At 67.6% G+C, this 56,173-nt stretch carries 53 protein-coding genes and 1 rRNA gene (1 of these 54 cut by a window edge); 28 read left to right on the top strand and 26 right to left on the bottom strand.

Annotated features, from left to right (window positions below; translation table 11 throughout):
- Both EV646_RS38110 and EV646_RS38105 read right to left on the bottom strand, forming a co-directional pair.
- A protein-coding gene (locus tag EV646_RS38110; protein ID WP_132157613.1) for a response regulator transcription factor crosses the window boundary here: on the bottom strand, window positions 1–233 show its 5' portion. It extends 430 nt beyond the left edge of the window; 233 of the gene's 663 nt are visible here — the first part of the coding sequence; it begins with the start codon at window positions 231–233; its stop codon lies off the left edge, out of view.
- Window positions 230–2,215, bottom strand: a complete 1,986-nt coding sequence (locus EV646_RS38105) for a sensor histidine kinase (RefSeq protein ID WP_158291130.1) — start codon at window positions 2,213–2,215, stop codon at window positions 230–232. Before EV646_RS38105 ends, EV646_RS38110 begins: the two co-directional genes overlap by 4 nt.
- Window positions 2,216–2,371: 156 nt before the next feature.
- Here EV646_RS38105 and EV646_RS39155 point away from each other — a divergent pair, with 156 nt between their 5' ends.
- Window positions 2,372–2,830 (top strand): hypothetical protein, encoded by a 459-nt coding sequence (locus EV646_RS39155; RefSeq protein WP_158291129.1) that lies wholly within the window; start codon window positions 2,372–2,374, stop codon window positions 2,828–2,830.
- A 12-nt stretch (window positions 2,831–2,842) separates the two neighbouring features.
- Window positions 2,843–3,349, top strand: a complete 507-nt coding sequence (locus tag EV646_RS38095; protein WP_132157607.1) for a hypothetical protein — start codon at window positions 2,843–2,845, stop codon at window positions 3,347–3,349.
- A 128-nt stretch (window positions 3,350–3,477) separates the two neighbouring features.
- On the opposite strand, the gene EV646_RS38090 is transcribed toward EV646_RS38095, so the two are convergent.
- Window positions 3,478–4,341: a LysR family transcriptional regulator gene (locus EV646_RS38090; protein ID WP_132157605.1), complete on the bottom strand. Its 864-nt coding sequence runs from the start codon at window positions 4,339–4,341 to the stop codon at window positions 3,478–3,480.
- Between the two features lie 61 nt (window positions 4,342–4,402).
- Here EV646_RS38090 and EV646_RS38085 point away from each other — a divergent pair, with 61 nt between their 5' ends.
- Together EV646_RS38085 and EV646_RS38080 are read left to right on the top strand one after the other, a co-directional pair.
- Window positions 4,403–5,398 carry an aldo/keto reductase gene (locus tag EV646_RS38085; RefSeq protein WP_132157603.1) on the top strand — a complete coding sequence of 332 codons (996 nt, stop codon included), beginning with the start codon at window positions 4,403–4,405 and terminating at the stop codon, window positions 5,396–5,398.
- Between the two features lie 73 nt (window positions 5,399–5,471).
- Entirely contained in the window at window positions 5,472–5,819 is a 348-nt protein-coding gene (locus EV646_RS38080; RefSeq protein ID WP_132157601.1) for a nuclear transport factor 2 family protein, read from the top strand.
- Here the strand turns inward: EV646_RS38080 and EV646_RS38075 are convergent, their stop codons facing one another.
- From EV646_RS38075 to EV646_RS38065, 3 genes are all read right to left on the bottom strand, one after another.
- Complete coding sequence (locus EV646_RS38075) at window positions 5,820–6,581, bottom strand: alpha/beta fold hydrolase (RefSeq protein ID WP_132157599.1); 762 nt, start codon at window positions 6,579–6,581, stop codon at window positions 5,820–5,822. It lies immediately after the preceding gene.
- A gap of 131 nt (window positions 6,582–6,712) precedes the next feature.
- Window positions 6,713–7,600: a LysR family transcriptional regulator gene (locus EV646_RS38070; RefSeq protein WP_132157597.1), complete on the bottom strand. Its 888-nt coding sequence runs from the start codon at window positions 7,598–7,600 to the stop codon at window positions 6,713–6,715.
- Window positions 7,601–7,611: 11 nt separating this feature from the next.
- Window positions 7,612–8,433 carry a helix-turn-helix domain-containing protein gene (locus EV646_RS38065; protein ID WP_132157595.1) on the bottom strand — a complete coding sequence of 274 codons (822 nt, stop codon included), beginning with the start codon at window positions 8,431–8,433 and terminating at the stop codon, window positions 7,612–7,614.
- Between the two features lie 148 nt (window positions 8,434–8,581).
- Between EV646_RS38065 and EV646_RS38060 the strand changes: the two genes are divergently transcribed.
- From EV646_RS38060 to EV646_RS38050, 3 genes are all read left to right on the top strand, one after another.
- Complete coding sequence (locus tag EV646_RS38060) at window positions 8,582–8,992, top strand: Ohr family peroxiredoxin (protein ID WP_132157593.1); 411 nt, start codon at window positions 8,582–8,584, stop codon at window positions 8,990–8,992.
- 391 nt (window positions 8,993–9,383) lie between these two features.
- Window positions 9,384–10,346 (top strand): SEC-C domain-containing protein, encoded by a 963-nt coding sequence (locus EV646_RS38055; protein WP_158291128.1) that lies wholly within the window; start codon window positions 9,384–9,386, stop codon window positions 10,344–10,346.
- 3 nt (window positions 10,347–10,349) lie between these two features.
- Window positions 10,350–10,766: a hypothetical protein gene (locus EV646_RS38050; protein ID WP_132157589.1), complete on the top strand. Its 417-nt coding sequence runs from the start codon at window positions 10,350–10,352 to the stop codon at window positions 10,764–10,766.
- Here the strand turns inward: EV646_RS38050 and EV646_RS38045 are convergent.
- The gene (locus EV646_RS38045) at window positions 10,730–11,599 is read right to left on the bottom strand and encodes an alpha/beta fold hydrolase (protein WP_132157587.1); all 870 of its coding nucleotides are present in this window, start codon (window positions 11,597–11,599) and stop codon (window positions 10,730–10,732) included. The genes EV646_RS38050 and EV646_RS38045 overlap by 37 nt on opposite strands.
- 142 nt (window positions 11,600–11,741) lie before the next feature.
- Between EV646_RS38045 and EV646_RS38040 the strand changes: the two genes are divergently transcribed.
- The 7 genes from EV646_RS38040 (at window position 11,742) to EV646_RS38010 (ending at window position 18,119) form a co-directional block, all read left to right on the top strand.
- Entirely contained in the window at window positions 11,742–13,055 is a 1,314-nt protein-coding gene (locus EV646_RS38040; protein ID WP_132157585.1) for an ABC transporter substrate-binding protein, read from the top strand.
- A 49-nt stretch (window positions 13,056–13,104) separates the two neighbouring features.
- On the top strand, window positions 13,105–14,040 hold the full coding sequence (locus tag EV646_RS38035) for a carbohydrate ABC transporter permease (protein ID WP_132157583.1): 936 nt from the start codon (window positions 13,105–13,107) through the stop codon (window positions 14,038–14,040).
- On the top strand, window positions 14,037–14,855 hold the full coding sequence (locus EV646_RS38030; RefSeq protein WP_132157581.1) for a carbohydrate ABC transporter permease: 819 nt from the start codon (window positions 14,037–14,039) through the stop codon (window positions 14,853–14,855). Before EV646_RS38035 ends, EV646_RS38030 begins: the two co-directional genes overlap by 4 nt.
- Before the next feature lie 17 nt (window positions 14,856–14,872).
- Window positions 14,873–15,790: a nucleoside hydrolase gene (locus tag EV646_RS38025; RefSeq protein WP_132157579.1), complete on the top strand. Its 918-nt coding sequence runs from the start codon at window positions 14,873–14,875 to the stop codon at window positions 15,788–15,790.
- Entirely contained in the window at window positions 15,765–16,745 is a 981-nt protein-coding gene (locus EV646_RS38020; RefSeq protein WP_132157577.1) for a LacI family DNA-binding transcriptional regulator, read from the top strand. Before EV646_RS38025 ends, EV646_RS38020 begins: the two co-directional genes overlap by 26 nt.
- A gap of 27 nt (window positions 16,746–16,772) precedes the next feature.
- A complete protein-coding gene (locus tag EV646_RS38015) occupies window positions 16,773–17,225 on the top strand; it encodes a GNAT family N-acetyltransferase (protein ID WP_132157575.1) in 453 nt (150 codons plus the stop codon).
- Between the two features lie 87 nt (window positions 17,226–17,312).
- On the top strand, window positions 17,313–18,119 hold the full coding sequence (locus tag EV646_RS38010) for a L,D-transpeptidase (protein WP_241996600.1): 807 nt from the start codon (window positions 17,313–17,315) through the stop codon (window positions 18,117–18,119).
- A gap of 216 nt (window positions 18,120–18,335) precedes the next feature.
- Here EV646_RS38010 and EV646_RS38005 read toward each other — a convergent pair whose 3' ends face one another.
- The 9 genes from EV646_RS38005 to EV646_RS37965 are packed head-to-tail and all read right to left on the bottom strand — an operon-like array spanning window position 18,336 to window position 27,979.
- On the bottom strand, window positions 18,336–19,223 hold the full coding sequence (locus tag EV646_RS38005) for a sigma-70 family RNA polymerase sigma factor family protein (protein WP_132157573.1): 888 nt from the start codon (window positions 19,221–19,223) through the stop codon (window positions 18,336–18,338).
- 33 nt (window positions 19,224–19,256) lie between these two features.
- Window positions 19,257–20,618 (bottom strand): amidase, encoded by a 1,362-nt coding sequence (locus EV646_RS38000; RefSeq protein WP_132157571.1) that lies wholly within the window; start codon window positions 20,616–20,618, stop codon window positions 19,257–19,259.
- Between the two features lie 11 nt (window positions 20,619–20,629).
- The gene (locus tag EV646_RS37995; RefSeq protein WP_132157569.1) at window positions 20,630–21,427 is read right to left on the bottom strand and encodes an SDR family NAD(P)-dependent oxidoreductase; all 798 of its coding nucleotides are present in this window, start codon (window positions 21,425–21,427) and stop codon (window positions 20,630–20,632) included.
- A gap of 7 nt (window positions 21,428–21,434) precedes the next feature.
- The gene (locus EV646_RS37990) at window positions 21,435–22,868 is read right to left on the bottom strand and encodes an aldehyde dehydrogenase family protein (RefSeq protein WP_132157567.1); all 1,434 of its coding nucleotides are present in this window, start codon (window positions 22,866–22,868) and stop codon (window positions 21,435–21,437) included.
- Window positions 22,865–23,746 (bottom strand): ATP-binding cassette domain-containing protein, encoded by an 882-nt coding sequence (locus tag EV646_RS37985; RefSeq protein WP_132157565.1) that lies wholly within the window; start codon window positions 23,744–23,746, stop codon window positions 22,865–22,867. Before EV646_RS37985 ends, EV646_RS37990 begins: the two co-directional genes overlap by 4 nt.
- Window positions 23,739–24,698 carry an ABC transporter ATP-binding protein gene (locus EV646_RS37980; RefSeq protein ID WP_132157563.1) on the bottom strand — a complete coding sequence of 320 codons (960 nt, stop codon included), beginning with the start codon at window positions 24,696–24,698 and terminating at the stop codon, window positions 23,739–23,741. Before EV646_RS37980 ends, EV646_RS37985 begins: the two co-directional genes overlap by 8 nt.
- Complete coding sequence (locus EV646_RS37975) at window positions 24,695–25,513, bottom strand: ABC transporter permease (RefSeq protein WP_132157561.1); 819 nt, start codon at window positions 25,511–25,513, stop codon at window positions 24,695–24,697. Before EV646_RS37975 ends, EV646_RS37980 begins: the two co-directional genes overlap by 4 nt.
- On the bottom strand, window positions 25,510–26,460 hold the full coding sequence (locus EV646_RS37970; protein WP_132157559.1) for an ABC transporter permease: 951 nt from the start codon (window positions 26,458–26,460) through the stop codon (window positions 25,510–25,512). Before EV646_RS37970 ends, EV646_RS37975 begins: the two co-directional genes overlap by 4 nt.
- 4 nt (window positions 26,461–26,464) lie before the next feature.
- Window positions 26,465–27,979, bottom strand: coding sequence for an ABC transporter substrate-binding protein (locus tag EV646_RS37965; protein ID WP_132157557.1), 1,515 nt, complete (start codon window positions 27,977–27,979; stop codon window positions 26,465–26,467).
- Between the two features lie 191 nt (window positions 27,980–28,170).
- On the opposite strand from EV646_RS37965, the gene EV646_RS37960 reads away from it, so the two are divergent.
- The 3 genes from EV646_RS37960 to EV646_RS37950 are packed head-to-tail and all read left to right on the top strand — an operon-like array spanning window position 28,171 to window position 32,013.
- Window positions 28,171–28,929, top strand: a complete 759-nt coding sequence (locus EV646_RS37960) for a FadR/GntR family transcriptional regulator (protein WP_132157555.1) — start codon at window positions 28,171–28,173, stop codon at window positions 28,927–28,929.
- Window positions 28,930–28,981: 52 nt separating this feature from the next.
- Window positions 28,982–30,625, top strand: coding sequence for an NAD(P)/FAD-dependent oxidoreductase (locus EV646_RS37955; protein WP_132157553.1), 1,644 nt, complete (start codon window positions 28,982–28,984; stop codon window positions 30,623–30,625).
- Entirely contained in the window at window positions 30,625–32,013 is a 1,389-nt protein-coding gene (locus EV646_RS37950) for a sensor histidine kinase (RefSeq protein WP_132157551.1), read from the top strand. Before EV646_RS37955 ends, EV646_RS37950 begins: the two co-directional genes overlap by 1 nt.
- Before the next feature lie 30 nt (window positions 32,014–32,043).
- On the opposite strand, the gene EV646_RS37945 is transcribed toward EV646_RS37950, so the two are convergent.
- Window positions 32,044–32,592: a hypothetical protein gene (locus EV646_RS37945; protein ID WP_132157549.1), complete on the bottom strand. Its 549-nt coding sequence runs from the start codon at window positions 32,590–32,592 to the stop codon at window positions 32,044–32,046.
- A 141-nt stretch (window positions 32,593–32,733) separates the two neighbouring features.
- Window positions 32,734–35,301 (bottom strand): MXAN_6230/SCO0854 family RING domain-containing protein, encoded by a 2,568-nt coding sequence (locus tag EV646_RS37940; RefSeq protein WP_132157547.1) that lies wholly within the window; start codon window positions 35,299–35,301, stop codon window positions 32,734–32,736.
- Window positions 35,302–35,750: 449 nt separating this feature from the next.
- Here EV646_RS37940 and EV646_RS37935 point away from each other — a divergent pair, with 449 nt between their 5' ends.
- A complete protein-coding gene (locus EV646_RS37935; protein WP_132157545.1) occupies window positions 35,751–36,995 on the top strand; it encodes an MFS transporter in 1,245 nt (414 codons plus the stop codon).
- A 79-nt stretch (window positions 36,996–37,074) separates the two neighbouring features.
- Here EV646_RS37935 and EV646_RS37930 read toward each other — a convergent pair whose 3' ends face one another.
- Window positions 37,075–37,272: a DEAD/DEAH box helicase gene (locus tag EV646_RS37930; RefSeq protein WP_132157543.1), complete on the bottom strand. Its 198-nt coding sequence runs from the start codon at window positions 37,270–37,272 to the stop codon at window positions 37,075–37,077.
- Window positions 37,273–37,450: 178 nt separating this feature from the next.
- Here EV646_RS37930 and EV646_RS37925 point away from each other — a divergent pair, with 178 nt between their 5' ends.
- On the top strand, window positions 37,451–38,725 hold the full coding sequence (locus tag EV646_RS37925) for a GGDEF domain-containing protein (protein ID WP_241996599.1): 1,275 nt from the start codon (window positions 37,451–37,453) through the stop codon (window positions 38,723–38,725).
- 11 nt (window positions 38,726–38,736) lie between these two features.
- Here EV646_RS37925 and EV646_RS37920 read toward each other — a convergent pair whose 3' ends face one another.
- Window positions 38,737–39,711 carry a zinc-binding dehydrogenase gene (locus tag EV646_RS37920; RefSeq protein ID WP_132157539.1) on the bottom strand — a complete coding sequence of 325 codons (975 nt, stop codon included), beginning with the start codon at window positions 39,709–39,711 and terminating at the stop codon, window positions 38,737–38,739.
- A 70-nt stretch (window positions 39,712–39,781) separates the two neighbouring features.
- Between EV646_RS37920 and EV646_RS37915 the strand changes: the two genes are divergently transcribed.
- On the top strand, window positions 39,782–42,667 hold the full coding sequence (locus EV646_RS37915) for a DEAD/DEAH box helicase (RefSeq protein WP_241996598.1): 2,886 nt from the start codon (window positions 39,782–39,784) through the stop codon (window positions 42,665–42,667).
- Window positions 42,660–43,910: an SWIM zinc finger family protein gene (locus EV646_RS37910; protein WP_132157537.1), complete on the top strand. Its 1,251-nt coding sequence runs from the start codon at window positions 42,660–42,662 to the stop codon at window positions 43,908–43,910. The genes EV646_RS37915 and EV646_RS37910 overlap by 8 nt, the downstream gene beginning before the upstream one ends.
- Here EV646_RS37910 and EV646_RS37905 read toward each other — a convergent pair.
- Genes EV646_RS37905 through EV646_RS37895 form a run of 3 tightly spaced genes read right to left on the bottom strand, consistent with a single transcriptional unit; the run spans window position 43,873 to window position 46,089 of the window.
- A complete protein-coding gene (locus tag EV646_RS37905; protein ID WP_132157535.1) occupies window positions 43,873–44,223 on the bottom strand; it encodes an iron chaperone in 351 nt (116 codons plus the stop codon). The two genes, EV646_RS37910 and EV646_RS37905, sit on opposite strands and share 38 nt — an antisense overlap.
- A gap of 45 nt (window positions 44,224–44,268) precedes the next feature.
- Window positions 44,269–45,249 (bottom strand): GDSL-type esterase/lipase family protein, encoded by a 981-nt coding sequence (locus EV646_RS37900; RefSeq protein WP_241996597.1) that lies wholly within the window; start codon window positions 45,247–45,249, stop codon window positions 44,269–44,271.
- A 45-nt stretch (window positions 45,250–45,294) separates the two neighbouring features.
- Window positions 45,295–46,089 (bottom strand): TrmH family RNA methyltransferase, encoded by a 795-nt coding sequence (locus tag EV646_RS37895; RefSeq protein ID WP_132157533.1) that lies wholly within the window; start codon window positions 46,087–46,089, stop codon window positions 45,295–45,297.
- Window positions 46,090–46,551: 462 nt separating this feature from the next.
- Here EV646_RS37895 and EV646_RS37890 point away from each other — a divergent pair, with 462 nt between their 5' ends.
- From EV646_RS37890 to EV646_RS37875, 4 genes are read left to right on the top strand one after another with little or no spacing between them, the layout of a single operon-like run.
- On the top strand, window positions 46,552–47,742 hold the full coding sequence (locus EV646_RS37890) for a hypothetical protein (protein ID WP_132157531.1): 1,191 nt from the start codon (window positions 46,552–46,554) through the stop codon (window positions 47,740–47,742).
- Window positions 47,739–48,404, top strand: coding sequence for a hypothetical protein (locus EV646_RS37885; protein ID WP_199237489.1), 666 nt, complete (start codon window positions 47,739–47,741; stop codon window positions 48,402–48,404). Before EV646_RS37890 ends, EV646_RS37885 begins: the two co-directional genes overlap by 4 nt.
- Window positions 48,397–49,062 carry a hypothetical protein gene (locus EV646_RS37880; protein WP_132157529.1) on the top strand — a complete coding sequence of 222 codons (666 nt, stop codon included), beginning with the start codon at window positions 48,397–48,399 and terminating at the stop codon, window positions 49,060–49,062. The genes EV646_RS37885 and EV646_RS37880 overlap by 8 nt, the downstream gene beginning before the upstream one ends.
- The gene (locus tag EV646_RS37875; RefSeq protein ID WP_132157527.1) at window positions 49,059–52,178 is read left to right on the top strand and encodes a coiled-coil domain-containing protein; all 3,120 of its coding nucleotides are present in this window, start codon (window positions 49,059–49,061) and stop codon (window positions 52,176–52,178) included. The genes EV646_RS37880 and EV646_RS37875 overlap by 4 nt, the downstream gene beginning before the upstream one ends.
- Here EV646_RS37875 and EV646_RS37870 read toward each other — a convergent pair.
- Window positions 52,173–53,090 (bottom strand): AraC family transcriptional regulator, encoded by a 918-nt coding sequence (locus EV646_RS37870; protein WP_132157525.1) that lies wholly within the window; start codon window positions 53,088–53,090, stop codon window positions 52,173–52,175. The two genes, EV646_RS37875 and EV646_RS37870, sit on opposite strands and share 6 nt — an antisense overlap.
- 82 nt (window positions 53,091–53,172) lie before the next feature.
- Between EV646_RS37870 and EV646_RS37865 the strand changes: the two genes are divergently transcribed.
- The gene (locus tag EV646_RS37865; RefSeq protein WP_132157648.1) at window positions 53,173–54,225 is read left to right on the top strand and encodes an aldo/keto reductase; all 1,053 of its coding nucleotides are present in this window, start codon (window positions 53,173–53,175) and stop codon (window positions 54,223–54,225) included.
- A 273-nt stretch (window positions 54,226–54,498) separates the two neighbouring features.
- Window positions 54,499–55,149, top strand: a complete 651-nt coding sequence (locus tag EV646_RS37860; protein ID WP_132157523.1) for a hypothetical protein — start codon at window positions 54,499–54,501, stop codon at window positions 55,147–55,149.
- Here EV646_RS37860 and EV646_RS37855 read toward each other — a convergent pair.
- The gene (locus EV646_RS37855) at window positions 55,146–55,640 is read right to left on the bottom strand and encodes a P-loop nucleotide/nucleoside kinase family protein (RefSeq protein ID WP_199237488.1); all 495 of its coding nucleotides are present in this window, start codon (window positions 55,638–55,640) and stop codon (window positions 55,146–55,148) included. The two genes, EV646_RS37860 and EV646_RS37855, sit on opposite strands and share 4 nt — an antisense overlap.
- Window positions 55,641–55,774: 134 nt before the next feature.
- On the opposite strand from EV646_RS37855, the gene EV646_RS39150 reads away from it, so the two are divergent.
- Window positions 55,775–55,930, top strand: a complete 156-nt coding sequence (locus EV646_RS39150) for a hypothetical protein (RefSeq protein ID WP_158291127.1) — start codon at window positions 55,775–55,777, stop codon at window positions 55,928–55,930.
- Between the two features lie 175 nt (window positions 55,931–56,105).
- Here EV646_RS39150 and rrf read toward each other — a convergent pair.
- Window positions 56,106–56,173, bottom strand: a 5S ribosomal RNA gene (gene rrf, locus EV646_RS41110); the annotation flags it as partial.

Raw genomic sequence — 56,173 nt, 5'->3', positions numbered from 1 at the left:
GGCAACGAAGGCTGTGCGCGTAGCAGCTGCGTGATCGCGGCGATACCGTCGAAGCGAGGCATCGAGAGATCTGTGAGTACGACGTCGGGCGAGAGGTCACCCACGGCGCTTATCAGCGATTCCCCATCCCCCACGCTGGCGACGACGTCGATGGCTTCGGCCTGCTCGAGGATCGCGGTCAGCCCGTACCGGTACATCGGATGGTCGTCGGCCAGCACCACGCGGATCGTCATGACGCCTCCAGCGGGAGTACGGCGGTCACCAGCGTCCCGTGTGGGCTGGCACCCTCGACGAGCAGGCTGCCGCCCACATCGGCAGCACGCCGCCGCATCGAGTCCAGTCCATGCCCGGATCCAGCTCCAAGAGCGAGTCCCCTGCCGTCGTCGTACACCCGTACGCGAAGATCCCCATTCGCCTGATTCAGCCGTACGGCGCAGTGGACGGCGGCCGAGTGTCGCGCGACGTTGGTCAGCGACTCCGCGACGATCCGGAACGCCGCCTCTTCGACCTGAGGCGGCAACAGGGGCAACGCATCTGCACGCAGCTCGAAGGCCGGACCGCCGGGACGACCCATGCCGAGCGACGACGCGGTTTCCCGTACGGCGCCTTCGAGCCCATGCAAGTCGAGCGACGTCGGCCGAAGCCCATCAAGCACTCGGCGAATCTCGCGAACCGCCACATCGGCCTCGGCACGTGTCCGCTCGAGCAACGCCGGCATCGCAGAAGGTTGTGCTGTACTCGCGGCCTCAAGACCCAGCGCGATACCAGCGAGCGAAGGACCTAGGCCGTCGTGCAGGTCCCTGCGCAGACGGTCCCGTTCCGCGAGGGTGGCTGTGGTGACGCGCGTGCGTTCGCGGGCGAGCTCATCGGCGAGCCGTGCCGCCCCAACGACAACAGCCAGGTGTGGTGCCAGCGCTGTCACCAGCCGCGCGTCCTGCTCAGTGACCCCAGTTGCTCCGCGGCGTGGCCCGATCGTCAAGGTGCCGAGCTGGACTCCCCTGTGCCGCAGCGGAAGGTTGAGTGTCGCGCCTGCAGCCTCACCCACTCTGGCGACCAGTCCACCGTGGATGTCGCGGACGACGGCGTACGACGTACCAGCGGCCGAGGCGACCGCTTCAAGCATCGAGGCGACCGGATCATCGTGCTCGACCTCGAGCCCCGCGCTGACCCGGTCCACAAGTGTGAGCGGATCGGCACGCTCCCCGAGCACCAGCCGATCGACCAGAACCCGCAACCGTCCAGCGACGGGCAGCACCAAGACGGCCACCACAGCGGACGCGGCTAGCAGCGGCAACGGCCCTTCGGGGACGAGCCGGGCGAATGCCGTGGTCAACCCACCAAAGATGAGGGCGACCATCAACGTCATCGGGAGGTACAGCAGAGTGCGCCTGAGCACTACCTCGATGCCGAGCAGCCGATAGCGCAGTACGCCGATCGTCACGGCCACGGGAACCAGACCGTAGGCGATCGCAAACAGCACGCGGTACTCGGTGAAGATCGTGGCCGCCATCGCCGCGACCACGCCGAGCAACCACAGCAACTGCTGCCGCTCCGGGGTCCTGGCGCGGATCGCGCGGACAAGGGTCCCAATGACGGTGACGGTCGCCGTGGAAATCAGGAGGACAATCGCCGGCAACCCGACCACCCATGACCACCATGTCGGGGCGTCCCACGGCAGACGTGTCCCGCGCACGGTGTCATCAACAGCACCGGGACCGGACGCGACCGCCAGTACACCAAGCCCGATTCCGACGAGTGCTACGCGCACGTGCCACAACCAGAACGCGGAAGTCGGTCGACCGGTGGGGTAGAGCGGCGGGAGCACGATTGCCGGCAGGAGCAGTGAGGGGAACCAGGTCCACGACGCGAGCCATGCAGCCGCAAGGCCCAGCGGCAGGGAGTGGTCGGGATCGGTGAGCGCACGCGTGGCGTACGCGTCGGCGGCCACGTTGGTCACCTGGAGCAACCCAGAGACGACCAGGAGCCAGCCGATCCAGTTTCGTGGCCGCAGTTGAATCAGTGCGGCGCCCGAGAGAGCGAAGCCGGCGATGATCAGACCCATCCACAGGTCGGGGCCCGGGGCGATGACCTCGGGACGGGACATGACACCACCCTCGAGCGACAACGGAACCGTCGCGAACAGGACGAGGGTGAGCGCAGCGAGCGACCAGCCGCCGATCCGGCGTACTCGGTCGTCGTCACGCACCGCTCCCATGCACACAGTGTGCGCCCGATCGAACTGGCTGTCCCGGGACAGAAGTCCCAGAGCGCCCGGGAGGAGCTCCCGGCCGAACCTTGTCCCGTGACAGATCCGTCCTAGTGGCAATCCGTGGTGCGCTCGAAGCCTCATTTCCAACCCAGAGGAGCTCCCATGAGCACCGCCACCACCGCGTCGCACCGAATCGACGTGCTTCACCCGCTGATCGCCGCGGCGATCGGCGCAGTCACCTTCGGCCTCACGATGACGGCCGGCGAGGTGTTCGGCCTCAACTCCGACTCGGCCGGAAGCGCTGCAACCAGCATGCTGGAAATCGCCTTGTACGTCGGATTGGTCGTCGCCGCGATGGCTATTGCCGTCTGGCTCGGCCTCCATGCCCGAGCAGGTTCGCCCAGCCGGCTGTCCGCCACAACGCTCGGTCTCGCCGTCGCATCGGCTGCCACGTACGTCGGCTTCTGGTCGGGGTGGCCTCACGTCTTCGGCGCGGTCGCCGTCGTACTCGCGGTCGAGCACCGACGCCGGGTCGGTTCGTTCTCGGCCGCCACGCTGATCGCATTAGTCCTTGGTGCGATCGCCTTCATCGCGTCCACTGTCACTTGCCTGCTCGGCTGAGGAGTTCAGATCATGAAGCACAAGCTGGCCATCCTGCTCGGCGCCTTCACCCTCGCCGGGGTCACTGCCGGCCCGGCGTCCGCGGCGGGCGGGGCCGAGCACGCGTTCCTCGTCGAGGACTACAACGCCTACGAACACTTCGCGCCTGGCGACGGGCCGTGCGTCTCCTGGCCGGGCACATTCCATGAGGTCCGTTCTGGCGGGTACCGATTTGTCACCGCGCCCGGTGGCCAAGTCGACGGAGAGTTCCATGTCAACGGCGTCATCGACGGCCTGGTCGAGCTGATCCCTGACAACGCCGCGCTACCGACGTACTCGGGCACGTATCGCGAGAAAGTGAACGGGGTCGTGACCTCCTTTACCGAAGAGGGCGACACCTCACGCGTGTCGCAGTACCGACTGCGCAGCACTCTCCGGGGCACCGACGGTTCGACTATCGACCTCCTGCTGTCAGGCAAGTTCACGATGAATGCCAACGGTGTCGTCGTGGTATCGAAGGACACCTTCACCTGCGCCTGAGGCGTACCGACGAACGGGTGGTAGTCGGCCGAGAGCCGGAGTTGATCGCGGCAGTCACGCGGGACCGTCACGGCTCAGACGGACTACCACCCGTTCTTCGGTACGGGAGCGTGGCTTGCAGCCGCTGCTCAGTCGATTGAGTTGAGGAAGACGTGGACGGCTTCGCGGGGGTCGTCGGTGCGCCAGGCTATGGCTAGTTCGGCGGGTGGGAGGTCGGGGACGAGGCGGAAGACGAGGCCGGGGCGTTTGTAGAGGCGGGCGTTGCCTTCGGCAATCAGCACGACGCCCACACCGGCGGTGACCAGTTCCAGGACCTCTTCGGCGGCGGTTGCTTCGGCTGCGATCACCGGCGCCCCGGATCGCGCGTCCATTCCTAGCCAGAAGTCGCGGAGGGGACCGGCCGCGGCGGGAAGGGCAATGAAGGGTTCATCGAGCAGGTCGGCGAAGGGGATCTCGGGGCGATCGGCTAAGGGGTGTTCAGCGGGTAGCGCGACCCAGCGGTTTTCGCGGACCAGGACTCGGGTGGCGAGGTTGTCGGCGGGGATGGGGAGCCAGACGAAGGCGACGTCGCTGGTCGCGTCGGCGAGGCCGGCGGTGGGGTCGTCCCAGCCGACGAGTCGCAGCGAGACCGTCCAGCCCGGAGCGCGTTCGCGGAATCCTTGGACGGCCGGGCGTTGGAGGTCGCGGCCGACGGCGGTCTGCATTCCCACGATCAACTGACGAGGGTGGCTCAAGGCGCGAGCTTCGACGTACGCCCGGTCCCAGGTCTCGAGCATCGACCGTACGACGGGCAGCAGCGCACTCCCCTGGTCCGTCAGGGCCAAGCCTCGGGGCAGCCGCTCGAACAACGAGAAGCCGAGGCGGCGTTCGAGCGCCCGGAGCTGTTTGGAGAGAGCGGGCTGGGAGACGAACAGGCGCGCGGCCGCCGCGGTCACGGTCAGCTCCTCGGCCGTGGCGACGAAGTAGCGCAGTTCCCGCAGATGCGCATCCATAACCGATGGTTATACCAGCAGGTCTTGGACGCGGCACCAGCTCCGGCCGCAGGGTGAAGCCATGACCCTTCCTATCCGCAGTCTCGGCGAGCTCGACGTACCGGCGATCGGGTTCGGCGCGATGGTGCTTTCGCCGGGCATGTACGGCGAGATCGACGACGAGCGAGCAGTCGATGCGCTCAAAGCCTCAATCGATGCCGGAGGCACCTTTATCGACACGAGTGACGCGTACGGCGACGACGGCCACAACGAGCGTGTGGTCGGCCGGGCGATCCGTGGGAACGACGAGATCACGGTCGCGACCAAGTTCGGGCTCAAGCTGGCCGAGGACGCAGAGCCCCATCCGTTGAAGGTCGGATTCGCGTTCGAAGAGCTGCTGGTGAACGCCGAACCGCAGTACATCCGCGGTTATGCCGAGAACAGCCTGCGCAATCTCGGGATCGACGCGATCGACTTGTATTACTTGCATTTCCCGGATCCGCAGGTGCCGATCGAGGATTCCGTCGGTGCGATGGCCAAGCTTGTTGCTGAGGGCAAAGTTCGTCACCTTGGGGTGTCGAATGTGACGCCTTCTGAGCTGCGGCGCGCGTACTCGGTTCATCCGATCGCCGCGGTGCAGACCGAGTGGTCGATGTGGCGGCCGGTGGACCCCCAGCTGTTGGAAACCGCGCGTGAGCTGGGCGTTGGCGTCGTACCTTGGAGCCCGCTTGGTGCGGGGTTCCTGACGGGGACGGTGCAGCAGTTGGGTGCGGATGACTTCAGGAACAATGCGCCGCGGTTCGACTCGGAGAGCCTGGCTGCGAACAACGCGTCGTACGGCGCACTCCAGGCGCTCGCGGCGGATCTGGGACTTACCCGGAGTCAGTTGGCGCTGGCGTGGTTGCTGCATCAGGATCCGGCGGTGGTGCCGATTCCGGGCAGCCGTACGCCGGCGCACATCGTCGAGAACCTGGCAGCAGCCGACATCACCCTGCATCCGGACACGCTGGCGCGGATCGACGCCGTACTCGCACGGATCAAACCAGTCGGCGCCACGCTGCTGCAGGACGCGCGATGAAGCTCCTCGCACTATTACTGACGGCGCTGCTCGTCGCCGCTGCGGTCAAAAGTCAACGACAGGAGGCTCCGCGGTGACGAACTCTGGTACGACGCCGCCGGCTGACGTGATGCAGGCTGCCCAGGCGTACGTCGACGCAGTCGGACGGAAGGATCTGGAGGGGCTGGTCAACGCGTTCCACTCCGACGGCAAGGTCATCGACGTGTCGCGAACCATCGCCGGCCACGACGCGATCCGCACCTGGGCCCGCAACGAGGTAATCGGCGGCACTCTCCGAGTGCTGGAGATCGTCGAACAACGCCCCGACGGCCAAAAGCTCCTCGTGCACTGGGCCCCCGCCGGTTCAGACGGCTTCCCCGCCCACTACGACTTCACCACCCGCGACGACCGCATCACCGTCGCCAACCTCCAGTACGCGTGATCACGAATCTTCAGCCAGGAAGTCGAGGACCAGCCGGGCCACCACATCGGGCTTCTCCATCGGTAGTCCGTGGGTGGCGTCCGGCACTACCTCCAGCCGCGATTCCGGCAGGGCGCGTTGCATCGCGCGGGCGTGTGCCTCGGTCACCATGTCGTGTTCGGCCACGACGACGAGCGTGGGCGCCGACACCTTCTCGAGTTCGGCCAGTGCGATGTCCGGTTCGGTCCTGATCATCTGCCACACCTTGTCGACCACCACATCCCAGTGATCGGGTCCGTCCGGGGACACTGCGGCGTACAGGTCCCGGAGCATCGGCGGCAGCACGTCCGGCATCCTTTCCAGCTTGATCATCTCCGCCGCCTCGGGCACCAGGCCGTCAGGGTTCACGTTCTGCCCGATCATCACCAGCCGGCGCACCAGAGCTGGCCGGCGCAGCGCGACGAGCAGCCCGACAACGGCTCCGTCGCTCCACCCCACGAGATGCACCCGCGAAAGGCTCAGCGCGTCCAGGAAGGCGATCGTGTCCTGCGCCATGATCTCGTAGGTGATGGGCCCGTCGACGTCCGGTGTGCGCCCGTGCCCTCGCCGCTCCGGCAGGTAGACGCGAAATCGCTCCGCCAGCTGAGGCGTCAAGCCGCTGAATGTCTCGATCGTGCACAGTCCGCCGTGGAGGAGCACCAGCGGATCCCCTGATCCGTGCGCCTCGTAGTAGGTCCGGACCACCCCCGCGGCCACATAGTCCTCTACTTCGTCGCTCGCCATGGCTCCATAGTGCTCGCACAACGGCCTTGCCCGGCTTTCGGATCCCTTACGAAACCCGGCCCGTCGTACTAGGGCATCCAGCCCGTGCGCTCGTAGATGTTGCGGTCGCCCAGCCAGGCGGGAGTCGGGCTTCAGCTGTGGCCGGCGGTCGTTGGGAGTAGGCCGATGAGGGCGTTGGCGGCGAGGGAGGCTGCGGGGGTGGTCGGGACTGCTACCGAGACCTGCCAGTCGGTGGCTGAGCCGGGAGTGAGTGGGACGGTGACGTGATCGCCGCGCTTGGCGGCTATGCGCTCTGGGACCAGTGCGACGCCCAGGTTGTAGGAGACAAGGTGCAGGAGCGTGTGTACGTCGTTCACCTCGATGGTGACCGGGTGAGCGACGCCAGCGGAGGCGAAGGCGCGGTCGGAGATGGCGCGAGCGCCCCAGGTGGGGTCGAAGTCCACGAAGGACTCCCCCACGAGGTCCTGCAAGGACACTGCGGCGGCAGAGGCCAGGCGGTGGTCAGGAGCGCAGACCAGCACCATCGACTCAGTGGAGAGCGGCCGGAGGTCCAGACCGTCGACTGGGTCGCCTGCGGTGGCTACGAACGCCACGTCGAGGCGGCCGGACGCCAGCTCATCCAGCATGGGAGTGGAGCCACCCTGCCGTACCTCTATCTCTACGCCGGGATACGCCGAGCGGAACTTGGCCAGCAGAGCAGGTACGTCGACTACGCCCAGGCACTGCTCAAGTCCGACAGAGAGGTGGCCGCGCAGTAAACCTTGCACTGCGGCTACGGCGTCTTTCGCGGCCTCAGCAGCGGCGAGAGCGCGACGGCCTTCGCAGAGCAGGGCGCGGCCGGCCTCGGTGAGCTCGACGCTGCGGGTGTTGCGGACGAAGAGGGAGGCGCGGAGCTCACGCTCGAGCGCCCGGATCGACGCGGACAGGCCGGACTGAGAGATCGACATCGCCTCGGCCGCGCGAGTGAAGTGCTTCTGCTCGGCCACCGCCACGAAGTGTTCCAAGTGCCTCAGCTCCATGACTAAGAACCTTAGTCGATCGAAGCAACCCCATTCATCGCGCTGGCTGCCAGTTCCCGGAGGCGGTCAGCGCTGGTGGCGTCAGCAGGAAGGAAGGTCTCGATCGCAAGACTCGCCGCGGTCACCTCGAGCGGAGCTCCGATCGTGGCGATCAAGGTGAACAGCCGGACATCGCCCAGCGTGGTGCGAAGGTCGAGGGTGACCATCGGCTGCTGAGCGCTCGCCGACGGGGGTTTGTCAGGCAGGTAGGACTCGACTTCATCGACCAGTTCGGCGAGTGCTTTGTCGGCGTTGTCCCGGCTCTTGCGCTTCAATTGGCGAATCAGCGGAAGGTTGCAGGCTGCGGTCATCGACGAGACGCTCGGGAGGCCGTCGGGGTGTACGGCCAGCCGCAGCATGTTGACCGGTGGTTTGAGGAGTTCGGGATCCACTCCGGTCCATAACAAGGAAGCCGCGTCGTTGGCGTCGATCAGGTTCCACAGACCGTCGACGATGAGCGCCGGGTTCGGCATGTGCGCGTCGAGCAGTTGATGCAGGGACTCCCGCAACGGCCTCATCGAGTCCGCCTGGTAAGGCTGGTCGAGGTATACCGGAGCGAACCCGCCTGCCAGCAGCAGCCGGTTGCGCTCGGCGATCGGCAAGTCCAACTGGTTCGACAGGTGCAGCAGAAGCTGACGGCTGGGCTGCGCCCGACCCGTCTCCACGAAGCTGAGATGCTTCGTCGACATCTCAGCGTCCAGAGCCAGGTCGAGTTGACTCAGGCGCCTACGCAACCGCCAGAAGCGAATCAGCTCGCCAGCGGTCTGCGGCTCTTCCAGAAGTTCTGCAGTCATGGTCGCTCCAGCGTACGGCGGCCGTGCGTCGGCCAGCCATTACCGGTCAGGTAACGCAAATCGCTGCACCTAAGAGGTAATTGAGGCCATTCCCTCGAGTGGTGATCGTGGATGGCGTTCGCAATCACACGATCTGGAGGGCAATGCCATGAATCCCGTCTACACAGCCAGCGCCACCTCGTCCGGTCGCGACGCACGTGCCGTCAGCTCCGATGGCCGGCTGGATCTCCGGCTCGCGATGCCCAAGGAGATGGGCGGGACAGGCGACGGCACCAACCCCGAGCAGCTGCTCGCCGCGGGCTGGGCGGCTTGCTTCTCCACCGTGATGGATCTCATCGCCGAGGGCAGAGGCCTGGACGCCAAGGACGTCGCCGTGACCGCCGAAGTCAGTCTCGTCCCGAACGGCCCGGGCCTCGCCCTGGCCGCCGTACTCCGGGTGGAAATGCCCGACCACCTCCGCGGCCCCGACGGCGAGAAGCTGCTGGAAGCAACCCACCGCTCCTGCCCCTACTCCACCGCCACCCAAGGCAACATCCCCGTCGAAATCATCGTCGAGTGACCCGGATCCTGATCAGCCCGCAGGCGTCGACATTGAGAACCGTTCGACCAATTCCGGACTCGAGCGATGGTCGGTAAATGCTCAAGGTCAGCCTGGCCCGGATGCGGCCCCCGGCGGGCACCAACGATGCGATGCGCACTTTGTGCATGAGTTCCGTACGTCGAGCGCACCGCCGTACGGAACTGGTGCACACAGTCATCGGCAGCATCGAGCGGCGCCGCAGCCACCGGGCAACAGAAGAGCGGATATCCGGTTCTCCTGCAAACCCTCCAACGTCTGCGGTGCATCTTGCGGCAGCACGGTGAAGTCACACATGCGGCAGGAGAGCCGGATATCCACAGGTTTGAAGAAGACCACGGATTGCGGGGCCGATCCGAATACTTTCCATGGCATGGACGATCTACTGGCGGACGAGGTCCGCGACTGTGACACCGATGACGACGACACCGCGGACGACCGAGATCGAGGCCGCGCTCTCCTCGACGCTGCCGAGCAACATCTGCTGCATCACCAACCCGAGCGAGCCGTGGCGCTCTGGCAGCGGTTGATCAACGAAGGCGGCGAGTACGCCGACGACGCGCGCGTTGAGTACGCAGGCCATTTGTTCAGGCACTCGCGTGGCGACGGGGCGCGCGCCGTACTGCACAAGGTGATGACCAATGGCCGGACGAACTCGGTGGCCTGGCTGCAGGCGGCACTGCTTCTCGAACGGCACGGTCACCTTGTTGATGCGCTGATTTGGTATTCGCTGGCGACCGACGGATTGACTGCGGACGAGGTGAGCAACTCGCTGTGGCGCAAAGTGATGGTCACAAGCCGTCGCCGAGTCAAGTCTGCGCTGGGAATGGAACTCGACAGCATCGATGAGCTGGGTGAGGTCGGCGAGGTCGAAGCCTCAGACAAGTACTTCGATCTGCTCGACCTGTTCCGCAAGCCGAGCGTACTGCGCGGCGCGGTCCAGGTCTGGAGCCGGGAGGAGTTCGCTGAGGCCCGTAGGCGTTGGCCTTGGCGGATCAGCACCGACAGCATCGACACGTATTACCGAGAAGTCGAGGGTGTACTGCGCGAGTACGACGAGCGGGTCACCATCTTTCACCGAACGTTCAAGTTCTTTCTGGACCGCGTGGACGAGCTCGAACGGCGACTGAGCGAACCACACCCCACCGCGGCACCGCCGGCTCCGGACGACAACCCTGGTGTCCCCTGGCCGCCAGAGCGTAATCAGCCGTGCTGGTGTGGGTCCGGCAGGAAGTACGAGAGATGCTGCGGCTTGGGTGACCCGGCCGGATCCCGGCAGGCGTGGGGTCCCGAGGGTCTGCGGGCCGGGGCGCAGCTTGCTGTCGGTAGGGTGTGAGGCATGGCGGATGAGGAGTTTCGGGTTGAGGTTGAGTTGGGGAGCGACCAGCATGGGCTGTCGCTCTGGGAGCGGTTGCGGGCGTTGGATCTGGACGACGACGCGCGGAAGCGGCTCGGGAGCCAGGTGACCGTCACCCGGGACGGGAATCGGATGCTGCTGTACACGCACACGCTGGCCGACTCCCAGGAGGCGGAGCGGACCGTCAAGGAGCTCGTTGCCGACGACAACTTGCGGGCCGAGTACACAGTGACCCGCTGGAATCCAGCTGAGCAGGAGTGGACCGACCCCAGCGTCCCGGTGGGCGAGCACGACGCCACCAGCGACGCCGCCAAGAACGCCGACATGGAGGTCCCCGACCCCCGCTACGTCGTCATCCAGGCCTACAAGCCGGAATTCCTCCGCGACCTCGGGCTGTAGGACGCGTCGCCATGCCCGACCCAGGTCAGTAGCTCCATCTCCGGGTCGTGGCGGGGACCGAAGTGTCCGCCGTCAACGGTGATCAGTTCGGCGGCGGGCAGGTGGCCGACGAGCCACTCGCCGTGCGCGGCGGGCACCGAGGTGTCGTCCCGCGCCACCATGATGCGCGTGGGCACTCGGACCTCCTCGAGCGCGAAACCCCAGTCGTCGACAAAGCTCAAACTGTCGTCGATGTAGCCGCCCGAGCCCTGCCGCGTCGCTTCGATCATGGTTTCGATGAGCATCGCGTGCTCCGCGTCCGAGAGGTTCAGGTCGGGTAGGCCCGCCTTGACCCACGCCAGCACTTCCTGCCAATCAGACTCCAGCGCTGAGGCACCCTGGAGGTTCAGTTGCCAGCCCTGCTGGCCCTCCTCGTCCATACCCGCGAAGAAGTCGAGCCCTTCGCTGGAGAAGGGCGCAAGCCCGGCTACCACCGCACATCGCCTCACCCGCTCTGGCAGCAGCGCTGCGGCGGCCAACGCCGACGGGCCACCGCCGGAGACCCCAGCGACGCCGAACTCATCCAGGCCGAACGCGTCTGCGATCGCGCGTACGTCGGCCGCCGTGCCCGCAGCCCGTCGACCCGGCAGCCGGGTGGAAAGCCCGTAGCCGGGTCTGTCATAGGTGTAGACCCGCAGGTGGTGGCGCACGTAACTGTCGTCGGGTTCGCGGAGGAAGCGGCTTCCCGGAGTGCCATGCAGCCAGAACAGTGGGGCGCCGTCCGGATCTCCCCACACGCAGACGCCCAACCTCCGGCCGTCCGGCGTGGTCACAGTGCTCGTCTGTCCGTCCATGGCACCCCCACCCACGTACGAGCGTAACGCCGGCGACGGATTTTGGAGATCGCTTCCGCTTCGGGCGCTCGGCTGCTACGGTCGGGTCTATTCGGTTAGACTAACCGCTTAGACTCGGGCATCGAGGTAGCAGGAGAAGGTCATGGCTCCACGTGCTGGCCGGCTGATTGCCGGTGTTTTCGTCGTACCTGTTCTGTTGTTGGCGGGGTGTGGTGGCGGGTCCTCGTCGTCGAACACTGCGCCGGCGGCTGATCAAGGGCCGCAGACAGGGACCATCAACGTCCTCGGGTCGGACAACGCCGAGACGTATGCGCCGGTGATCAAGGCGTTCGAGAGTGCCAACGCCGGGATCAAGGTGAACTACAGCCAGGTCCCGTTCGATCAGTTCAACTCCACGCTTCAGCAGCGGCTGGGTGCCAAGGACTCGACGATCGACGTCTACACAGTCGATCAGCCGCGGGTGTCGCAACTGGCGGCGAAGGGGTTCCTGGTCGACCTGACTGACCTCGATGCGAAAACGAAGGCTGCGACGTCGCAGGCGTCGTACGACGCGAATCACTTCCGCGACAAGCTGTGGTCGCTGCCGATGTGGAACTCCACGCAGTTCCTCTTCTACAACAAGAGCGCGCTGAAGAAGGCCGGCGTCACCCCACCGACGACGGATCCCGAGCAGCGCTGGACCTGGGAGCAGGTCGCCACGGCCGGCAAGAAGGCGCAGCAGGCGGGCGGCACCAAGTACGGGCTGCTGCTCGAGCAGGCCGAGGCCTACTACCAACTGCAGCCGCTGGCCGAGTCGCTCGGCGGTGGCAGCGGCATCACCGGTCCGGATGCACTCACCCCAGCCGTCACCACCGACGGGTGGAAGAAGGCGATGAGCTGGTACGGCGGAACGTTCGCCAGCGGGCTGTCACCACGGGGAATCGGTGGGTTCCAGACCGGGCCGGTGTTCTCCAACGGCAACGTCGCGTTCTTCGTCGGCGGGCCGTGGGACATCGGGGTCTTCTCGTCCGCGAAGGTGGATTGGGGTATCGCGCCGATGCCGTACTTCGAAGGCGGCAAGCCGGTGACGCCGACGGGCTCGTGGTCGCTGGGGATCAACCCGGCTTCCAAGCAGCAGGGCATGGCGCGGAAGTTCATCGAGTTCGCCACGCTGGACACCGCGGGCAACCTGGCCACGACCGAGGCGACGACGATCATCCCCGCGAACACCAAGTCTGAGGCGCAGTACCTGCCGAGGCTCGAGAAGCTCGCCGGGTCCAAGAGCACTGGGGCAGCTGAGATCGTGTCTTACGAAGCGTCCAAGACTGCTGTTGGACGGCCCGTCTCGGTCGGGTACATCCAGTTCGAAGAGGTGATGGGCAAGGCGTTCGCCGACATCCGCAACGGCACCGACGCCGCGTCACGCCTCGAAACCGCCACCTCCCAACTCAACGAGGCGTGGAAGTCCATCAAGTGAGTACGACGAGATGGACAGCACAGGCGAGGTGAGCCGAGTGGGAAATCCGATGCGGACGAGGCAACCGCGACGGCTGGGGAAGGCGACAAAGGCGGGTAGGGCGACAAAGGCCGATAGGGCTGGTCAGCCGGGGCAAGGGCGGGTTGCGCTGCTCTTCTTGTTGCCGGCGTTGATCAGCCTCGCCCTGCTACGGCTCATCCCCGCCGGAGTCGCGCTCGTCGACAGCTTCTTCACCGAGAGTCTGTTGCGGGGCGGCCGGGTCTTCGTTGGCCTCGGCAACTATTCCGACCTGCTCGGCAACGCCGACTTCCGCAAGTCGGTCGGCGTCACGCTGTTGTTCACCGTGATCGTCAACCCGCTCCAGATCGCCGTAGCCTTCCTGCTCGCCGTCCTCTACACCCAACGCGCTACAGGCTCGAAGTTCTGGCGCTCACTGGTCATCCTGCCCATCGCAGTCCCGCCGGCGGTCTCCGCGGTGATCTGGAGCGTCATCTACCGACCCGACGGCCTGGGCAACAGCTTCCTCGACCTCCTCAAGATCCCAGCACAACCCTTCCTCACTTCAACCGAGCAAGCGTTGCCGTCGATCATCGTCTTGCTGTCGTGGATCGGCGTCGGGTACTGGATGCTCTTCCTGATCGCCGGGATCAACGACATCCCCGACGACATCCACGAAGCGGCAAGCCTCGACGGCGTCAGCCCCTGGCGGCGGCTGTGGTCGATCACCCTCCCCCTCGTACGGCGCCCCCTCGCGTTCGTCCTCGTGGCCGACACAGTGTCCAACCTGCTGGTGTTCGCCCCCGTGCAGATCCTGACCAAGGGCGGTCCGAACGGCACGACGAACTTGATGATGTACGACGTCTACAACCGGGCGTACGCCATTGGAGACCTGCACACCGCACAGGCCGAGGTCATCCTGCTGGTCGCCGTCACGCTGATCATCGTCGCCCTCCAGTTCCGCCTGCTGAGGGGAGACGACCGATGAAACGCACACTCCTGTCAGCCGGCGCAGCCGTCATCGGCCTCCTCTTCTTCATCCCGTTGCTGTGGGTGCTGACCGGTTCCCTGCGGCCGGGCAGTGAGACCTTCGCGCGGCTCAGCCCGCTGTCGTGGGACTCGTTCATCACGGTGCATCCGACGCTGGAGAACTACAGCAAGCTCTTCACCGGCGACATCGGCCGGGCGACCGCCAACTCGCTACTCGTCAGCGTCTCAACCGTCTTGGCCGGCCTCGCGATCTGCTCGAGCGCCGCTTTCGCGTTGTCGGCCTTGAGGTTCCGGGGCCAGACCGCGGTCTTCGCGATCGTCGTACTGAGCTTCCTCATCCCCTTCGACGCCATCGCGATTCCGCTGTCGGACATGTTCCGCGACTGGAATCTGACCAACACCTTCACCGGCCTGGTCCTGCCGGGAATCGGTAACGGCATGGCGATCTTCCTGCTGCGCCAGTTCTTCCTGGCCATTCCGACAGAGCTCGTCGAAGCCGGCCGGCTCGACGGGTTGGGCTGGTTCGGCGTGTTCATCCGCATCTACCTACCGCTGTCGCGTCCGGCCCTCATCGGCGCGGGGCTGACTCTGTTCCTGTTCCAGTGGCACTCGTACGTATGGCCTCTGCTAATGGGCACCGATCGCGGCCACATCCTCGGTCCCGTTGCGCTGGCCAACCTGCAGGGACAGAACTTCGTCGACTACGGCGTCGTGTTCGCCGGCGCTGTGCTGCTCACGCTCATCCCGCTCGCCGTCATCCTCGGCTTCCAGCGGTACTTCATCCAGTCCGTCTCCAGCAGCGGGCTCAAGTAGAGGATCAATCAACTCAGATGCAGAACACTCGTACGCTCGTCCTCGACACCGACATCGGCTCGGACGTGGACGACGCGATGGCGCTCGCCCAGATCCTGGGATCCCCGGAATTGCGCCTGGACTCCGTGACGACTGTCTACGGGGACACTGACCTCCGTGCCCGCATCGCCCGTCGGTACGGCGTACTCGCGGGCCACGAGCTCGCCGTACACGCAGGAGAGAGCACGACCCTGTCGGGGCGTGAGGTGTGGTGGCCCGGGCACGAGGGCAGCCTGCATGACGGACTGGCTGACGAGGTCATCGCGGCCGAGCCTGCGGTTGAGCACCTGATCGCCACTCTGCAGCGACGTCCGGGTGAGATTGACGTTGTGGCCATCGGGCCTCTGACGAACATCGCCGCGGCACTCGACCAAGAACCACGTGTGGCGACCTGGATGCGCCATCTGTGGATCATGGGCGGGTCGTTCGCCCACGGCAGCGAGGCCGAACACAACTTTCGGAGCGATGTGGTCGCCGCTCGCACCGTGATGTCGGCCGGCGTCCCGACCACCGTGACCGGACTCGACGTGACCCGGCAGCTTGGCATCGATCAGGCCGGGCTCGAGCTCATCGGAGCCGCGGGACCGCTCGGCGCGGCGCTTCGCGCGGACATCCAGCAGTGGTGGGAGTTCTGGCAGCAGGAATGGAACGTGCCGCACGATCCCGTCGCGGTGCTGACCCTCACCCGGCCGGAGTTGTTCACGTTCTCCGAGCCGGGTGTGGTCGAGATCGACGACGAGGGCATCAGCAAGTTCGCACCCGACGAAGCGGGCACGATCCGGCTCGCGCTCACTGTCGACGGTCCGCGCGCCGCCGCGGCTATCATCGAGGCAATTCAGCAAGCTGGAGCAGAGAACCGGGGGGTCGGTGATGGTCACCGCTCGCGACGTCGCTGAGCGCGCCGGTACGTCGACAGCGGTGGTCAGCTACGTCTTCAACAACGGGCCCCGGCCGGTTGCGCCGAAGACTAGGCAGCGCGTGCTGGACGCGGCGGCGGAGCTGCAGTACCGGCCCAATGCGTTGGCCCGGGCGCTCAGTGCCGGGCGCACGTTCTCGATCGGGATCGTCGTACCGCACATTCGCAATCCGTACTTCGCGGCGCTCGCCGAGCAACTCGAGGCTGGTACGAGGGCTCGCAACCACCTGCTCCTCATCGGCGACTCCGGCGGTGATTCGGCGCAGGAGCAGAGCCACCTCACTTCCTTCATCGAGCGGCAGGTCGACGGCATCGTCCTGGTGTCGGTGCGGAGTCAGCCTGAGCTCGTCGGTCTCGACACTGCGGGCATCCCCGTTGTGGCGCTTCACCGCATGCCCGGTGGGTCGCGTGCCTCGAGCCTGGCGATCGATTCCGTCGCCGCGGCCGCGACTGCTGCGGGCCACCTGGTGTCGCACGGCTATCGCAGTATCGGCGTCCTGACTGGCCCGATCGACTCCCCTGGCACCGAGGAGCATCTGATCGGTGTCGCCGAGGCGACGCGCGGCCAGCGGGTCAAGGTCGAGCACAGGACCAGTGAGATCTCCCGGTATCACGCCACCGAGGTGACCAGCTCCTGGCTAGCCAACGAACGGCCGCGAGCCATCTATTGCGCAACCGACGAGCAGGCGTTTGGGGTGCTGTTCGCCGCGTGGCGCGCCGGTCTGTCAGTGCCGGACGACCTCGCGGTCCTCGGCGGCGACGGCACCGCCGAATGCGCGGTAACCATCCCCCCGTTGAGCGCCATCCAACGCCCGGTGCCGCAACTCGCCACCCGCTCCATCGAACTCCTCCTCGACGCCTCCCCCGGCGACGGCCCAGTCACCATCACCCTCCCCCACGAACTCGTACGACGCGAGTCCTGCGGCTGCATCTAGGAGCGGAAGGCAACTACGCTGCCAGTTATGCGCACTCCCGACGACGGGTATCTCGGCGCGGAGGACGGGCGGCTGATGGTCGTCGTCGAGGACGAGACCGCCGGGTTCGTGAGCTATCGATCGGGGTCGTTCGACGGGAAAACGAAGTACTGGGAGATCGGCATCGCCTTGCTGCCGGAGTACCGCGGGCGTGGAATCGGGTGGCGGGCGCAGGCGATGCTGACGGACTACCTCTTCGAGCACACGCCCGTCGTACGGATCCAGGCCGCGACGCATCCGGAGAACGTGGCCGAGCAGAAGTCGTTGGAGAAGGCGGGTTTCCGGCTCGAAGGAGTGATCCGGGCGTGTGAGTTCCGGGCTGGAAACTACCGGGATGGGTACCTGTACAGCAGGTTGCGGGACGATCCGGGTCCCATCGTCGGCAACGGTTCGGTGACGGGTCCGGTCGATGGTGAGCCTGGCGGCCCCTCGGCGTACTAGCTTTGGCGCGCTTGAACACGGCGTTTCGTTGCGGGAATCAACGGCGTGGTTCTGCGACTCTGAAAAGTGCTGAGGGAGAGGGGAATCGTGTCTCGTCGACGTGGTCTCGTTGCCGGTGCCGTCGTACTGTCGTTCGTTCTCGTCGGGTGTTCCGACGTGGCGGCGAGCGAATCCAGTCCGTCGAACACACCGTCGGCTTCGAGCACCCCGTCAGCTTCGAGTTCTCCGTCAGCTTCGAGTTCTCCGTCAGCCTCGAGTACGACGCCCAGCGCCACACCGACTCCCAAGCCGACTCCTCCCAAGCCGAAGGTGACGCACAAGCCGCAGTACTACGCGCTGCAGGTGGAGCGGCAACTGGACAAACTCGGGTACCCGGTCGGCGACGTCGACGGCGACATCACCCGGCGCGCGAAGCAAGCCCTGTGTGCGTGGCGGGAGACGCACGGGATGCCGATCAGCCGCAAGGGACTGACGCTGACCGACGTCAACTCGGTGCTCAACGCAACGACGCGCCCGACACCGACACGCGAGCCCGGGATCTACGTCAACAAGACCTGCCAGGTCGCGTACCAGATCGTCGGCAAGACCTACAAGCGGATCGTCTGGATCTCCACCGGCGCACCCGGCTACGAAACCCCGAACCGCACCGGCAAGGTCTGGCGCAAGTGGGCCGGCGCACACGAGAGCAGCCTCTACCCCGACGCGTACATGTACGACTCCCTCTACTTCCTCCGCGACCGCCCCGGCATCGCCCTGCACGGCTCCCGCGTCAACTCCCTCGTCAAGCCCTACCCCGCCAGCCACCGCTGCGTCCGCGTAACCCGCCCCGAAATCCACCAAATCTTCAGAGAAACCCCGATCGGCACCAAAGTCCAGGTCTACGGCGACTACTGAGCCGTGGCAGTCGGCGGGAGGCGGACCTCCGGCACTCAGCAAGCAGCGCCGGTCGTGCCGCGGCACGCTTGGCCGAGCGGTTGGGGACGGCCAGCGAGGTAGTTGGTGAGTGGCGGAAGTCCGCGGACGCGCAGGCCATCACAATCATGGCGATGGGGCGGCGGGCCGCGGGGAGTGATCGGTTGCGCGTCGTTGTGATGGCCTGGCGGTCCGCGCTCAGGGCCTGTGGAGCCGCTCGACGTGCGGGCGAGGGCTGCCGTCATACAGGTGCGGCGGAAGGCCGGCTAGGAGGTCGGGGAGGTTGAAGGCGTCGAAGAGGGTGGTGTCGAAGAAGGCGACGGCGTGGATGATGCCGGCGGCGGTGAGGGTGAGGACCTGGAGTTGGAAGGCTCGGTGGACGTTGTCGGCAGGGTCGCGCATGTAGACGGCGAAGCCGGGTTGGCCGTTGGCTTTGATCGGGATGAGAACCTGGTCGCCGGGCTTCTCCGCGGGGCAGTGCGTGGAGATCAGCCGGCCGATGTTGCGGGCGCCGCGGAACCACGACGTGAACGGCGGCATCTCCCAGATCGCGTCGTCGGTGAAGAACTGGACGATCGACGGTACGTCGTACTGCTCGAACGCCTCGCGATACCGGTCGAGAAGCTCACCCTGATCCGCCGCATGCCCGGGAAGCGGTTTGAACAGCGACCTGGCTTCCTCAATGTCGATGCTCCCGATCGCGGCTGACACCTGAGAAGGCGACCAGCCCTCGATGTCGGTGAGGACGAGGGCGGCGCGGTGGCGGGCCGGCAGCCGTTGGAGAGCGGCGATGAGATCCAGGCCAATCGGACGACCGTCGCCGAACTCATCCGGAATGGGTTCGAGCCAGGTCACCTCCGGCCGCTGGTGCAGCTCACCCTCAGGGTGGTCGCTCGGTTCACCCAGATCCGTCGGCAACGGGCGCTCGGCGGCCCGGGCCAGACACTCCAGGGTGGCCGTGGCCAGGCTGGTTGTCCGCGCGGCGACGTGTTCAGCCTCGGTGATTGAGCCGAGCATTCGGTAGCAGTGCGCGACCCGCCCGCGCTCCCCTGCGTGGGCCGCAACCTCGTCAACGCGACCGGCCATCGGCCCTCAAATTACACCTGAGCGCCGTGACTGTCAGGGGGTCGGCCAGTCCCGTCCCGCGGTGTCTAGGAAGTCGGCTAGGGCTAGGGCGGTTAGGTCTTGGTGGTGGGGGACGGCTAGTTGGGCGCCGATTGGGAGGTTGGTGGAGGACCAGCCGACGTTGACGGTGGTGGCGGGGTGGGCGGACATGTTGTAGGGGACGGTGAAGGCGATGTGTTCGAAGGGCTTCGACGGGTCGTCGGTCGGGTAGGCGAGCTCGGCCGGGAACGCGGTGATCGGTGCGACCGGCGAGAGGATCACGTCGTACGACGTGAAGACGGCGGTGACGGCTGCGGCCATGGCGTGCATCTGGCTGTAGCCGTGGAAGACGTCGAAGCCGGAGAGTTCACCGGCCGTGGAAACCCATTGGCGGATCTCGGGGAGGACCTTGGCGCGGCGGTCGTCGGGGAGCGCGGCGATGTCGGCGGCGGAGCGGACGCGCCAGAAGCTGTCGAGCCCGTCCAGCATCTCCCGAGTGATGATCGGCGGGATCGGCTCCACCACAGCCCCGGCCTTCTCCAGTACGGCGGCCGCGGACGAGACTGCGGCTTCCACCTCGGGGTCGACGGGCAACCCGACGCCGGCATCCAAGAGCAGTGCGACGCGAAGACCCTCGACTGACACGGCGAAGCTGTCGTCGGCCGCGGGCAATGACGTGTGGTCGCGCGGGTCGTAGCCGGAGATCACCGACAAGGCGAGCGCGGCGTCGGCCGCCGTACGGGTGAGCGGGCCGATCACCCTTCCTGGGTAGGGGTTTCCGACCGCGACGCGGCCGTGCGTGGGCTTGATGCCGACGACGCCGCACCAGCCAGCAGGCAGACGAATCGAGCCGCCAATGTCGGTGCCGAGGTGCAGCGGGCCGTATCCGGCAGCCGCAGCCGCCGCGGCACCAGCGCTCGAACCGCCGGCCGTCTTCGACAGGTCCCACGGGTTGCGCGTCAGGTGGTGGAACGTGGAGACCCCGGACGACAGCATGCCGTATTCCGGCATCGTCGTCTTGCAGAAGATCACCGCCCCGGCCTCGCGCAGCCGCGCCGCCGCAGGGGCGTCCTCGGCCGCAGGCACCAACGCGGTGGCCGCCGTGCCTTGTGGGACAGGCGTCCCACGGGTTGCGATGTTCTCCTTCACCGTCGCCGGTACGCCGTCGAGCGCACCAGCCGAACCGTCACGCCAGCGCCGCTCCGACTCACGAGCGGCGGCGCGAGCGCCATCAGGATCGAGAGCGTACGTCGCACAGACCCGCGGCTCGAGCTCCTCCACCCGGGCCAGCACATCCTCGATCACCTCGACCGGCGAGAGCGAACCGTCACCAAACCGTGCCACCAACTCCATCGCGGTCAGGTCGGCAAGTCTCATGCGAAAGCTCCTCAGTTCGGGGGGTCGAAGCGGCCGTCGACGGCGGTCCAGCCTCCGTCGACCGCGACTACGCTGCCGGTGACGAAGGACGCGGCATCGGAGGCGAGGTAGACGACGGCGCCGGCGAGTTCCGACGGCCGGGCCCAGCGACCGAGCGCGCCCTTCTGCGCGTAGGCGTCGTACCAGGCCGGGTTCGCCTTGATCTGCGCGGTGAGTGGGGTTTCGACGACGCCGGGGGCGATCGCGTTCGCGCGTACGCCGTTCGGCCCGAGTTCGGCGGCCGCCGTACGGAGAAGCTGGACGAGGCCGGCTTTGGTTGCCGCGTACACCGATTGACCAGGCTCGACGGTGGTGCCGCGGATGGAGCTGAAGCCGATGATGTTGCCACCACCCCGCTCCGCCATCTGCTTGCCGAAGGCGCGGATCAGCTGGAACGACGCCCGCAGGTTCAGCGCCACCACCCGGTCGAACTCCTCGCCGGTGTAGTCGAGGATCCGCTTGCGCACATTGGTCGCCGCGGTGAACACCAGCACGTCCACGTCACTGAGGTCCACAGCTGCCTGATCGATCGCCGCATCGTCCAAGATGTCCAGCTCGTACGACGTGAGTCCGCCGGCCCAGCTGGAGTCGACCGGGTCGTTGCCCAAAGCCACGGTCTCCACGACAGCGCCGAAGTCGCGGTCGGCGCAGGTGACGCGGGCGCCGTGGGCCGCCAGCGCAAGGGCGCTCTCGCGGCCGATGCCACTGCCGGCGCCGATGACGAGGGCGTGCTTGCCGTCCAAACGGAACAGTTTGGTGTAGTCAGTCACGATGTCCTCAGGGCCGTGGACGGATGATCGCCATCCGGGTCGTGGTCAGTTCCTCGATCGCGAACCGCGGTCCCTCGCGACCGATGCCGGAGTCCTTCACCCCGCCGTACGGCATCACGTCGGACCGGAACCCCGGGACCTCGTTGATCACCACGCCACCGACGTCGAGCCGGTCGATCGCGGCGAACGCGGTGTCGAGCGAGGACGTGAAGACACTCGCGTGCAACCCGTACCGCGACTCGTTCACAGTCCGGAACGCGGTCTCCAGATCAGGCACCGACCGGACCGCGATGACCGGACCGAAGATCTCCTCGTCCCAGGCCAACTGCCCGTCCGGCACATCGGTCAACACAGTTGGCCCGAGCAGATCGGACGAAGCCGCGAAGGCCACCTTGGCCCCGGCGCCGACCGACTGGTCGACCCAGGCCCGAACCCTCGAGGTGGACTTGGGATCGATCAACGCCGACACCCGCGTCGCCGGATCGCGCGGATCGCCGACCACCACCGACGGCAACCGTTCGTCGAGCTTCTCCAGCAGCGCGGCCCGAACAGACTCGACGGCAATGACACGCTGCACTGAGATACAGGCCTGCCCGGACGCGTAGTACCCGCCACGGACGATCGCATCGGCCGCCGCGTCGAGATCGGCGTCCTCGGCAACAATCAGCGCCGAGTTCGAGCCAAGCTCGAGCAGCACTTTTGTCGGCGCCGCGTCCCGCGCGATCTGATGCCCAACCGCGGCCGAACCAGTGAACGAGACAGCCCCGATCCGCCGATCCGTGGTCAGCGTGACTCCGACCTCCACTCCCCCGGTCACCAGCTGTACAGCGGCCTCCGGTGCGCCGGCCTCCCCCAGCGCCGTCCGCATCAGGTGGACGAGCCACAGCGTCGCAAGCGGAGTCTGCGGAGCGGGCTTCACGATCACCGGACACCCGGCAGCGAACGCGGGCGCGATCTTGTGCGATGCCAACAGCAACGGATAGTTGAACCCGGTGATGCCGACAACGACCCCGATCGGCTTCCGCACCCAGAATCCGAGCAGACCCTCACCACTCGGCAACAGGTCCAGCGGCACAGTCTCACCGTGCAGCCGCGCGACCTCCTCGGCCGAGGTCTCCAACGTCAGCAGCGTCCGATCCACCTCGACCCGGCAGTCGACCAGCGGCTTCCCAGTCTCCAACACAAGCAGATCGACGAACGAGTCACGCGCTGCCAACATCGCGGAATGCACGCTCTGCAAGACCTTCCGGCGCACGTACGACGGAAGCCGCCCGACCGCATCGCTGACGGCCAGGGCGTGGTCGAGCGCCTGCCCAGCCAAAGCCACGTCACCGACCGGCGCGTCGGCCACGGTCGACCCGTCGTACGGGAAGATCACCGGCGCGGTGGACGGTGACGAGATCCAGGACTCGCCGATCGGCAGACCAGCTGGGAACTTCATGCGGGCTCTCCCTTCGTCGCGAGGAGATCGGTGGTGGTTGCTCCGGACAACGCTCGGTGGAGGGTGGGGATGGCGGAGACCAATCGCTGGGTGTAGGGGTGTTGGGGGGCGGCGTAGACGTCGCCGGTGTAGCCGGTCTCGACGATCTGGCCGGCGTTCATGACGGCGACGCGGTCGCAGACGTGCTTGACCACGGACAGATCGTGGGAGACGAACACCAGGGTGAGGTTCAGCTCGTCGACCAGGTCCGAGATCAGGTTCAGCACCTGAGCACGGACGGAGACGTCGAGAGCGCTGACCGGCTCGTCCGCCACGAGGATCCGTGGACGTGGCGCCAGAGCGCGGGCGATGGAGATGCGCTGCCGCTGCCCGCCGGAGAACTGGTGCGGGTAGCGGTCGCCTGCGTCGGCGGAGAGACCGACTGCTTCGAGGAGCTCGCGGACGCGCTGTCCGGAGGCCGGATGACCTTGCACGACAAGAGGTTCGGCGATGATGTCACGGACGCGCATGCGCGGGTCGAGCGAGCTCATCGGGTCCTGGAAGACGAGCTGAAGGTTCTCCCGCAGGAACCGCAGCCGGCGTTCGGGAAGATGCGTGATGTCGGTGCCTTCGACAATCACATGACCAGAACTGGCGCGATCGAGGGCCGCGATGATGCGCAGCAGCGTGGACTTGCCGCAACCCGATTCGCCGACGATTCCGAACCGCTCGCCCTGCTTGACCTCCAGATTGACGCCACGCAAGGCATGCACAGCCGGTGCCGAGCGCAACAACGACGTACGAGGTCGGGTGTAGTTGCGTACGACATCGATCAGCTTGATGGCCGGCTCGGCGTCCGGCTGGTGGGCCGCGGGGATGTGCTCTCGGATCTCAGGCATGAGTGGTGACTTCCGCGGGATGGTGGCATGCGAATCCGGTACTCGCGGTGCCGGTCCACGAAGGGGCGGTCGAGCAGACGTCGGTGGCGTGGCGGCAGCGGTTGCGGAACACGCAGCCCGACGGGAACTGGCCCGCCGGCGGGACGTTGCCCGGGATCGTGGTCAGGCGCCGCTCGTTGGTTTCGAGGTCGGACGCGGCGAGCAGGCCCTCGGTGTAGCGGTGGCGCGGGCGGGTGAACACTTCCTCGACCGGGCCGGATTCAACGACGCGACCGCCGTACATCACCAGGACTCGCTCGCAGACGGTCGCGACGACGGCCAGGTCGTGGGTGATGAACAACAGCGCCGACGATCGGGCGACGACGCCCTTGACGATGAGGTCCAGCACCAGCGCTTGCACGGTGACGTCGAGAGCGGTCGTCGGCTCGTCGCAGATGAGCAGGGCGGGATCGTTGGCGAGGGCAAGCGCCAGGACAATTCGTTGCCGTTGGCCACCGGAGAGCTGATGCGGGTACGCACGCATCGTTTCCCTCGGCAACTGAACTCGCCCGAGCAGCTCGACGGCGGCCGCCCGAGCTGCCCGACGACCAGGAACAGTGCGGTGGATGAGCATGGCCTCCGCGATCTGGTCGCCGACCCGCATGGTCGGGTTGAGCGCGGTCATCGGCTCCTGGAACACCATCGCGAGGTGCCGGCCGCGCACCCGCGACATCCGGCGTTCGTCCGCCCCGATCAGCTCGTGATCCACCCCGGTCAACTGAACGGAGCCCGCGGCAACAACATCCTCAGGCAACAACCCCAGCACACTAAGGGCGGTCAACGACTTCCCCGACCCCGACTCCCCGATCAGCCCAACCCGCTCCCCCGGCCCGACCGTCAGGTCGACATCGGACACCAGCGTCTTGTCCCGCACCGTCACGGTCAGCCCGCGCACGCTCAAAACATCGCTCATCGCCGGTCCTCCAGCTTCGGGTCGAACCGGTCACGCAGCCCGTCACCGAGCAGGTTGAATCCCAGTACGGCGATCGCGATCGCCACGCCCGGGAAGATCGCCAGCCGCGGCGCGCTGAACAGGAACTCCTGGCTCTCCTGCAACATCCGCCCCCACGACGGCGTCGGCGGCGGCGTCCCGTACCCGAGGAACGACAGCGCCGCCTCAGCCAGCACCGCGATCGCGAACGACACCGACGCCTGCACCGTGATCAGGCTCGTCACGTTCGGCAGCACGTGCCGTACGGCGATCGGGAACGGCTGCCGCCCCGCCGCACGAGCCGCGAGCACATACTCGGTCCGCATCACCTGCAACGCCCCACTCCGGATCACCCGCGCGAAGCTCGGCACCGACGCGATGCCGATGGCAATCATCGCCGTCAGCGTGCTGGCCCCGAACACCGCGCCGAACATGATTGCCAGCAGCAACGCAGGAAACGCGAGCAGCAGATCGTTGGTCCGCATGATCAACTCGTGCGCCCACCGCCGCGACATCGCCGCCAGAATCCCCAGCGGTACGCCGATCACCGCCGCCACGCCGACCGCGACCACCCCGACGAACAACGTGGTCCGCGACCCGACCATGATCTGGCTCAGCACGTCCCGGCCGAACTTGTCCGTCCCGAACCAGTGCTCCCACGACGGCTTCGCCAGGCGCACCGCCGGGTTGACCAGCGTCGCGTCGTACGGCGTCCAGACGAACGACACCAGGGCCATCACGACGATGAGCCCGACGATCACGCCGCCGGCGATCAGGCTCGGGTTGAGGCGCCTCATCGCGACCCCACCCGGAGCCGCGGGTCCAGAGCGACGTACAGGAGATCGACCAGGAAGTTGACCAGAAGTACGGCGATGACGAGGACCATCACCACGTCCTGAACGAGGAGGAGATCGCGGTTAGACACACCGTCGAGCAGCAAGCTGCCCAACCCAGGGATGACGAAGACGCGCTCGACGACGACCGCACCGATCAGCAGCGTCGCGAGCTGCAGACCGAGCACAGTGACAACCGGGACGGCCGCGTTGCGAACGCCGTGCCGCCACAACGCGGGGAACGGCCGGAGTCCTTTGGCTCGCGCCGTACGCAGGTAGTCCTCGCGCAGTACCTCCAGCACCGCACTGCGCACGTACCTGGTCAGTACGGCGCCCTGCACCAGGCCGAGCGACAACGCGGGCATGACGAGCTGTTTCAGGAACATCGCCGGGTCCTGCGCCGGCGGCGTCCAGCCGTTCGCGGGCAGCCAGCCGAGCTTCACCGCGAACACCATGATCAGCAAGATGCCCGCCAGGAACGCCGGTACGGCGACGCCCAGTTGGGAGACGGCCGAGAGCGCCAGCCCCGACACCTTCCGGTGGCGCGCCGCCATCACCGTGCCCGCCGGCGCCGCGACCACCAGCGCGACGACCATGCCGGCGACAACCAGCCACAGCGTCACCTGGAACCGGTCGAAGATCTGCGGCCCGATCGCCGCCTTGGAGACGTACGACGTACCGAAGTCGCCGCGGACCAGTCCGCCGAGCCACTCGAAGTACTGCGTGGTCAACGGGCGGTCGAGGCCGAACTGGCGGCGCAGCTCGGCGACGGCCTCGTCGGACGCGTTGACGCCGAGTGCGACCCGGGCCGGGTCGCCGGGCAGGATCGCCATGAAGGCGAAGACCAGCACCGAGCTCACCGCGAGGCTCGCGAGGAGCACCGCGGTGCGCTCGATCAGGCGGAGAACCATGGCCTTATGAACGCGCCAGGCGCGAGAGATCGAAGTTCTCGGTGATCGCGTTCTGCGGCAGGCCGGTGAGGTTCTTGTCCGCGACGATCAGGTTCGGCAGCAGGAAGAGCCAGTCGGCGGCGGCCTGCTCGGACAGCCGTCGGGCTGCCTTCTTCATGTTGTCGATCTGCGCCGCCTCGTTCCCGGTGTCCGCCGCCGCGAGCAGCTGCCGCAGCGTCGGGTCGTCGTACTTGGTGTAGTACTTCGTGCTGCCGAAGACGGTGCCGAGGTCGCGCGGCTCGACGTGCGCGATGATCGACATGTCGTAGTCCGCGTTCTTGAGCACCGTGGTCAGCCAGGCCGCCGGGAACTCGAGCTGATCGATCTGCACCTTCAGCCCGGCCTGCTCCAGCTGGCTCTTCACCACCTGGCCGCAGGAGATCGCGTAGGGCAACGTCGGCAGCCGGAGCCGAAGTGTCTTGCCGGCGGCACCAGATGCCTGCAGCAACGACTTCGCCTTGGCCAGGTCGTACGGGTCGATGCTGGTGAGGTCCTCGTACCACGGGTCCGTCGGCGGGACCATGCTGCCGATCAGCTTGCCGCGACCGGCGAAACACGTGTCCAGCAAGGCCTTGTGGTCGATCGCCTGCCGGATCCCCTGCCGGGTCCGGATGTCCTTGAAGATCGGCTCGGAGTTGTTGAACGACAGCAGCACCTCGCCGTTCGTCGTACCTTCGATCACCTGGTACTTGTCGTTGCTGGTGAACTGGCTCAACGCCTCCGGCGCCTGGACGGTGCCGATCACGTTGATCGTGCCGGTGAGCAGCGCGTTGTTCAGCGCGGTCGGGTCCTTGAAGTACTTCAGTGTGATCTCGTTGAAGTACGGCTTGCTGCCCCAGTAGCCGTCGTTGCGCTGCAGCACGATCGAGTCGCCGCGGTTCCACTTGGAGAACTTGAACGGCCCGGTGCCGATCGGCGCGGTCGCCAGTGCGCTGACGCCGGTCTCGGAGAACATCGCGCCGATCCGCGTCGTCATCCGGAACAGCCAGTCGTTGCTCGGCCGCGACAGCGTCACCTGCAACTGCGTGGCCGACAGCGCCTTCACATTCTGTACGACGTCCATCGCCGCCTTCAGCTGCGTCGTCCAGGCCGTTTTCACCCGGTTGATGCTGAACACCGCGTCGGCCGCGGTGAACGGCTTGTCGTTGGTGAACTTCGCGTTGTCGACGAGGTCGAAGGTGTAGGTCTTGCGATCCGGCGACGTCGTCCACGACTTCGCCAGCGACGGCACGATCTTGCCGGACTCGTCCAGCTTGACCAGCGTCTCGTAGACGTTGCCGAGCAGCGCCTGCGGGATCGCGGCGCCGTCGGTGGTGGTGAAGTCGAGGCTGGCCGGCTCAGCGACCAGGCCGATGGCCAGCGACTGACTGGCGCCCGTCGTACTGCCGGGCGACGTACCGGAACCGGCTGAGCAGGCGGTCAGCGCCAGGAGCGCCGCGGAGGCGACGAATGCGACCGCTCGAATCCGAAACGACTTCACGCGAACTCCTCCAGTTGCCGCCGGCTAGTGCGCCATTTTGACGAGCTGGGCCCGGTCCGGTGAGCGGGGCCACGCCGGGCCGGCGGGGTTCGCCGTACGACTGTGACTGGTCCGACCAGTGGACTAGGTGTCAGTGGGCCACTAGGTTTGTCCTCTACACACGGGTCTGTCAAGCGATTGGGGTCCTCCGGATGGCAAAGAATCCGCAGTTCCAGCCGGTGCAGCCTGTCCGCGCGTACCAGCGGATCGTCGAGCAGGTCGAGGACGCGCTCGCCCGCGGTGATCTGGCGCCGGGCCAGCGGCTGCCGAGTGAGCGGGAACTGGTGGCGCAGTTCGAGGTCAGCCGGTCGACGGTGCGCGAGGCGTTGCGGGTGCTGGAGAGCAACGGCGTCGTACGGTCGCGACCCGGTGACCCGAACGGACCGGAGATTCTGCCGTTCTCCCAATCGGCGCTGCGCAAGCAGATGGTCCGGCTCGCCCGGGTGGACGAGCTCACGCTGAGTGAGCTGATCGGGTTCCGGATGATCATGGACGGTGCCGCGATCCAGGTGGCGACCCGGCTCCGGACGCCGGAGCACCTGGCCGAGATGGAGGAGACGCTGGTCGCGATGCGGGCCGCGATCGATGTCGACTTCGAGGCGTTCAGCGAAGCGGATCTGGCCTTCCACGACGTGATCGCCCGGGTCAGCCGCAACTCGCTGATCCAGACCTGCAACGACGTCGTCCGCGGCGTCGTCCTCACGCTGATCTCGGACAAGGTCGCGCACGCCCCGAACAGCCGCGCCCTGATGCTCGAATCCCTCGAGCACCACACCGAGGTCGTCGACGCGATCCGCGCCGGCAACGGTCACGCGGCCGCGCGGATCGCCCGGCAGAACATGTACGACTACTACGCCAGCTACGTCCCCGCACCAGAGCAGGAGACGCTGCGCGCACTCATCGACGACTAGGTTTTGTCGTGGCATGCTGACGTGATCGGTTCCTTGCCGTGGGGGGCACAGCGTGAGCAAACCGGCGATTCTCACCGTCGACGACGACCCGATGGTCTCGGCGGCGATCTCCCGTGACCTGCGCAGGCGCTACGGCGACGACTACTTCGTCGTGAAGGCGACCTCGGGTGACCAGGCGCTCGCCGTACTGACGAAACTCGCATTGCGTAACCAGCCGATCGCCCTGATCGCGACCGACCAGCGGATGCCCGGGATGACCGGCATCGAATTGCTCGAGCGTGCGCGAGATCAGGCGCCGACCGCGAAGTACCTGTTGCTCACCGCGTACGCCGACACCGACGTCGCGATCAAGGCGATCAACGACATCGGCCTGGACTACTACCTGCTCAAGCCCTGGGATCCGCCCGAGGATCAGCTGTTCCCGGTCGTCGACGATCTGCTCGGCGACTGGCGGCAGGCCAACCCGGAGCACACCTCCGACGTCCGAGTGATCGGCAACCGCTGGTCCGACCGCGCCCACGACATCAAGACCTTCCTCGCCCGCAACCACGTGCCCTATCGCTGGTACGACGTCGAGCGCGACGCCGAGGGGCAACGCCTGCGCGAACTCGCCTCGGCTTCTGACGTCGACCTGCCGCTGGTCTTGGTACCGGAAGGCGATGCCCTCCGCTCGCCGTCCACGGTCGACCTCGCCTCCGCGCTCGGCCTGCGAACCCGCGCCGAGCAGCCGCTGTACGACGTCTGCATCGTCGGCGGCGGACCGGCCGGGCTGGCAGCAGCTGTCTACGCGGCATCCGAAGGTCTGAGCACAGTCATCGTGGAGCGCGAAGCGCCGGGCGGCCAGGCTGGTATGAGTGCGGCGATCGAGAACTACCTCGGCTTCCCTCGCGGTCTGACGGGCTCCGACCTGGCTGCGCGTGCCGTGGCCCAGGCCTCGCGCTTCGGTGCCGAGATGGTGCTCGCGCGGTCCGTCGTCGGCCTCGAGTCCCGCGGACCTGTGCACGCCGTACTGCTGGAGGGATCCGGAGAGATCGAGGCCCGCTCGTTGATCGTCTCTACGGGCGTCTCCTACCGGACGCTGGACGTCGAAGGCCTCGCCGACCTCACCGGCCGCGGCGTGTACTACGGAGCGACGGCGAGCGAGGCCAGTCAGTGTCAGGGCGAGGAGGTGTACGTCGTCGGTGCGGCGAACTCAGCTGGTCAGGCCGCGCTGAACCTAGCGCGGTATGCCAAACGAGTGGTGCTCCTGGTCCGCGGCGACACGCTGGTGACCTCGATGTCGCGGTACCTCGTCGACAAGATCAGCGCGGCGCGGAACATCGAGGTGCGGTGCCGGACCCAAGTGGTCGGCTGCCGGGGCGACGGGCATCTGGAGGCACTGACGCTTCGCACGTTTGAGCAGTCTGAGGAGGTGCCGGCGAGTTGGTTGTTCGTCTTCGCCGGTGCGTCGCCGCGGACCGAGTGGCTCGGCGACTCCGTCGTACGGGATGAGCGGGGCTTCATCGTCACCGGGCCTGATCTGGTTCTTTCCGGAGTTTGGCCGCTGGCGCGGCCGCCGTTCGCGCTGGAGACGAGCCTGCCTGGCGTGTTCGCGGCCGGCGACGTCCGGCTCGACTCGATGAAACGCGTCGCGTCCGCCGTCGGCGAGGGCGCGATGTCGGTCTACCTCGTCCACCGCTACCTGGCGACGTTCTGATGATCACCGTCGACGACCTGCGCGGGATCGGCCTCTTCGTCGGGCTGACCGATATCCAGCTGGGCGAGCTGATCGAGGGCGGGTTCGAGCTGCGGATCGAGCCTGGCGTCGACCTGTTCCATGAAGGTGAGCCGGCCGATTTCTGGTGGGTGCTTGTCGACGGCGCCATCGCGCTGCACCGCCGGATCGGTCGCGAGGACACCGTGATGGGGAAGATGGACGTCCCGGGTCGCTGGGCCGGCGGGTTCCGGGCGTGGGACGAGCACGGCGTCTATCTCGCCAGCGGGCGTGGCGTTGAAGAAGGTCGCGTACTGCGGGTGCCGGCCGCCGTACTGCGGGAGCGGGTCGACGACTGGTTCCCGCTCGGCGGGCATCTGATCAAGGGTGTGTACGGGACCGCGCGTGCGATCGAGTCGACGGCCCGTCAGCGGGACGCGCTGATCACGTTGGGAACGCTGGCGGCTGGGCTGGCGCACGAGATCAACAACCCCGCCGCGGCGGCCTCCCGCTCGGTCAGTGCGCTCGAATCGGCCTGCGCGACGTTGCTGTCGGCTTTGCAGCGACTCGCTGTTGGTGAGATTTCGGCGGCGCAGTTCAGCGAACTCGACTCGCTGCGGCTGGAACTCGGTGGGGCCGCGGCGGTTGATCCGGTCGATCTCGCCGATCAGGAGAACGTGATCTCCGACTGGCTCGATCGGCAGGGCATCGCTGAGGACTGGCTGATCGCGCCACCGCTCGCCGCTGCCGGAGCCACGGTCGAGTGGCTCTCGCGGGCGGCTTCGGTACTTGGCGACGCCACCGAGCCCGGTCTGTTGTGGGTGGCCAGCACGCTGTCGACCGCGACCCTGCTCGGCGAGGTCAAGGAGTCGACTCGGCGCATCACCGAGCTCGTCGCCGCCGTACGCTCGTACTCGCAGATGGACCGCGGATCGATCCAGACCATCGACATCACCGAGGGCATCGAGTCCACCCTGGTGATGCTCGGCCACAAACTCCGCGGCGGCATCGAGATCATCCGCGCGTACGGCGACCTGCCCCGGATCGAAGCCTATCCCGGCGAACTGAACCAGGTCTGGACCAACCTCATCGACAACGCCGTCGACGCGATGGACGGCACCGGCACCCTGCGGATCACCACCCGCACCGACGGCGACCGCATCGTCGTCGAGTTCACCGACACCGGCCCCGGCATGCCGCCCGAGGTCGCCGCCCGCGCCTTCGAACCCTTCTACACCACCAAGGACGTCGGCAAAGGCACCGGCCTGGGCCTCGACATCGCCCAACGCATCATCACCGAACACCACGGCGGCACCATCACCATCACCAGCCACCCCGGCCAAACCACCCTCCAAATCCGCCTCCCCCACCACCCCATCCCGGCAACCTGACCCGGTCCTGGGTGGTGGCGGCGCTATCGGTCAGGTGTCGTGTTCGAGGATTCGGACTCGGGGGACCTTGAGGGCTTTGCGGGCTCGGGTGGTCCAGTCGGAGCAGAGGAAGCTGGCGGCGGTTTCGGGCCAGGCGACCACGACTACCTCGTGGCTGTTGGTCTGCTTGCACAGCGTCATCAGGGCGAGCAGGACCTCACCGTGGGTGATGGAGACGTTGACCGGGTAACCGCTCGCGGCGCGGAGGCGGCGCGAACTGTGTTCGATCACCGAGGCCAGGTCGACGTCGGGGTCGGCGAGTGCCATCGTACTGATGGGTTTTCGTTCCGCGGGTGGACTGACTCTGGCGGACGGGATCATCGACGGTCCGAGCCCTGCCCCGGAGCCGGGCATTCCGGCCACGTCCGCGAAACTCGAACCCAGCAACGCCATCGGGCCACCGAATCCGGCCTCTGGATGGCTGGAGACGAGCAGGTGATAGTCAACGGGGTCCTCATACCTTGCGTGCAGGGCGGCAACACGGCGCGCGTCGCCCTCGCTCATCTCCCGCTCGATGAGCACCACCACGTCGTACGTCATTCGTGGCTCCCTTCGCAGTCACTTCCGTTGTACCCCCGCACCCCAGCCAGCCAAAGCACCAAACCCGCCGCCGTCACGGAATTGTCAAACTCTTCTCAGCCAACCCACAGAAACCATTTACGGGATCGGGGCAGGCCGGGGTCAGGTGTGGAGCGGGGTGTGGGCTCGGGTGTCGGGGGTGAGCGTGGTGAGGAGGTGGGGGGCGTCTATGAGGAGGTGTGCGGCCGGGTCCAGAAGATGGGGGTGGAGGGCGTAGATCTGGGCGCCGCGGCGCGGCGTGATGTCGGCGGTGAGTACGGCGGCCAGATCGGCCTGGATCGCGGCGTCCGTGTCCCAGGGGCGGTCGGGCTCGAGGTGAGCGGTCAAGCGGCGGGCGAAGGTGACGAGGTCTTCGGACGGGTCGCGGAGGTAGCCGACGACCGAGCCGTCGGCGCAGCGTACGACGACCTCGTCGGTGCGGGCCGCGGCGTGCCAGCAGCAGATCTCCCACAGGCTGACGCGGTCGCCGGAGCCGTGCACCTCCTCGAGTGTCGCCGCCATCAGTGCGAGGTGACCGCCGTACCGCGCGATGTTGTTCCGGTAACCCGCGGCGCCGAGGTTGACGTCGTACCAGCGGAGTTCCTTCGTCTGAAGGTCGAGGCCGAACGGCAGCAGGATCGTCGCCGGCCCGGCCAGGTCGAACCGCTCCTCGACCGCCGCCGGATCGAACAGCCCGTTCGGCTGCCGCATCACCCCGACAAACCCACGCTCGAGTTGGTCGAACGGCACGTTGTTGTAGCTGAACACGACCGGCAGCAGGTATCGCCCGCCAACCCGTCGTACGGCGCGCAGGTCCAGATCCACGAACTCGGTCGACCCGGCCGGACCCGGCGCGGACATCAGATTGCCGGAGTGGACCAGCGCATCCTGATCGAACCGCAGCCGGCTGTAGTCACACAGCCCGACGAAGTCCCACTCCTCCCCGAACACCGCTACGGACAGATTCAGATCCACCCGCCGGTCCCGCGGCTCGACCCAGTGCAGGAACAACCGCAGCAGCTCGTCCTGCGGAATCGGCACCGCACTCCCCCGCGTCATCCGCAGCAGTGTCGACGACCCGCTCCGCTCCGAGCCCGGCGCCGCCAGCCGCGCCAGCTCCTCGTCCAGGAACACCCGCCGCAGCCGTGGCAAATCCGTTGCCCGACGCAACATTTCCCCGACCAGTACGCCGGACAACGCGGCAGCCAGCTCGGCCGGCAACGGCTCCCGCTCATCCACCGTCGTCCAGATCCGGGTGGTCCCGCCGCGCGGAAAGAACAGCCGCAGATCACCCGGCGGCGTCCGCACCTGCCCCAGCGCCGCCGTGATCACCACCGGCGACACATCCGAGACAGCAGTCGTCAGCGCATCCACCAGCGCACCGTGCTGATCCGCGGGCAACTCCCGCGCGAGCTGCATTAGCCGCCGCACCAGCTCCCCCGGCCGATCCCGCAACAGATCGAGCGCATGCCCCGGACGACCGTCCGCGAACGCGCCCTCGACGCGCGCGGCGAACGTGTTCGTCGTCAGCCGCCGCCCCTCCAACCGCACGAAGGGACGCCGCGCCGCCTCGCCCAACACCGCGCGGCCGGCCGCGCTCCCCGAATCCAGCTCGGTACGGCGCACCACCGCGAACGCCAGCGCCGCCAGCGGATACCGGGTCGCGAACTCGAAAGGATGAAGGTTCTCCGCGACCCGCTTCCAGGCTCGTTCATGCCTGAGCATGTCCTCGACCAAAGCATCGGCCGGCAGCCGGTCGAGCCGGGCCAGCACCGCCCGCCGAGTTGCCCGAGGCAACGACTTCCGCCGGGCCGGCGCGGTCCGCAGACCTGGATCCGCATCCATCAGGGCGTAGACCAGCCGCAGTACGTCGGTTGCCGTACCGGCGCGATCGATCAGGTGTGGATGGTCGTCGAGGAATTGCGCGAGCACCAGCGCGCGGGTCTCCCGCACCGGGATCTCGTCCGGCAACCACGATAGATCCGCTCCGGCCAGCAGCACCTTCAGGTCGGCGCGATCACCTGCGGACAGCGGCGAGCGCCGTACGAGTAGAGCGTCGACTGTCGACCGTACGGCGTCGTGTGGCGCGAGGGTCAGGAGCTGAAGTCGATCCGAGCGGACGTGGGCGGGCTGCTCCTCGTGCGGGGAGGGCTTCAGGAACGGGTCGTTGGGGTTGATCCGGCGCTGGCAGACCGGGCAGGCGCTGAAGTCGGTGCCGTCCCAGCAGGTCCGGCAGATCAGGTGTGCGCAGGGCGAGACGGCGTGCACCGACTTCGCGTCACCGCACATGACACACGGCTGCTCGGGCTCCTGCAGCAACCGCGCGAAGGTCCGGTTGATGTAGAGCGTCTCGGTGTTGCCCGGCACGCTCTCGGGGAAGCCGCGGAACAGTGGCACCTGCGACGCGTCGTACCCAGACTCGGCATCGAGGAGGTCGAGCAGCGAATGACCGAATCCCGCGAGCGCCGGGGCCGACAGGCCGGTGCAGTACCGGTAGAGGCCGACGGACAGGAGGAAGCCGCGCTCGATCAGGTCGGCCTGCAACGCGGACAGACCTGCCTGGATGGTGAGCGGACGACGCAGCCACTGCCAGGCGGATCGCCGTACTGGCGGGGTCAGCGCGGTCGCGTCGACGAGTCGCCGGCGTCGCAACAGGACGGCGGCGTGATCGTGGCGCGGCTGATCCGGCATGCGCGCTCCTCCCCAGCAGGTCTTCCCGCCACGTCTTCGTGGATGAAGGAGCCAGGGGCGGAGAGCGGACGCGCTACTTGGCCTGGTGAAGCAGAAGGAAGCACGTCCAGGAGCCGCCCCTGGCAAGAAGAACGCTACCGGCCGCCACGGACAGTTTTGGCTGCGTCCCCCACCCCACCGCCCCGGTCGGTCCTGTGCGCCTTGGACCGGCGGATACAGGTCCGGACAAAGAAGAACTCTGGTACCAGGGTCGGGGCCGCCCCGCCCAGACCCCGGTACCAGAGATCTCCAGAGTAGAACGTTCATCCAAACCGGTCGCCACCGGGCACCCCATCTGGCACTGATTTGCCGTGATCAAACCCTTGAACCAACCCTCCCCACGCGCAGGGAAACCCTTTCAGTCACAGGCGGGAGGTGTCGCACCACGGATTGTGGTTATGGTCTAAGGCATGGAGGGTGGGGTCATCGAGCGTGCCCGCTGGCGGGACGTGTTCGGGCATTCGGAGTTCAGGGCGTTGTTCCTGGCCGGCGTGCTGTCCGTCGCGGGCGACCAGCTGGCGCGGGTCGCGTTGTCAGTGCTGGTCTTCGACCGCACCGAGTCCGCCGGCCTCACCGCACTGACCTATGCACTGACCTATGTGCCAGACCTGCTCTTCGGTCCATTGCTGGCCGGTTTCGCAGACCGCTATCCCCGCCGCGCAGTAATGATCGTCACCGACCTGGCCCGTGCAGTGTTGGTCGCGGCCATGGCGATCCAGGCGCTACCGCTGGTGGTAGTGATCCTGCTCCTGCTTGCTTTGCAGGCTTTCGGCTCACCTTTCAACGCAGCGCGTGCCGCAACGCTCCCCGCCGTACTGCCAGGTGACCACTACGTCCTGGGCAAGGCGGCCAACGACATGGTCGTCCAGTTCAGCCAGGTCCTCGGCTTCGGCACCGGTGGGGTCGTCGTAGTCGCCGTAGGCACGTCAGGCGGCCTGCTGCTGGACTCCGCGACTTTCCTGCTCTCCGCAGTCCTCATAGCCATCGGAGTACGACGCCGTCCGGTGCCTGCGCGTGGCACAGATGAGCCACAAGGCAGCTACTTCAGCGACCTATCCTCTGGCTTCAGACTCGTCGCCCGTACGCCGAAACTCCGGGCGCTGGTCGTGCTAGCGACCATTGCCGGCTTCTACGTCACAGTAGAGGGCCTCGCAGTCCCGTACGCCCATGAGATAGGCCAGGGCGCTGAAGCCGCCGGACTGCTCCTGGCTGCCAGCCCGGCCGGAGCTGTTGCAGGCATGTGGCTCATCACGCTGTGGCCGCCAGAGCGACGTCTGGGGTTGCTGGCGCCTCTGGCTGTGCTGGCGTGCGCACCATTGATCTTCTGCCTCTTCGCGCCAGGCCTGCTGCCCACTGTGGCGTTGTGGGCCGTGTCGGGCCTCGCCTCTGCCTACCATTTGCCGACCAGCGCGGCCTTCGTTCAGGCCGTGCCGGACTCACAGCGTGGCCAGGCGTTCGGAGTGGCGAGCACAGCCCTGAAGAGCAGTCAGGGCATCGGCATCCTGCTCGCCGGCCTATTGGCGGACGAGTGGTCGCCGTCGGTCGCACTGGGCCTGATGGGTGTCGCAGGCGCCTGTGCGGCCCTGGCGGCGGGCACTGCCTGGGCACGTACCCGCCGTACCGGGTCCGGCACCGCCGAAATGGGTGCCGGGTGAGCCGCCGGAGATCCGCGCAAATATCTCCGAACCAGCTCCGTAAAAAGTCGGTAAAGAAATTTCGGTGGTCAGCGGCGAATCACCACTCGTTACCGGTGGTGAACCACTCGTTACCGGATCCACCCGGACGGCGCAGCCACTCGTTGCCACTCTGCGTGAACCATTCGTTCCCGCCCTGGAACCACTCGTTCCCACCGTGGAACCACTCGTTGCCGCTGCCGGTGAACCACTCGTTGCCGCCGTGGAACCACTCGTTGCCGGTGCTGATCTTGGACATGGTGCTGGATCCTTCCGTCGCCATCCAGTGGATGGAATTAACGCGAGCCGGGGATGACCTCGCGTGAACAGGCCGTTACTATTCAGGAATAACCGCTCAGGTCTAACCGTGTGAGGCCACCATGATTCTGATCGGTCGGAGCAATTGGGTGCCACCCCGCCGGTGGAAGCTCTGGTCGTTGCCCCGTCCTGCCGTCAGCTATGTGCTCGGCGTGGACGCAGTCGCAGTCACGATCACCGCCTTGGCTGTGGCCTCGACGATCTCCGGCGCCCGAGCCGGCGTCAGGCCGTCCGAGTGGGTCGCCTTCGCCGTACTGGCGGCCGCCTCGGTACTCCACCTGGAGTCTGCCCGCGGAATCGAGCGCCGACGCGAGATGGCGGCCAACACTTCGCCATACACGAACCTGAAGAGCCTCTGGGTGTTCGCGGGCCTGCTGCTGCTCCCGCTGAGCCTGGTCGTCGCACTGGTCGTGGTCTCGTACGGCTACTCCTGGATCCGGGTCTACGGCCGGACCATCGCGCACCGCAAGGTGTTCTCGGCCAGCACGTTCATCCTGGCCAGCGCCGCGGCGGCCGCCGTACTGCGGGCTGGTGGCCTGCTGTCCGAGCCGCGCGTGCCGACCGGGCCGTGGTCGCTGCTGGTCGTGCTGGGTGCGGCGACGACCTGGTGGCTGGTGAACTTCGCTCTGGTGATCGGTGCGATCCTGCTGTCCTCCCCCGACGCCACCGCCCGTGGCGCGCTGGGAGACCTGTCCGACCAGCTCGTGGTGGTAGCGGGCCTGGGTCTCGGTGTCGCGGTGGGTGCGCTCCAGGCGTCGTACCCGTGGGTGGTGCCGATCCTGATGGTGACGGTGCTGACGCTGCATCGCGATCTGCTGCTGCCGCAGTTCCAGCGGGCCGCGGGTACGGACGTCAAGACCGGTCTGGCGACTCCAGCGTACTGGGCGAGCGCCGTGCCGGCTGAGCTTGCTCGTGCGGAGACGCTGCGCAGTTCGGTCGGTCTGCTGATGCTGGACCTGGACAAGTTCAAGGAGATCAACGACACCTACGGCCACCCCGCCGGGGACCAGGCGCTGCGTGCGGTCGGTGAGAGCGTACGGGCGGAGGTCCGGCAGGGTGACCTGGTCGCACGGGTCGGTGGCGACGAGCTGGCTGTCCTGCTGCCCGGTGCGTCCGAGACTGAGGTGCTGGAGATCGCCGAGCGGATCCGGGACCGGCTCAGCGCTCTGAGCGTGTCAGTGGACACCGCGACCACGGCCAGTGCGGTGATCACTGGTGTGCCGGCGTCGTTCGGCGCGGCGGTGTACCCGGACGTCGCGGACACCATGGACCAGTTGGTGCTGGCCGCCGACAACGCGCTGCTCAGCGCCAAGCGGGACGGCCGCAACCGGATCGTCGCGGCCCGGCCGAACCCGCCTGCGGTCACGGATCACTCAGACCAACCGGCTGAGTGAGGCTCGCTGCGTCACTTGACGCGGATCAGGGCCTTGCCCAGCAGAGTGCGTTGCTCCAGGGCGGCGTGCGCGTCCGCGACGTGGTCGAGGTCGAAGACCTTGTCGACGACCGGTGAGAGGTCGCCGGCGAGCGCCCTGGCGATGACGTCGGCGCCGGTGATCGTCGTGGTCGTGGTGTCGGCGCGGAGGTCGTGGATGCCCTTCACCGTGATCCCCCGGCGCTCTGCGTCGGCTACGTCGTACGCCGCGAATCCGCCGCTCGGGGCGCCATGGGCGGAGAACCAGCCGCCGTCCCTGACCACGCTGAAGGCCGTTGCGCCGAGCTCGCCGCCGGCGCCCTCGAACACGATGTCGGCGCCGCGTCCGTTCGTTGCCTCGAGCACCGATTTCTCCCAGCCGGGGAGCGAGTAGTCGATCACCACGTCCGCGCCCTGCGCCTTGCTGAGGTCGAGCTTCGCCTGGCCGCGTGCGGCGGCGATGACGTGTGCGCTGGCCTTGTGTGCGAGCTGGATCAGCAGCAGCCCCATACCGCCGGCGGAGGCCGTGATCAGCACCTCCTTGCCCTGCATGGGCGGGGCGAGGTCCTCGAGCATGAGCGCGGTGAGGCCGTCGCCCGCGACCGCGACCGCCGTCTCGACGTTGAGGCCGGCCGGGACCTCGACCAGGCCGGCAGCCTGGGCTCGGACCAGCTCAGCATGTGCACCGAAGCCGACCGAGCGGCCGACGACGGTCTTGCCGATCCAGTCCGTCGACGCCTCCGGGCCTACGACGCGAACCGTGCCTGCCAGCGAACTGCCTGGCACATAAGGCGGTTCCACGTCGAAGAACTCGCTGTGGTGGCCCTGCCGGATCGCCGTGTCGACGAAGATCATGTCCGCCACCGCCACCTCGATCAGGACCTCGCCCGCGGCCGGCTCGGGGTCCGGCCAGTCCTGCGTCTTGATCACGTCGGCCGCTCCGAACTCGGTCACCACTGCTGCCCGCATAGCTGCTCCTTCATCTGTTTGCTGAGGTGCTTCGAGACTGCAACCTCAACTTGAGTTCAGGTCAAATCCAGTGGTTGTCCACAGGCTGCTCGCGACCGGCGGGAATCTGTCGGTGGTACGGCGTACTGTGCAGGGCATGTTCGAGGCCGTCTTCATCCCAGCCGACCCGCCGCGCGCGGGCCGATTGGCGTTGTACGGCGACCTCGCGGCGGCGGGCGAGATCGCCGACGGCGCGGCCGAACTGGTGCTGCCCAGGGGTTCGCAAGTACGGCGAACTGTCGTGCCCGCGCGGTTGCTGACGATCGAGGAAGTTCTCGCGCGGCTCAACGGACCCGACGATTCCTCGCCGAGCTGGGAGGCGTGGCGGACCGCGGCGCTGGCCGGGATCGGGCTGATCGCGCGCGGACGGCTGGTCCCGGATCGGAGCGAGAGCGGGTACGGCGCTTGGCGGGTGGCCCCGCTGGATCCCTTGGACCGGGGCTGGTTGAAGAACCTGGCTGCCGCGATGCCGCCGCACGGGCATGCCGTGCCGGTCGAGGGGACGCGGCCGCTGCGACTGGTCGATCCGGAGCAGTTGGTCCGCGCGTTCTGGGACTCGATCGCGGACACACTTGTGCGCACGCCTGCCGCGCGAGTCGCCGTACGGGAGGGCGCGGCTGCGTTTGCCTCGGCGGAGCCGGTGTCGTTGAGCGGGCCTACTGCTTGGCTGGATGAGACTGCGCTGAGCGAAGAGGCCGGGGCGCGATTGGTGTTGCGGATCGAGCCGCCGTTCGAGAGTCGCGAGGATTTTCGGGCGGTGCTGCAGCTGCGGAGTGGGGTGGATCGCAGTCTGCTGGTCGATGTGGCGGACGTGTGGAGTGCGCCGGCCGCCGTACTGGCTGCTCTTGGGGAGCGTGCCGAGACGGATCTGCTGCTGGCGTTGCGTCGCGGGGCTCGGGTCTGGCCACCGCTGGGTGCCGCACTGCGGGATGCGGCGCCTTCGGAGGTCGGCATCGATGACACGGCGTTGGAGGAGCTTGCCGAGGGCAGTACGGCGTTGGAGGGCGCTGGGATCGAGGTGCTTTGGCCGACCGAGCTGTTCGCCGGCGAGTTGGCGGTGCGCGGGACGGTTGCGACGCCGACGCCTGGTGCGGTGACCGGGCCGGACTTCAGCCTGACCGAACTGGTCGCCTTCCGTTGGAAACCCACGCTGGACGGGCAGGAGTTGACCGAGCAGGAGGTCGCGGCGCTGGCGGAGGCAAAGCGGCCCATGATCCGGATGCGCGGGCGATGGGTGCGGGTCGACCATGATCTGGTTCGGAAGCTCCGCCGTGGTGGGACGCGGAAGCTGACTGGCGCCGAGGCGCTTGGTGCAGCGCTGACCGGGACCGTGGAGGTCGACGGCGAGCTGGTCGCCTTTGACGCGGATGGGTCGCTCGCGTCGATGCTGTCGCGACTGCGCGTCGAACCGTCGCCTTTCGTGGAGCCCGCCGGGCTGCAGGCGACGTTGCGCGACTATCAGCGGCGAGGCGTCGCGTGGATGGCGCAGCTCGCCGACCTCGGTCTTGGTGGATGTCTGGCCGACGACATGGGTCTGGGCAAGACGATCCAGGTCATCGCCTTGCACCTTCACCTGTTGGGACGCGGTCGCGGGCCGACACTGGTCGTCTGCCCCTCGACACTGCTCGGGACGTGGGAGCGGGAGTTCGCGCGCTTCGCGCCAGACGTTCCGACGCGGCGATATCACGGTGCCGGACGATCGCTGAGCGATCTCTCGCCGGACGAGGTCGTCCTGACGACGTACGGCGTGGTGCGGCAGGATCATCGCGTGCTCGGCGAGGTGTTCTGGGGGCTGGCGGTCGCCGATGAGGCGCAGCATGCGAAGAACCCGTTGTCCCGGACTGCTCGTTCGCTGAGGACGTTGCCATCGGCAACCAGGATCGCGCTGACCGGGACGCCGGTGGAGAACCGGTTGTCCGAGCTGTGGTCGATCCTGGATTGGGCGGCGCCCGGCTTGCTGGGGACGCTGGATCGGTTCCGGCACGATGTCGCCGTACCGGTGGAGCGGTATCACGACGAGGAGGCGACCGCGCGCCTTACTCGGGTGACGCGGCCGTTCTTGCTGCGGCGGCGGAAGAGCGATCCCGGGATCGCGCCGGAGTTGCCACAGAAGTCGGAGCACGATGTCGTCGTACCGCTGACGGTGGAGCAGGCGACGCTGTACCAGGCGGTGGCGAAGGAGACGCTGGCGAAGATCGAGTCCGCCGAGGGGATCGCGCGGCGCGGGCTGGTGCTCAGTCTGCTCACCCAGTTGAAGCAGGTGTGCAACCATCCGGCGCAGTTCCTGCATGAGCCTGGTCCGCTCGAGCGCCGGTCGGGCAAGCTCGCGGCCCTGGACGAACTGCTCGACGTGATCCTGGCCGAGGGCGAATCGGTGCTGATCTTCAGTCAGTACGTCGAAATGTGCCGGCTGATCGAAGCGCATCTGGAGTCACGGCGGGTCCGGTCGTTGTTCCTGCACGGCGGGATCGGGGTTCGGAAACGCGAGCAGTTGGTCTCGCAGTTCCAGGATGGTGAGGCTCAGGTGTTCCTGCTGTCGCTGAAGGCCGGTGGGGTTGGGCTGACGCTGACTCGGGCTACGCACGTTGTGCACTACGACCGCTGGTGGAACCCGGCGGTGGAGGATCAGGCGACGGACCGCGCGTATCGAATCGGACAGGACAGGCCGGTGCAGGTGCATCGCCTGGTCACCGAGAACACGTTGGAGGACCGGATCTCGACGGTGATCGCTGGGAAGCGCGATCTCGCCGATGCGGTGATCGGTTCGGGTGAGGCTTGGTTGAGTGAGCTGTCGGATGCGGAGCTGACCGAGCTCGTGGAGCTGTCGACCGGTCCGGTGAAGTCTGGCTCGGCGAGTGCCTACAACCCTTCATCCATAGGCCGTTCGACCTCGGATGGAGGTGAGGACGATGAATGAGCGGGTGCCTTGGCAGGGGTGGCGGAAGAAAGGTGAGGATGCGGGGCTGCCTGCGGCGAGGGGCCCGGGGAGTCGGCGGCCGTTCGGGGCGACGTGGTGGGGTAGAGCTTGGCTGGAAGCGCTGGAGCAGCGGGCTCGGCTGGATCCCAATCGGCTCTCGCGAGGACGCTCGTACGCGCGTCGCGGTAGCGTGCTCGAGCTCACGGTCACGCCGGGTTCGGTTGAGGCGGTCGTGCAGGGCAGCCGGGTCAACCCGTACCAGGTGACGGTGAAGATCCGCGCGTTCTCATCCGCCCAGTGGGACGCCGTACTTGACGTGGTCTCCGCGCAGATCGGCCGGGTGGCAGCGCTCCTCGACGGTGAGCTGCCGCCCGAGGTCGTCGACGACGTTCACGCCGCGGGGCTCGATGTCCTGCCGACGGCCGGCGAGGTCCGCACCAACTGCAGTTGTCCGGACTTCGCCGTACCGTGCAAACACTCCGCCGCCGTCTGCTATCTCATCGCCGACGCCCTCGACGACGACCCCTTCGCGCTCCTGCTCCTCCGCGGCCGCCGTAAGGACGAGCTACTGTCCGCCCTCCGCTCGCGCCGATCCGCCGCGGAGTCCAAGACCTCCACCCGTCCTTCCCCACCACCCGGCATCCCCGCAAAGACAGCCTTCGCGCGCACCTCGAGTGCCGTTGTGCCCGTCCCACCCCGGCCATTGGGCACGCCGGGTGTGCCGGCGGCGGTGCGGGTGTTGGATCCACCGCGGTCCTCGGGCGTCGACGTACGGGATCTCGTCGCGCTGGCGACTGACGCCACCCGGCGTGCGTGGGAACTCGCTTCCGGTGATGGCGACGGCGGTCTGGGGCTGACCTTCGACCAGGATCTGGTTCGGCGCGCGGCGTTGGTGCTCGGTACGCCGGATCTCGCCGACCTGGCTCATCGAGCGGGCGTATCAGCGCGCCACCTCACCAGCTGGGCCGTGGCCTGGCGCGAAGGCGGACCCGGCGGCCTGGCGGTCGCCGTCGGGCGTGTTGATGTCGATGAGGTCGCGCTGGCTGAGGGCGTGGAGGCGCTGGGTGGTTCGGTAGACGGCAACCGAGTCACCGCCGGCCGAACCCAACTACGTCTCGGCCCCGACGGCCTTTGGTACCGGTTCGACCAGCACTTCAACGACTGGACCTTGACCGGCCCGCCGTCGCCCGACCCACGAGACCTACTCAACGGCCAGCGACGAAGGCTTGGGTCAGGCGGGTGATCACGTCGTACGGGATGGGCTTCTTGAGCGGGAACTTGAGCGTGCCCTTGCCTGAGCGGTACGGCTCGATCTCCTGCGCGAGGGCATCGTCGACAGGCGGGATCGGGTAGAGCGCGATGTGCTCTTTCCAGCCGCTGAAGTACAGGAGGGCCTTGCCGTCGAGGGTGACGGTGGGGATTTGGTAGCTGATCTTCTCCCCCGCGTCCGGCACGACGGCGCGGATCGTACGGCGTACCTCCTGCAGCACCTCCTGGACGTCGGGCGGGAACGAGCCGATGTACTCGTCCACGCTCGCGAACTTGTTCTCCGCCATACCGCCATGCTGACCAGCACCGTCGTACTGGGCAACCCTGCGGGTTCAGGTCCGGCGGCGGAGCGTCGTGTGGGTCTCCAGGGCCGCGACGAGGTGGTCGGCGATCTTGGCGTGGCCGGCGACGGACGGGTGGGTCTCGTCGGTGGTGTCGGCTGCGGTGATCCAGCCGGTGGAGTCGATGCAGACCAGGTTCGGGTCGTCCAGGGACTTGCTCGCCGCCTGGATCGTGTCGGCGTGCTTTCCCTTGAACGGCGTCAGCGACACGATCGTCGTACTCGGGTAGGCCGACCGTACGCGCGTCAGATACCCGGCGTACTCCTCCACGGTCAGCGTCTCGTCGTTCACGCCCAGGTTGATGACGACGACGTCAGGCGCCTCCACGCGCTCAGCCGGTGAGCCGGCGAAGTTCCAGCCGAACGACTCCACCCCCGGCGGCACCTCGCCGTTCCCGGGCCGGATGATGCCCTGCCGCCCGAAGCCCACCTGGTACGACGTGGCGCCGAACGCGCGGGCGGTCAGATAGGCGTACGACGTCGTACCGTCGGCGCCGTCCGACTCCGACGCGGCGCTGAGCGAGCGGACGCCCTGCGTGATCGAGTCGCCGTAGAACTCGAGCCGCGGACCGGCCGGTCGCCCGCTCAGCCGCAGCCGGGTCTTGACGTCGAGGACCAGACCGGCGAACACCACCGCGCACTCGAACGGCGGGATCCAGCGGTTGACGTGCTCGTTGACGTCCTTGATCGCCACCTCCACCTGGTGGCGGCCATCCGGCGCGGACAGTTCGATCACCGGATCCTCGATGAGGTGCAGCGACGGCTCGCCGTCGTCGATCGTGATCCACAGGTGCGGCGCGACCGTCAGCCCGGTCGTGTCGAAGAGCAGCTGGACGCGCTCGCCGGCGTACGAGAACGAGATCCGGGAGCCCGAGTTGACGGTGATCGCGACACCTGGCTGGTGTCCCCACTGACCTTCCAGGACGATGCGCGGATCTGTCGGGGCAACGACCTCACCTGGCTCGAACGGCACGTATCACTCCACATCGTCGGGTCGCAGGCAATTCTGCCTGGCCGATCACCAGCCGTCCTTTCGAGCCCGCGCTTCGAACAGCAGGATGCCGGCCGAGAGCGCGACGTTGAGCGAGTCCGCCTGACCGAGCATCGGGATCGACACCGCTTCGCACCCCTGCTGATGCCAAGCCTTCGACAAGCCGGAGCCCTCCGAGCCGACCACGAACGCGGTGGGTCCGTCGTAGGCGCCCTCGCGGTAACTGCCGGTGGCCGCGGGGTCGGCGAGATGCAGGCGGAAGCCATGATCGCGCAACCACTCGGCCGCTCGACCAACGTCGTCGAACTCCAGGACCGGTGTCGTCAGCACTGTCCCCCGGCTCGCGGAGTACACGGCCGGGTGGCTTGGTCGCGCTCGCCGGCTGGTCAGGATGAGGCAGTCGGCGTTGGCCGCGTCGACGGTACGGATCAGGGTGCCGAGGTTGCCGGCGTACTCGACTCCGTCGGCGACCAGGACCAGCGACGAGTTGGTGAACCGGAACGTCCGCGGCCGCCAGACTGGCAGCCGGACGACCGAGATCAGGCCGTCGGAGCGGCTCTTGCGGGACAGGCGGGTGAGCAGCTTCTCCGAGATGCGGTAGACCTCGGCGGCGCGTTCGGCGATCCGGTCGGCGGCGTACGTCGTACCGGCCTCAGGGCACCAGAAGAAGGTCTCGATCGGGGTCAAGGTGTCGAGCAGGCGGTCGTGTTCCCAATGGCCCTCGATCATGATCCGGCCGGGTGAGCCGTCCTTGCGGACGGTGAGCAGGTCGCGGAGACGGGGGTGTTGCGCACCGATCGGGCGCACGTCATGCACGGTCATGTGCAAAGCTCCGGAAGGAGAGAATCAGCAAGCGCGCCGGGGACCCTGTGGTGGGTCCACGCCGGCGTGGCGAACGCCCGAAGGCGCCGTGGTCTGGACGCGGTCTACCTGGACCGCGTCAGCCAAGGATTCTCTTCACGCTTCGGATGGTAGACACGCCCCGCCCACCCGTCACCCGCTTTTCCACAGCCCCACAGCCCGCCTCGCCTTCGCACTTGTCCACAGGCGCCGCCTGGGCCGGTTTGCTCTGCCGGTGCACACCACCCCGCACTTCGTCTTTGCACTTGTCCACAGATGCCACATGGGCCGGTTTTGGTCTGTCGGTGCGCACCGCACCCACCCCGTCTTTTGCACTTGTCCACAGGTGCCGCGTGGGCCGGTTTTGGTCTGTCGGTGTGGGTGGTTAGAGTCCATTTCTCCGATTGCCGCTGTGACGGCGGCGCCGCACGGGAGGGAGAGACGATGGACGCGACGCTGCTGGACGCCGAGGCCGAGGCGGCCGTGCTGCGCGTCTATCGTCAGGTCTTCGCCGTGCTCGCCCGCGAGGCCGGCGCGATGATCGTCGATCCGGACCTGCTCGACGTCGACCAGGCGATCCTGGACGCGTTCGCCGAGGCCGGCAGCGACGGGCTCACCGTCGAGCAGGCGACGCTGGCCTGCCGGGCGTATCCCCACGACCTGATCGTGCGGCGTTTCGACGTACTACGTCAGTACGGCGCGATCACCAAGCTCGTCGACCGTCCGAACGAGCTGCGCCACCGGGCCGCGTTCGCGCCGTACGTGATGCTGATGTTCCTGCGGCGGATGTCTGTGCAGGGTGGTCAAGCCGAGCTGCATCAGCTGCTCACCCTGGAGGCGCACAGCGTCAGCGATCCAGGCGCGACCGAGGGCGACGGGCTGGCGTCGATCGAGCGGCTGACGAAGGTGTTCCGGCTGCTCGGCAACGAACTCGCGATTCTCGTGTCAACCAGCACCACCGCGCAGCTGCGGGAGAACGCCCAGCTCGCGTGGGGTAACGAGCGGCTGATCGAGCAGGCCGAGAAGGTCCACCGGATCGTGCTGGACCGCTGGCCGACGCTGCATCGCGCGTGTACGTCGCTGCGGATGGCGCTGGCGGCGTACGCCGACGCCGTACAGCTCGCGGCGAGTCGCCTGGTCGAGAGAGCCGGTACGACGCGCGCGCTCGGACTGCTGCCGATCGAGACGTGGGTGACGTTCACGCGAAGCAGTGAGCCTGAGGTACTGGCTGGAGTGCTCGACGGGTTGCTGTTCGACGCGGCGGCGCCGGATTTCTCGCCGCAGACCTTGGTGGAGGCTGTCGAGACGGGATGTCGTACCGGGACCGCACGGATGGCGCCACCGCGGCCGACGGGTGACGTTGACGCTCCGGAGTCCGCGGCCGCGACGGATCGGGAGGAGTTGCGGGCCGAGGCCGAGCGGGTGCTGGCCGGGCGGAAGTCGGTGGACGTCGTCGAGGTGGTCGACGAGGCCGGGGACTGGATCACCGCGCGGCGGGTGCTGGCCGAGCTGACGGCGGCGCACCTGCATGACGAGCTCGATTACGAGCTGGTGTGGTCGGACGGGATGCGGATCGATGCTTCCGCCGGGACGCCGTGGGCGACCGAGGGTGTCTTCCGGCGGGTGACCCGATGAGTACGGAGGCTGTTGAGCGGCGGCTTGACAACGCGTTGTGGTGGGCGAAGGTTCAGTCCGCGGGGCCGCTCGAGGTTGATCCGGATACGCCCGCTGTCGCGGGGTTGACGCGTGCTGTTTCGCCGGACGGCTCGAGTGTGTGGCTGGTTCCGACGTTGCCTTCTGGCGCCGGGCACACGGTGCTGGAGGAGTTGGGTACTCCCCCGGTCGCCGTCGAGCAGCCGAACGAGACCGCGCGCGTACTGGCGATCTGCGTCACCTGCTGCTGGACCGACCGCAGCGGACCCGCGTGGCCGGGCGCCATCGGGACGCTCGCGCAGGTGCGATCCGTGTACGCCGGAATGCGCGGACGGCCGGAGCAGTCGAGCGATCTCACCCTGATCATCGGCAGCCTCCGCCGCCTGCACGCCACCCACTGGCTCCTCTGGAACGAGAAGGCCGGCGAAGTCCGCCTCGGCCCCCGCACCATCACCTGGACCCCCACCGACCTCTCCACCCTCCGAGACCTCTGCCGCCACCTCCCCGACCCACCCCCAGCCGTTCTCACCAGTCCGCCTCCCGCGACGCAGGATCCGGACCCCCTCCCTGGCCCGAGCGAGCGACCTCCCTCGCCGGACACCGCGCTCACCACGCCACCCGCGCCGGCGGTGGCGGATGAGTGAGCAGCATGCGTTGTTCGATCCTCTGTTGCAGGACTTGAGTGATCGGGCGCGGGATGAGGTGCTGGCCGCCTTCAGCGCGGTGCAGTACGCGGCGCATCCGGTGGCCGAGGTGCAGTTGGCCGGGCTGCGCGACGTGACGCTTCGTCGACATGTCCAGAAGATGCTGAAGCTGATCGGCCGTACGCTCGTACACGTCGACGGGACGCACTGGACCGCCGGCTACGCGGACGACGTCGCGGCGACGCTGACCGCGCAAGGCTGGCAGCCGTTGTCGGTGGTCGATCGCGCGGTGCTCGTGCTCGTGCTGATCCACTCGGTCGCGATCCCCCGCAGCGAGGGAATCCTGACCGGCGACAGCTGGAAGTCGGCCCGCCCGACGACCGTCGACGAGCTGCGTACGACGAAGATCAGCGGCGAGGAACGACGCCTCGCCCTGCAGCGACTCCGCGCGGCCGGACTCATCCAGCTGTCCGGCGACCACTCCGGCGGCCCGAGCTACATCCCCGGTCCACAGCTGCAACGGCTCACCCCGGCAGCACGACGCCGCCTCCAGGACCAGCTGATCCTCGCCGCCGCCCCAGCCAGCCCCATCGCCGAAGCCATCCGCGCCCGCAACGGCATCCCGGACACCGCCGAAGTACGAGAGGAAGACGCATGAGCAGTCCCGCAGAGGACGGCCCGTTCGACATCCTCGGGTCCAAGGTGCTGCTCGGCGTACAGGTTGTCGATCTATCACGCCTGTCGACGCACCCGATCCCGATGGTCGGCCAGGGCCTCGTCACGGTCGCCGGCCAGGGTCCGACCGACTCGAACGGCGCCGGCAAGTCGTCCTGGATCGCCGCGCTGAGCCTGCTGCACGCCGACGACCAATGGCGACTGACCAGCGGCGCTCCGGGCGCGGCTGAGCTGCTGTTCACCGCCGAGGCCGCCGGCCAGGAAGGCAACTGGTCCAACGTCGACCGCGGCTACATCGTCGGCGTCTTCTCCGACCCCGACCTCACCGACCTCGCCGAGATCGAGGCGGCCGCGATCACCGTGTGGATCCGGATCAACCGCAAGGCGTCGTACATCGACCTGCGCTGGAAGAACGGTCTGCACGTCCCGTACGGCGCGACCGAGGCCGAGCGCGCAGCCGGCGCCGACGCGCTCTGGGCCGCGCTGCCACACTCGAACGGCCGCACCGACTTCCACGCGAACAAGCTGTCCACAGTCTTGTACGGCGGCCAAGTCCGGTGCGTCTCGTTCCTGTCGACCTCGGTCCGGTCGAGCCCGACCGCGAACCTGCTCGCCGAGCCGCTGAACGAACTCGGCCCGGCCCGCATCTTCAACGCGATCGCGACACTCACCGGCCTCGATCACGAACTCGAGCAGGAGCAGGCGCATCGTTCCGCCGAGCACACCCAGCGCGAGGCGACCAAGCAGGCGACCGCTGACCTGCAACGCTGGGAGCAGGAGATGGCGGCGGTCGAAGCCGGCATCCTGCAGCGTGGCGCGGCCCGGGATGCGCTCGCCGCGGCGAAGGAGTCCTGGCAGGCGCGGTGTGCACGACACCTCATCGACGGCGAGGCCCGGAACAGCGAGATCCTGCAGGAGCTCGCCGTACTCGACGAACGCGTTGCCGAGCAGGAGGCGCGGCGCGAGGCGGTCGACACCGAGATCGATGCCTTCGGCAACGAAGAGGGGTTGCTGCGGGACGTCCAGCTGACCCGGCAGGAACGGGACAAGCTGGACGCGCGCGACCGCGAGCTCGACCTCGCGCAGCGTTCGGTGCGTGAGCAGCTCGAGCGACTCGGGCAGGAACACCGCCGCTTGCTGGACGCAGGGCGCTCGGCGGACGGCCGTGACCTGGCAGCAGCCGCCGAGGAGCAGGACGAGGCTCGCGCCGTACTCGAGGAACACATCGGGCGCGACCATGCCGCCCGGTCTGCGGTCGACTTAGCGAGTGCCGAGTTGCGCGAGGCCGAGAGCGGTCAGACCGTGTCGGCCCCGCAGCAGCAGGTGCTGGAGAACGCCGGCATCGAGTGTGGCGCGCTTACCGACATCACCGAGCTGCCGTCGTCCGACCGTACCGAGTGGGAGCCGCGGCTGGCGCCGTACCGGGAAGCCGTCGTCATCGACTTCGGCGACGCCGCGGTAGCGTCGGCCGCGCTGGCTGACGCCGGGTACGCCGGATTCCTGCTGGTGCTGGCGAATCGGCCCGGCGCTCGCACGAGCAAGCGTGGACCGAAGTCGGCCGACCAGCGGTTCAACCTCGACGGCTTCTTCACGGCACTTGGGGAGCGAGGGACCAAGGAGAGCATCGACGACGTCGCCGGGGTCGTCGCGGTCGGCCAGTTCGACGAGCCACTGACCGGCCGGACCGCACGGATCAACGCGGCCCGGCGCCGAGTCGAGGCCGCAGCCGAAGCGCGCGCCGTCGCATCGGCAGCGCTCGAGCAGGCGCGTGCCCGGGTCGAGCAGGCAGAGCGTCGTACGGCGGCCGCCCGCGCACTCGCCGACGCGGAGTCGGTGCAGGAGCAGATCCTCGCGCTCCGCGAGACGATCGACCGGCACGAGAACGACCGGGATTCGCTGGCGCCACAGCTGCAGGCGGCCAAGGAGTCCGCCGAGGCCGCAGCCGGCCAGCAGCTCGTCCGCGACGAACGCCTCAAGAACCTGGAGGCGACCCGCCGCGACCACCTGCGAATGCTGGACGACCTGACCGGCCGCCGGCTGACTCTGCTCGAAGAACAGACCTCACTCGACCTGGTCACCCGTACGACGGCCTGGGGTTCGACCCCGGCTGAGGCCGAGGAGTTCATCCTCGGTCTGCCCGACGACGCACAACGCCGTACGACGGCCGACTGGAACCACCAGGCGTGTACGCAACTCGACGATGTGATCCGCCGCTGCTTCCCGAACGCACGCTCGCGTGAGGAGATCCCGACCGAGCTGTGGGAGATCCTCAACGGCCCGGACGGCTGGACGAACGGTACCCTCGGGTCCCGCGTCGGCCTGGTCCCGGCGCTGCACCGGACGCTCAGCAGCCACCTCGCGCAGCACGAGACGTTCGACAGCCTGCAGCAACGGCAGATCGCCAGCCAGCGCGCCGAACGCAACGCCGCCCTCGAACGCGCCCGGGAAGGACTCGCCGAAGCCGAGAGCACGGCCCGCGCCCACCGCGCATCCCTTGCCGACGGCATCAAAGCGCGACTCCGCCTGGTCTCGCAGGAGTTCGACCGGCTGGATCAGCAGTACGGCGGATATGGCGCCAAGCTGGAGTTCCCCGAACCCGACCCGCCGGCCGAGCCGGACAAGCCGTGGCGCTGGATGGTCACGCCCAAGTGGCGGCGCTCCGAGGGCGGCCCGTTCTCCGCGTTCAACGTGAAGGGCAACACCGCCCAGATGGACGAGAAGGCGGTCAAGCTCGTCTGCGCCGCGGCGCTCGCGGGTGGCTCCGACCGTCCACTGCTGCTGATCCTGGATGAACTCGGCCGCAACCTCGGTTCGCAGCATCGCCGCGAAGCCGTCGCCTTGTTCGAGCAGATCGGCCGCGACCGCAACATCACCGTCATCGGGGCGCTGCAGGACGACATGGAACGCTACGCCCTGGCCTCGTCTCGGCTGTACGTCAAACTCCGCCGCAGCTCCGACACCATGCCGTACAACCAGGCACCGGTCGTCAAAGGCAACGAGGAGTACGCCGCCCGCGTCGAACTCCTCCGCACCTGGCTGGAGTCCTACCGTGGCGCCACACCCACCCTCGACGTACCGGCACCGACCCTGACCTCATAGTGCTTCGCGTACCCGGTGCCGGTAGCGCAGTGGTGACTCGCCGACCTCGCGTTTGAACGCCGTACTGAACGCACTCTCCGACGCGTATCCCAGGTCGAACGCCAGCGACCCGACGCGAACGTCGTCGTCCCGGAGAGCACGCTGCGCCAGCAGCATCCGCCAGCGGTTGAGGTAGGTCAGCGGCGGTACGCCGGCCACGGCACGGAACCGCTCAGCGAACGACGTCCGCGACATCGCCGCGGCACGCGCCAACTCTGCCAAACCCCACGACTTCCCCGGCTCTCCGTGCATGAGGCTGAGCGCCGGACGCAGCCGTACGTCGGTCAGCAGTCGAAGCCAGCCCGGCGGCAACTCGGACTGGTCGAGGTACGCGCGCAGAATCTCGAGCAACACGAGCTGGGTGTGCTGCCGGATCGCGAACGCGGACCCCAATCTGTTCGCGGTCACCTCGTCGAACAGGCGGTGCAAACTCCCACGAAGGTTGTACCCCGCAGCGGCCGACGCCTGGACATGCCCTATCGGTGGAAGCGCCTGCAGCAGCAGCGCCTGGCCGGCCGGGTTGAGATCGATGCGGCCGCCCATGACGATGTCATCCAGTTCGGTGTCGGCACCTCTCAGATGAGTGAACGGAAAACCCTGCTCGGGCGCGACCTCGCGGCGCGGCCCATCGCCGGTGCCGCCTTCGAGCTCCAGCCAGGACCGATGGTTCAGGATGGCGACGTCGCCCGGTTCGAGCTCGATCGGCCCGTCGATCCCGTCGGTGGTCAGCCGGGCCCGGCCGCCCACCATCGCGATGAACTTCAGCTCGTCGCCGAGCGCGGTCCGCGACACCCACGGGCCCCGCACCGCGAATCCACCCGACATGAGCCCGCGAACCTCAACGAGGTCGAACACCTCGGACAACTGATCCATCCCCGTACTCTCGCGCAAGAAATACGAACTGACAACTATTCAGAGTCCGAGAAACCCACAGCAGACTGGCGGCATGACACAGATGCGATACCGCACTCTCGGCCGGACCGGAGTCAAGGTCAGCCCCTACGCACTCGGCGCGATGATGTTCGGGGCCGTCGGCAACCCCGACCACGACGACTCGATCCGCATCATCCACCGGGCGCTGGATGCCGGCATCAACTTCATCGACACCGCCGACATGTACTCCCAGGGCGAGTCGGAAGAGATCGTCGGAAAGGCGCTCAAGGGACGTCGCGACGACGTCGTCCTCGCCACCAAGGCCCGATTCCCGGTGAACTTCGACCCCACCGGCGCCACCCCGGTCGTACCGAACCGATCGGGCGCCTCACGCCGCTGGCTGATCCAGGCTCTCGACGACTCCCTGCGCCGCCTCGGCACCGACTACGTCGACCTGTTCCAGATTCACCAACCCGACCCGGACACCGACATCGAGGAGACCCTCTCGGCGCTCACCGACCTGGTGCGGGCCGGCAAGGTCCGGGCCATCGGTACCTCCTCTCTGCCCGCGTCGAACCTCGTCCAGTCACATTGGGTCGCCGAACGGCGTGGACTGACCCGGCTGCGCACCGAGCAACCGCCGTACTCGATCCTCAACCGCGGCATCGAGCGCGAGGTCCTGCCTGTGGTCCAGGAGTACGGCATGGGAGCCCTGGTCTGGAGCCCGCTCGCTGGCGGCCTGCTCACCGGCCGCTATCGGAAAGGCCAGGAGAACTCCACGCACCGATCCCGGTTCGGCTTCAGGCACCTGAGCGACGAGCGCCGACTGGATGCCGTCGAGGAGCTCATCAAGCTCGCCGAGTACGCCGGAATGCCGCTGACCCATCTAGCCATCGCCTTCGCGATCGCCCACCCAGGCGTGACCTCGGCGATCATCGGCCCGCGCACCATGGAGCAGCTCGACGACCTCCTCGCCGGCGTCGACGTCACGCTCACCGACGAGATCCTCGACCAGATCGACGAGATCGTCCCGCCCGGCACCGACATCGGCCGACTCGACATGGCCTACAACCCACCCGCCATCCAGCAAGCCCACCTGCGCCGCCGACCCGCCGACGACCGCGCCGCCGCCTGACCACACCTGCCGCCGACCGCACCTGCCGCCTGATCGCACCGCTACCGCGGCCGCGGGCCCCCGCCGCCGCGGTAGCGCTCTCACCGACTTCGGGTGTGTATTTACCAAAACCGGACCCCGGTGCTGACCCTCGACCTGCCGATGGCTCAAACTGGAGCGGTGGAACATCCGGAGAACCGCTTACGCCGAGTAGGCGGAACTCTGGCCAATCGCCCGACCACCGGCGTACCGTCTGCCGCACGGGTCCGGCCGTGTGACGATCGGAGGGCGTGAATGGCATCCTGGCTCCTCCGCGCCCAGTGGAGTCATCGTGACGAGTCCGTCGAACACCGCGCCCTCCGCGTAGGCCGCACACTGACCGCCGTCGCCGTAGCGTTTCCCGACGTACACGCCTGGACCCAGGACGAACGCTGGGGCTACCACGTGCTCGAGGCCGACGGGTCCACACCGCTCCAGGAGATGGTCGAGGCGACCACCAAGGTCCTCTCCAACGGCACGAGCACGACCCGTCTCCACCTGCAGAGCACCGGCGACCTTCCGTGGCTGTTCGACCTGTCCATGGGCGACACGCTGACCACCGTCTCCGACCAGCTCACCCTGCACTGGAGCGACGAGGACGCGCTCATCCAGTCCGAACGCTTCGCCCAAGTCCTGCGTGCCGTCGTGACCATCTGGGAACCCGAGTGGGCCAGCATCGCCGACACCGAGCTCGCCGCCGCAGCCGGCGTCTTCCGGCGCGGCATCCCGATGATGGGCTGGCTGACCTACGTCCGCGGCCTCGTCGCCGGTGCCCACGGCATCGACATCGGCCTCACCCCGTTCGAGCGCGGCACCCTGCTCCAAGCCCCGGTCGCGCCCGCCGACCTCACCCCGGTCCACATCTGCGCCGCAGCCGCCCTCGTCGGCATCGCCCCAGAGATCTAGGTCTGCACGTCGGTCAATACGACTGAGCGGTCCCAACGGGCCAACTCAGCCGCGTCCGGCGCGTGGAACTTCGAGTTGTACTCGTGGAGCTCCTCCCGGGTGATGTGAAACGTCCCCGCCGGCAGCGCCGCATTCCGCGCCTCGAGCCGCTGCCACAACACCTCCAACGGCGGATCGAGTACGACGATGTCCGCGCGCGCACCGACCTCGTGCGCCCGGTTCCGGAACAGGTCGCGCTCGGTCTCTGACCAGCAGCCGTAGTCCAGGACGACGTCGACGCCGAGCGTCAGAGCTCTCGCCGCCATGCCCCAGAACAGCTGCGACTCGAGCACCCACCGGCGCCCGCCGTCCTCACTCACCCCGAACAACGGCTCCATCCACTCGTCCGGCGTGAACCGGAGCGCCGCCCGCTCCTCCTCCAGCCGCCGCGCCAACGTCGTCTTCCCCGCCCCGGGCAACCCGACGATCAACATCATCACCGCACGCTCCATCCCAGCACCCTACGAGCCGCGCCCGGATCCAGCTCCCCAATTCTCTGGCCGACTCCCTCTCTGGCCGACTGTCGAATCTCGCTGGGAGCCTCGACGCCTGGGTGAGAACAGCTCACCTGACGAGGAGAACAGCAATGTCCGCAACCGTGCTTTACATGTCGATGTCCCTCGACGGCTGCGTCGCCGGCCCCAACGAGACACTGCAGAACGGCCTGGGAGACGGCGGAGTGCGCCTGCACGAATGGAACCTCGGCATACCCCTCGACCAGCTGGACGGCGCCGAAGGCTAGATCACCGCCGACTTCCTCAAGACGGGCGCGATCGTGGCCGACCGCGGCACCTTCGAAGCAACCGACGGCTGGAACGGCGACCACCACGACGGCGTACCCATCTTCATCCGTGACCGTGTAGCGGTACAAATGTTAAGGGCCACCCCCGGTGGGGGTGGCCCTTAACAGTGTGAATGTCCGGCGGCGTCCTACTCTCCCACGACCTCCCGGTCGCAGTACCATCGGCGCTGTCGGGCTTAACTT

The sequence above is a fragment of the Kribbella antiqua genome, assembly GCF_004345665.1.
GTDB lineage: Bacteria > Actinomycetota > Actinomycetes > Propionibacteriales > Kribbellaceae > Kribbella > Kribbella antiqua.
The sequence above is the reverse complement of the archived record's forward strand: the minus strand, read 5'-3'. Positions and strand labels throughout refer to the sequence as shown.

Excerpts from the sequence above, each read along its gene's own strand:
- EV646_RS38050 (WP_132157589.1), top strand. The coding sequence starts at position 10,350 with ATGGCGGATGAGGAGTTTCGGGTTGAGGTTGAGTTGGGGAGCGACCAG.
- EV646_RS37885 (WP_199237489.1), top strand. The coding sequence starts at position 47,739 with ATGAGTACGGAGGCTGTTGAGCGGCGGCTTGACAACGCGTTGTGGTGG.
- EV646_RS38025 (WP_132157579.1), top strand. The coding sequence starts at position 14,873 with ATGCAGAACACTCGTACGCTCGTCCTCGACACCGACATCGGCTCGGAC.
- EV646_RS37960 (WP_132157555.1), top strand. The coding sequence starts at position 28,171 with ATGGCAAAGAATCCGCAGTTCCAGCCGGTGCAGCCTGTCCGCGCGTAC.
- EV646_RS39150 (WP_158291127.1), top strand. The coding sequence starts at position 55,775 with ATGTCCGCAACCGTGCTTTACATGTCGATGTCCCTCGACGGCTGCGTC.
- EV646_RS37865 (WP_132157648.1), top strand. The coding sequence starts at position 53,173 with ATGCGATACCGCACTCTCGGCCGGACCGGAGTCAAGGTCAGCCCCTAC.
- EV646_RS37985 (WP_132157565.1), bottom strand. The coding sequence starts at position 23,746 with ATGCCTGAGATCCGAGAGCACATCCCCGCGGCCCACCAGCCGGACGCC.
- EV646_RS37870 (WP_132157525.1), bottom strand. The coding sequence starts at position 53,090 with ATGGATCAGTTGTCCGAGGTGTTCGACCTCGTTGAGGTTCGCGGGCTC.
- EV646_RS37855 (WP_199237488.1), bottom strand. The coding sequence starts at position 55,640 with ATGGAGCGTGCGGTGATGATGTTGATCGTCGGGTTGCCCGGGGCGGGG.
- EV646_RS38105 (WP_158291130.1), bottom strand. The coding sequence starts at position 2,215 with ATGGGAGCGGTGCGTGACGACGACCGAGTACGCCGGATCGGCGGCTGG.
- EV646_RS38045 (WP_132157587.1), bottom strand. The coding sequence starts at position 11,599 with ATGGACGGACAGACGAGCACTGTGACCACGCCGGACGGCCGGAGGTTG.
- EV646_RS38090 (WP_132157605.1), bottom strand. The coding sequence starts at position 4,341 with ATGGATGCGCATCTGCGGGAACTGCGCTACTTCGTCGCCACGGCCGAG.
- EV646_RS37990 (WP_132157567.1), bottom strand. The coding sequence starts at position 22,868 with ATGAAGTTCCCAGCTGGTCTGCCGATCGGCGAGTCCTGGATCTCGTCA.
- EV646_RS37975 (WP_132157561.1), bottom strand. The coding sequence starts at position 25,513 with ATGAGGCGCCTCAACCCGAGCCTGATCGCCGGCGGCGTGATCGTCGGG.
- EV646_RS38055 (WP_158291128.1), top strand. The coding sequence starts at position 9,384 with ATGGACGATCTACTGGCGGACGAGGTCCGCGACTGTGACACCGATGAC.
- EV646_RS38030 (WP_132157581.1), top strand. The coding sequence starts at position 14,037 with ATGAAACGCACACTCCTGTCAGCCGGCGCAGCCGTCATCGGCCTCCTC.
- EV646_RS38070 (WP_132157597.1), bottom strand. The coding sequence starts at position 7,600 with ATGGAGCTGAGGCACTTGGAACACTTCGTGGCGGTGGCCGAGCAGAAG.
- EV646_RS38035 (WP_132157583.1), top strand. The coding sequence starts at position 13,105 with ATGCGGACGAGGCAACCGCGACGGCTGGGGAAGGCGACAAAGGCGGGT.
- EV646_RS37980 (WP_132157563.1), bottom strand. The coding sequence starts at position 24,698 with ATGAGCGATGTTTTGAGCGTGCGCGGGCTGACCGTGACGGTGCGGGAC.
- EV646_RS37940 (WP_132157547.1), bottom strand. The coding sequence starts at position 35,301 with ATGCCGGATCAGCCGCGCCACGATCACGCCGCCGTCCTGTTGCGACGC.
- EV646_RS38075 (WP_132157599.1), bottom strand. The coding sequence starts at position 6,581 with ATGGCGAGCGACGAAGTAGAGGACTATGTGGCCGCGGGGGTGGTCCGG.
- EV646_RS37880 (WP_132157529.1), top strand. The coding sequence starts at position 48,397 with ATGAGTGAGCAGCATGCGTTGTTCGATCCTCTGTTGCAGGACTTGAGT.
- EV646_RS38040 (WP_132157585.1), top strand. The coding sequence starts at position 11,742 with ATGGCTCCACGTGCTGGCCGGCTGATTGCCGGTGTTTTCGTCGTACCT.
- EV646_RS37950 (WP_132157551.1), top strand. The coding sequence starts at position 30,625 with ATGATCACCGTCGACGACCTGCGCGGGATCGGCCTCTTCGTCGGGCTG.
- EV646_RS37945 (WP_132157549.1), bottom strand. The coding sequence starts at position 32,592 with ATGACGTACGACGTGGTGGTGCTCATCGAGCGGGAGATGAGCGAGGGC.
- EV646_RS37920 (WP_132157539.1), bottom strand. The coding sequence starts at position 39,711 with ATGCGGGCAGCAGTGGTGACCGAGTTCGGAGCGGCCGACGTGATCAAG.
- EV646_RS37935 (WP_132157545.1), top strand. The coding sequence starts at position 35,751 with ATGGAGGGTGGGGTCATCGAGCGTGCCCGCTGGCGGGACGTGTTCGGG.
- EV646_RS38060 (WP_132157593.1), top strand. The coding sequence starts at position 8,582 with ATGAATCCCGTCTACACAGCCAGCGCCACCTCGTCCGGTCGCGACGCA.
- EV646_RS37930 (WP_132157543.1), bottom strand. The coding sequence starts at position 37,272 with ATGTCCAAGATCAGCACCGGCAACGAGTGGTTCCACGGCGGCAACGAG.
- EV646_RS37905 (WP_132157535.1), bottom strand. The coding sequence starts at position 44,223 with ATGGCGGAGAACAAGTTCGCGAGCGTGGACGAGTACATCGGCTCGTTC.
- EV646_RS37860 (WP_132157523.1), top strand. The coding sequence starts at position 54,499 with ATGGCATCCTGGCTCCTCCGCGCCCAGTGGAGTCATCGTGACGAGTCC.
- EV646_RS38000 (WP_132157571.1), bottom strand. The coding sequence starts at position 20,618 with ATGAGACTTGCCGACCTGACCGCGATGGAGTTGGTGGCACGGTTTGGT.
- EV646_RS38095 (WP_132157607.1), top strand. The coding sequence starts at position 2,843 with ATGAAGCACAAGCTGGCCATCCTGCTCGGCGCCTTCACCCTCGCCGGG.
- EV646_RS37910 (WP_132157537.1), top strand. The coding sequence starts at position 42,660 with ATGAATGAGCGGGTGCCTTGGCAGGGGTGGCGGAAGAAAGGTGAGGAT.
- EV646_RS39155 (WP_158291129.1), top strand. The coding sequence starts at position 2,372 with ATGAGCACCGCCACCACCGCGTCGCACCGAATCGACGTGCTTCACCCG.
- EV646_RS38020 (WP_132157577.1), top strand. The coding sequence starts at position 15,765 with ATGGTCACCGCTCGCGACGTCGCTGAGCGCGCCGGTACGTCGACAGCG.
- EV646_RS38015 (WP_132157575.1), top strand. The coding sequence starts at position 16,773 with ATGCGCACTCCCGACGACGGGTATCTCGGCGCGGAGGACGGGCGGCTG.
- EV646_RS38005 (WP_132157573.1), bottom strand. The coding sequence starts at position 19,223 with ATGGCCGGTCGCGTTGACGAGGTTGCGGCCCACGCAGGGGAGCGCGGG.
- EV646_RS37895 (WP_132157533.1), bottom strand. The coding sequence starts at position 46,089 with ATGACCGTGCATGACGTGCGCCCGATCGGTGCGCAACACCCCCGTCTC.
- EV646_RS38085 (WP_132157603.1), top strand. The coding sequence starts at position 4,403 with ATGACCCTTCCTATCCGCAGTCTCGGCGAGCTCGACGTACCGGCGATC.
- EV646_RS38065 (WP_132157595.1), bottom strand. The coding sequence starts at position 8,433 with ATGACTGCAGAACTTCTGGAAGAGCCGCAGACCGCTGGCGAGCTGATT.
- EV646_RS37875 (WP_132157527.1), top strand. The coding sequence starts at position 49,059 with ATGAGCAGTCCCGCAGAGGACGGCCCGTTCGACATCCTCGGGTCCAAG.
- EV646_RS37970 (WP_132157559.1), bottom strand. The coding sequence starts at position 26,460 with ATGGTTCTCCGCCTGATCGAGCGCACCGCGGTGCTCCTCGCGAGCCTC.
- EV646_RS37890 (WP_132157531.1), top strand. The coding sequence starts at position 46,552 with ATGGACGCGACGCTGCTGGACGCCGAGGCCGAGGCGGCCGTGCTGCGC.